Annotated in this window: 50 protein-coding genes, 1 tRNA gene and 1 pseudogene (1 of these 52 only partly in view); 31 read left to right on the top strand and 21 right to left on the bottom strand. The window is 67.0% G+C overall.

The genetic code is table 11. The features are described from left to right. The 5 genes in view from ACK4FK_RS00260 to soxA are tightly spaced (at most 20 nt apart) and all read left to right on the top strand, a layout consistent with a single transcriptional unit that may run on beyond the window. Positions 1-1563, top strand: the 3' portion of a protein-coding gene (locus ACK4FK_RS00260) for a molybdopterin cofactor-binding domain-containing protein (protein ID WP_409739491.1). Its footprint begins 624 nt before the window's first position; 1563 of the gene's 2187 nt are visible here — the last part of the coding sequence; its start codon lies beyond the left edge, outside the window; the stop codon is at positions 1561-1563. Positions 1564-1583: 20 nt separating this feature from the next. Next, a complete protein-coding gene (soxX, locus tag ACK4FK_RS00255; RefSeq protein WP_409739488.1) occupies positions 1584-2015 on the top strand; it encodes a sulfur oxidation c-type cytochrome SoxX in 432 nt (143 codons plus the stop codon). Between the two features lie 4 nt (positions 2016-2019). Beyond that, a complete protein-coding gene (locus ACK4FK_RS00250) occupies positions 2020-2481 on the top strand; it encodes a SoxY-related AACIE arm protein (RefSeq protein ID WP_409739485.1) in 462 nt (153 codons plus the stop codon). Positions 2482-2484: 3 nt separating this feature from the next. Further along, positions 2485-2805 (top strand): thiosulfate oxidation carrier complex protein SoxZ, encoded by a 321-nt coding sequence (gene soxZ, locus ACK4FK_RS00245; protein WP_409739482.1) that lies wholly within the window; start codon positions 2485-2487, stop codon positions 2803-2805. Further along, positions 2802-3569 (top strand): sulfur oxidation c-type cytochrome SoxA, encoded by a 768-nt coding sequence (gene soxA, locus ACK4FK_RS00240; protein WP_409739479.1) that lies wholly within the window; start codon positions 2802-2804, stop codon positions 3567-3569. The genes soxZ and soxA overlap by 4 nt, the downstream gene beginning before the upstream one ends. Positions 3570-3579: 10 nt before the next feature. Here the strand turns inward: soxA and ACK4FK_RS00235 are convergent, their stop codons facing one another. The 3 genes from ACK4FK_RS00235 to ACK4FK_RS00225 form a co-directional block, all read right to left on the bottom strand. After that, entirely contained in the window at positions 3580-4425 is an 846-nt protein-coding gene (locus tag ACK4FK_RS00235; protein ID WP_409739477.1) for an aldo/keto reductase, read from the bottom strand. A 65-nt stretch (positions 4426-4490) separates the two neighbouring features. After that, positions 4491-4565: transfer RNA gene (locus ACK4FK_RS00230), tRNA-Val, on the bottom strand. 116 nt (positions 4566-4681) lie between these two features. Next, positions 4682-7138 (bottom strand): penicillin-binding protein 1A, encoded by a 2457-nt coding sequence (locus ACK4FK_RS00225; protein WP_409739475.1) that lies wholly within the window; start codon positions 7136-7138, stop codon positions 4682-4684. Positions 7139-7344: 206 nt separating this feature from the next. Between ACK4FK_RS00225 and ACK4FK_RS00220 the strand changes: the two genes are divergently transcribed. Further along, the gene (locus tag ACK4FK_RS00220) at positions 7345-7902 is read left to right on the top strand and encodes a TlpA family protein disulfide reductase (protein ID WP_409739471.1); all 558 of its coding nucleotides are present in this window, start codon (positions 7345-7347) and stop codon (positions 7900-7902) included. Between the two features lie 30 nt (positions 7903-7932). Here the strand turns inward: ACK4FK_RS00220 and ACK4FK_RS00215 are convergent, their stop codons facing one another. Next, the gene (locus tag ACK4FK_RS00215; RefSeq protein WP_409739468.1) at positions 7933-9099 is read right to left on the bottom strand and encodes an N-acetylmuramoyl-L-alanine amidase; all 1167 of its coding nucleotides are present in this window, start codon (positions 9097-9099) and stop codon (positions 7933-7935) included. A gap of 571 nt (positions 9100-9670) precedes the next feature. On the opposite strand from ACK4FK_RS00215, the gene ACK4FK_RS00210 reads away from it, so the two are divergent. Both ACK4FK_RS00210 and ACK4FK_RS00205 read left to right on the top strand, forming a co-directional pair. Beyond that, the gene (locus tag ACK4FK_RS00210) at positions 9671-12553 is read left to right on the top strand and encodes a ribonuclease E/G (RefSeq protein ID WP_409739465.1); all 2883 of its coding nucleotides are present in this window, start codon (positions 9671-9673) and stop codon (positions 12551-12553) included. Next, on the top strand, positions 12550-13038 hold the full coding sequence (locus tag ACK4FK_RS00205) for a GNAT family N-acetyltransferase (protein WP_409739462.1): 489 nt from the start codon (positions 12550-12552) through the stop codon (positions 13036-13038). The genes ACK4FK_RS00210 and ACK4FK_RS00205 overlap by 4 nt, the downstream gene beginning before the upstream one ends. A 128-nt stretch (positions 13039-13166) precedes the next feature. Here ACK4FK_RS00205 and ACK4FK_RS00200 read toward each other — a convergent pair whose 3' ends face one another. Next, positions 13167-14324: a pyridoxal phosphate-dependent aminotransferase gene (locus ACK4FK_RS00200; RefSeq protein ID WP_409739460.1), complete on the bottom strand. Its 1158-nt coding sequence runs from the start codon at positions 14322-14324 to the stop codon at positions 13167-13169. A gap of 25 nt (positions 14325-14349) precedes the next feature. Continuing rightward, positions 14350-15822: a gamma-glutamyltransferase gene (locus ACK4FK_RS00195; RefSeq protein WP_409739458.1), complete on the bottom strand. Its 1473-nt coding sequence runs from the start codon at positions 15820-15822 to the stop codon at positions 14350-14352. Positions 15823-15916: 94 nt separating this feature from the next. Between ACK4FK_RS00195 and ACK4FK_RS00190 the strand changes: the two genes are divergently transcribed. The 4 genes from ACK4FK_RS00190 to ACK4FK_RS00175 all read left to right on the top strand — a co-directional run bounded on the left by ACK4FK_RS00190 (position 15917) and on the right by ACK4FK_RS00175 (position 20238). Further along, on the top strand, positions 15917-17290 hold the full coding sequence (locus ACK4FK_RS00190) for a M48 family metalloprotease (RefSeq protein ID WP_409739455.1): 1374 nt from the start codon (positions 15917-15919) through the stop codon (positions 17288-17290). Positions 17291-17388: 98 nt separating this feature from the next. Beyond that, positions 17389-18153, top strand: coding sequence for a DsbA family protein (locus ACK4FK_RS00185; protein WP_409739452.1), 765 nt, complete (start codon positions 17389-17391; stop codon positions 18151-18153). Positions 18154-18314: 161 nt separating this feature from the next. Continuing rightward, a protein-coding gene (gene prfB, locus ACK4FK_RS00180; RefSeq protein ID WP_409739450.1) for a peptide chain release factor 2 occupies positions 18315-19434 on the top strand; the annotation gives its coding sequence in 2 pieces (ribosomal slippage) (positions 18315-18383 and positions 18385-19434; 1119 coding nt in all). Positions 19435-19551: 117 nt separating this feature from the next. Then, a complete protein-coding gene (locus tag ACK4FK_RS00175; protein ID WP_409739447.1) occupies positions 19552-20238 on the top strand; it encodes an esterase/lipase family protein in 687 nt (228 codons plus the stop codon). Positions 20239-20301: 63 nt separating this feature from the next. On the opposite strand, the gene ACK4FK_RS00170 is transcribed toward ACK4FK_RS00175, so the two are convergent. From ACK4FK_RS00170 to ACK4FK_RS00155, 4 genes are all read right to left on the bottom strand, one after another. Beyond that, positions 20302-20817, bottom strand: a complete 516-nt coding sequence (locus ACK4FK_RS00170; protein WP_409739444.1) for a polymer-forming cytoskeletal protein — start codon at positions 20815-20817, stop codon at positions 20302-20304. Continuing rightward, positions 20774-22030, bottom strand: coding sequence for a M23 family metallopeptidase (locus tag ACK4FK_RS00165; protein ID WP_409739441.1), 1257 nt, complete (start codon positions 22028-22030; stop codon positions 20774-20776). Before ACK4FK_RS00165 ends, ACK4FK_RS00170 begins: the two co-directional genes overlap by 44 nt. Before the next feature lie 271 nt (positions 22031-22301). Next, positions 22302-22760, bottom strand: a complete 459-nt coding sequence (locus ACK4FK_RS00160; protein ID WP_409740629.1) for a peroxiredoxin — start codon at positions 22758-22760, stop codon at positions 22302-22304. 130 nt (positions 22761-22890) lie between these two features. Next, positions 22891-26205, bottom strand: a complete 3315-nt coding sequence (locus tag ACK4FK_RS00155) for a bifunctional [glutamine synthetase] adenylyltransferase/[glutamine synthetase]-adenylyl-L-tyrosine phosphorylase (RefSeq protein ID WP_409739438.1) — start codon at positions 26203-26205, stop codon at positions 22891-22893. 125 nt (positions 26206-26330) lie between these two features. On the opposite strand from ACK4FK_RS00155, the gene ACK4FK_RS00150 reads away from it, so the two are divergent. Further along, a complete protein-coding gene (locus ACK4FK_RS00150; RefSeq protein WP_409739435.1) occupies positions 26331-29516 on the top strand; it encodes an AsmA-like C-terminal domain-containing protein in 3186 nt (1061 codons plus the stop codon). Positions 29517-29529: 13 nt separating this feature from the next. Here ACK4FK_RS00150 and ACK4FK_RS00145 read toward each other — a convergent pair whose 3' ends face one another. Beyond that, positions 29530-30294, bottom strand: a complete 765-nt coding sequence (locus ACK4FK_RS00145) for a GntR family transcriptional regulator (protein ID WP_409739433.1) — start codon at positions 30292-30294, stop codon at positions 29530-29532. Between the two features lie 80 nt (positions 30295-30374). Here ACK4FK_RS00145 and ACK4FK_RS00140 point away from each other — a divergent pair, with 80 nt between their 5' ends. The 5 genes from ACK4FK_RS00140 to ACK4FK_RS00120 are packed head-to-tail and all read left to right on the top strand — an operon-like array spanning position 30375 to position 34673. Then, positions 30375-30857: a TRAP transporter small permease gene (locus ACK4FK_RS00140; protein WP_409739431.1), complete on the top strand. Its 483-nt coding sequence runs from the start codon at positions 30375-30377 to the stop codon at positions 30855-30857. Between the two features lie 24 nt (positions 30858-30881). Continuing rightward, positions 30882-32171, top strand: a complete 1290-nt coding sequence (locus ACK4FK_RS00135; RefSeq protein WP_409739429.1) for a TRAP transporter large permease — start codon at positions 30882-30884, stop codon at positions 32169-32171. Between the two features lie 17 nt (positions 32172-32188). Next, on the top strand, positions 32189-33229 hold the full coding sequence (locus ACK4FK_RS00130) for a TRAP transporter substrate-binding protein (RefSeq protein ID WP_409739427.1): 1041 nt from the start codon (positions 32189-32191) through the stop codon (positions 33227-33229). Between the two features lie 11 nt (positions 33230-33240). Continuing rightward, positions 33241-33621 (top strand): TIGR04076 family protein, encoded by a 381-nt coding sequence (locus ACK4FK_RS00125; RefSeq protein WP_409739425.1) that lies wholly within the window; start codon positions 33241-33243, stop codon positions 33619-33621. Between the two features lie 5 nt (positions 33622-33626). Next, positions 33627-34673, top strand: coding sequence for an aldo/keto reductase (locus ACK4FK_RS00120; protein WP_409739423.1), 1047 nt, complete (start codon positions 33627-33629; stop codon positions 34671-34673). Between the two features lie 48 nt (positions 34674-34721). On the opposite strand, the gene ACK4FK_RS00115 is transcribed toward ACK4FK_RS00120, so the two are convergent. Both ACK4FK_RS00115 and tyrS read right to left on the bottom strand, forming a co-directional pair. Then, positions 34722-37103 carry a penicillin acylase family protein gene (locus tag ACK4FK_RS00115; RefSeq protein ID WP_409739422.1) on the bottom strand — a complete coding sequence of 794 codons (2382 nt, stop codon included), beginning with the start codon at positions 37101-37103 and terminating at the stop codon, positions 34722-34724. A gap of 78 nt (positions 37104-37181) precedes the next feature. After that, entirely contained in the window at positions 37182-38438 is a 1257-nt protein-coding gene (gene tyrS / locus ACK4FK_RS00110; protein ID WP_409739420.1) for a tyrosine--tRNA ligase, read from the bottom strand. Positions 38439-38575: 137 nt separating this feature from the next. On the opposite strand from tyrS, the gene ACK4FK_RS00105 reads away from it, so the two are divergent. Further along, positions 38576-39691 (top strand): anhydro-N-acetylmuramic acid kinase, encoded by a 1116-nt coding sequence (locus tag ACK4FK_RS00105; RefSeq protein WP_409740627.1) that lies wholly within the window; start codon positions 38576-38578, stop codon positions 39689-39691. On the opposite strand, the gene fabF is transcribed toward ACK4FK_RS00105, so the two are convergent. The 4 genes from fabF to ACK4FK_RS00085 all read right to left on the bottom strand — a co-directional run bounded on the left by fabF (position 39688) and on the right by ACK4FK_RS00085 (position 42742). Continuing rightward, a complete protein-coding gene (gene fabF / locus ACK4FK_RS00100) occupies positions 39688-40998 on the bottom strand; it encodes a beta-ketoacyl-ACP synthase II (protein ID WP_409739417.1) in 1311 nt (436 codons plus the stop codon). The genes ACK4FK_RS00105 and fabF overlap by 4 nt on opposite strands. A 42-nt stretch (positions 40999-41040) precedes the next feature. After that, positions 41041-41511 (bottom strand): MarR family winged helix-turn-helix transcriptional regulator, encoded by a 471-nt coding sequence (locus ACK4FK_RS00095; RefSeq protein ID WP_409739414.1) that lies wholly within the window; start codon positions 41509-41511, stop codon positions 41041-41043. Positions 41512-41714: 203 nt separating this feature from the next. After that, positions 41715-42101, bottom strand: a complete 387-nt coding sequence (locus ACK4FK_RS00090) for a hypothetical protein (protein WP_409739412.1) — start codon at positions 42099-42101, stop codon at positions 41715-41717. 38 nt (positions 42102-42139) lie between these two features. Continuing rightward, positions 42140-42742 carry a hypothetical protein gene (locus ACK4FK_RS00085; RefSeq protein ID WP_409739409.1) on the bottom strand — a complete coding sequence of 201 codons (603 nt, stop codon included), beginning with the start codon at positions 42740-42742 and terminating at the stop codon, positions 42140-42142. 217 nt (positions 42743-42959) lie between these two features. Here ACK4FK_RS00085 and ACK4FK_RS00080 point away from each other — a divergent pair, with 217 nt between their 5' ends. Next, positions 42960-43805: a hypothetical protein gene (locus ACK4FK_RS00080; protein ID WP_409739406.1), complete on the top strand. Its 846-nt coding sequence runs from the start codon at positions 42960-42962 to the stop codon at positions 43803-43805. Between the two features lie 140 nt (positions 43806-43945). Here the strand turns inward: ACK4FK_RS00080 and ACK4FK_RS00075 are convergent, their stop codons facing one another. Further along, on the bottom strand, positions 43946-44647 hold the full coding sequence (locus ACK4FK_RS00075) for an alpha/beta hydrolase (protein ID WP_409739403.1): 702 nt from the start codon (positions 44645-44647) through the stop codon (positions 43946-43948). Between ACK4FK_RS00075 and ACK4FK_RS00070 the strand changes: the two genes are divergently transcribed. The 4 genes from ACK4FK_RS00070 to ACK4FK_RS00055 all read left to right on the top strand — a co-directional run bounded on the left by ACK4FK_RS00070 (position 44552) and on the right by ACK4FK_RS00055 (position 46967). Beyond that, positions 44552-44767, top strand: a complete 216-nt coding sequence (locus tag ACK4FK_RS00070; RefSeq protein WP_409740657.1) for a hypothetical protein — start codon at positions 44552-44554, stop codon at positions 44765-44767. The genes ACK4FK_RS00075 and ACK4FK_RS00070 overlap by 96 nt on opposite strands. After that, positions 44764-45981 carry a cysteine desulfurase family protein gene (locus ACK4FK_RS00065; protein WP_409739400.1) on the top strand — a complete coding sequence of 406 codons (1218 nt, stop codon included), beginning with the start codon at positions 44764-44766 and terminating at the stop codon, positions 45979-45981. Before ACK4FK_RS00070 ends, ACK4FK_RS00065 begins: the two co-directional genes overlap by 4 nt. 179 nt (positions 45982-46160) lie before the next feature. Next, positions 46161-46571 (top strand): group III truncated hemoglobin, encoded by a 411-nt coding sequence (locus ACK4FK_RS00060; protein WP_409739397.1) that lies wholly within the window; start codon positions 46161-46163, stop codon positions 46569-46571. A gap of 69 nt (positions 46572-46640) precedes the next feature. Then, positions 46641-46967 (top strand): ferredoxin family 2Fe-2S iron-sulfur cluster binding protein, encoded by a 327-nt coding sequence (locus tag ACK4FK_RS00055; protein ID WP_409739394.1) that lies wholly within the window; start codon positions 46641-46643, stop codon positions 46965-46967. Between the two features lie 27 nt (positions 46968-46994). Here ACK4FK_RS00055 and ACK4FK_RS00050 read toward each other — a convergent pair whose 3' ends face one another. Then, positions 46995-47693, bottom strand: coding sequence for a GntR family transcriptional regulator (locus ACK4FK_RS00050; RefSeq protein WP_409739392.1), 699 nt, complete (start codon positions 47691-47693; stop codon positions 46995-46997). Positions 47694-47852: 159 nt separating this feature from the next. Between ACK4FK_RS00050 and ACK4FK_RS00045 the strand changes: the two genes are divergently transcribed. From ACK4FK_RS00045 to ACK4FK_RS00035, 3 genes are read left to right on the top strand one after another with little or no spacing between them, the layout of a single operon-like run. Then, positions 47853-48827, top strand: a complete 975-nt coding sequence (locus ACK4FK_RS00045) for a Bug family tripartite tricarboxylate transporter substrate binding protein (RefSeq protein WP_409739389.1) — start codon at positions 47853-47855, stop codon at positions 48825-48827. Between the two features lie 59 nt (positions 48828-48886). Further along, positions 48887-50626, top strand: a complete 1740-nt coding sequence (gene araD / locus ACK4FK_RS00040) for an L-arabinonate dehydratase (RefSeq protein ID WP_409739386.1) — start codon at positions 48887-48889, stop codon at positions 50624-50626. Positions 50627-50642: 16 nt separating this feature from the next. Next, on the top strand, positions 50643-51359 hold the full coding sequence (locus tag ACK4FK_RS00035; protein WP_409739383.1) for a ribonuclease activity regulator RraA: 717 nt from the start codon (positions 50643-50645) through the stop codon (positions 51357-51359). Here ACK4FK_RS00035 and ACK4FK_RS00030 read toward each other — a convergent pair. After that, a complete protein-coding gene (locus tag ACK4FK_RS00030; RefSeq protein ID WP_409739381.1) occupies positions 51356-52273 on the bottom strand; it encodes a LysR family transcriptional regulator in 918 nt (305 codons plus the stop codon). The genes ACK4FK_RS00035 and ACK4FK_RS00030 overlap by 4 nt on opposite strands. A 116-nt stretch (positions 52274-52389) precedes the next feature. On the opposite strand from ACK4FK_RS00030, the gene ACK4FK_RS00025 reads away from it, so the two are divergent. Genes ACK4FK_RS00025 through ACK4FK_RS00015 form a run of 3 tightly spaced genes read left to right on the top strand, consistent with a single transcriptional unit; the run spans position 52390 to position 54600 of the window. Further along, entirely contained in the window at positions 52390-52953 is a 564-nt protein-coding gene (locus ACK4FK_RS00025) for a carboxymuconolactone decarboxylase family protein (RefSeq protein ID WP_409739378.1), read from the top strand. A gap of 29 nt (positions 52954-52982) precedes the next feature. Then, positions 52983-53642, top strand: coding sequence for a peroxiredoxin-like family protein (locus ACK4FK_RS00020; protein WP_409739375.1), 660 nt, complete (start codon positions 52983-52985; stop codon positions 53640-53642). 10 nt (positions 53643-53652) lie between these two features. Next, the gene (locus ACK4FK_RS00015) at positions 53653-54600 is read left to right on the top strand and encodes a DMT family transporter (RefSeq protein ID WP_409739372.1); all 948 of its coding nucleotides are present in this window, start codon (positions 53653-53655) and stop codon (positions 54598-54600) included. On the opposite strand, the gene ACK4FK_RS00010 is transcribed toward ACK4FK_RS00015, so the two are convergent. Continuing rightward, positions 54590-55045: a PaaI family thioesterase gene (locus ACK4FK_RS00010; RefSeq protein ID WP_409739367.1), complete on the bottom strand. Its 456-nt coding sequence runs from the start codon at positions 55043-55045 to the stop codon at positions 54590-54592. The genes ACK4FK_RS00015 and ACK4FK_RS00010 overlap by 11 nt on opposite strands. Before the next feature lie 340 nt (positions 55046-55385). Between ACK4FK_RS00010 and ACK4FK_RS00005 the strand changes: the two are divergent. Then, positions 55386-55485, top strand: a pseudogene (locus ACK4FK_RS00005) (ferredoxin--NADP reductase); the annotation flags it as partial.

Here is a 55485-nt window from a genome sequence, read left to right as displayed (position 1 = left end):
AAACTGACCGGCAAGCAGGTCTATGGCGTGGACCTGCAACTGCCCGGCATGCTCAACGCGGCGATCAAGGACTGCCCGGTTTTCGGCGGCAAGGTGAAAAGCTTCGATGCCGCCGGCACGATGAAAAAGCCGGGCGTGAAAAAGGTCGTGCAGGTGGGCGATACGGCGGTGGCCGTGGTGGCCGATACCTGGTGGCGCGCGAAAAGCGCGCTGGATGCCATGGCCATCGAGTGGGACAACGGCCCGAATGCCGCGGCTTCCAGCGCGTCGATCGCCGCCATGCTGAAGGAAGGGCTGGATGCGAAGGAGGCCGCGGTCGGCAACAAGGTGGGCGACGTGGAGGCGGCGCTGAATGCCGCCGCGCGCAAGATCACCGCCACCTACAGCTATCCGTTCCAGAATCACGCCACCATGGAACCGATGAACGCGACGGCGAAATGGACGCCCGAGCGCTGCGAGGTGTGGACGCCGACGCAGAATGGCGAGGCGGCGCTGGCGGCGACGGCCGAGGCGTCCGGACTGCCGGCCACGCAATGCGAGGTCTACAAGATCCATCTCGGTGGCGGCTTCGGCCGGCGCGGCGCGGTGCATGACTGGGTGCGCCAGGCCGTGCTGATCGCCAAGGAACTGCCCGGCACGCCGGTCAAGCTGATCTGGTCGCGCGAGGAGGACATGCTGCATGGCCGCTACCATCCGGTCACGCAATGCCGGCTCACCGCGGCGCTGGACGACAAGGGCGAGGTGACCGGCCTGCACATGCGCATCTCCGGCCAGTCGATCCTGGCCGGCATCTTCCCGCAGAACATCCGCAACGGCGTGGACCCGGTGGTCTTCCAGGGATTGAATCCGGGCGGGCCGGAGGCGGCCATCGGCTACAGCTTCCCCAACCTGCTGATCGACCATGCCATGCGCAACCCGCATGTGCCGCCGGGCTTCTGGCGCGGCGTCAACCTGAACCAGAACGCCATCTATCTGGAATGCTTCATCGACGAACTGGCCCATGCGACCGGCAAGGATCCGCTGGAATTCCGACGCCGGCTGATGGCCAACCATCCAAAGCATCTGGCCGTGCTGAATGCAGCAGCCGAGAAAGCGGGCTGGGGCAAGCCGGCGCCGGCCGGCATCCATCGCGGCCTGGCGCAGACGATGGGCTTCGGCTCCTATGTGGCCGCCTGCGCCGAGGTTTCGGTGTCGCGCGACGGCAGGCTGAAGATCCACCGCATCGTCGCCGCCACCGATCCCGGCCATGCGGTGAACCCGCAGCAGATCGAGGCGCAGGTGGAGGGCTCCTTCGTCTATGGCCTGACGGCGGCGTTGCATGGCGAATGCACGGTGGCGAATGGCCGCATCGAGCAGGAGAATTTTGACACCTATCCGATGATGCGGATCGACGAGATGCCGAAGGTGGAAACCGTGATCGTGGCCTCAGGCGGTTTCTGGGGCGGCGTGGGCGAGCCCACCATCGCGGTGGCCGCGCCGGCGGTGCTGAATGCCATCTTCGCCGCCACCGGCAAGCGCATCCGCGACCTGCCGCTGAAGCACCATGACCTGAAGCAGGCCTAGTGCGGCTGCGGAGTCTGGTCATGATGCTGGGCGTGGCGGCGCTGCCGGCGACGGTTGCGGCGCAGGACGGTGGACTGGCGGCCTATGCCGTGGTCGGCGACGCGATCCCGCAGCCGCTGACCGCCATGCCGGGCGATCCGGGGCGCGGCCGCGCCATCGTCGCCAGCCGGCAGAAGGGGCTCTGCCTGCTCTGCCATGCCGGACCGATCGCGGAAGAGCGTTTCCAGGGCAACCTGGCACCGCCGCTGCATGGCGCCGGCACGCGCTGGTCGGAGGGGCAGTTGCGGTTGCGCGTGGTCGATTCCCGGCGGCTCAATCCGGCCTCGATCATGCCGTCCTATCACCGCACCGAGGGACTCAATCGCGTCGGCGCCGCCTGGCGCGACCGGCCGGTGCTGACGGCGCAGGAAATCGAGGACGTGGTGGCGTATCTGGTCAGTCTGCGGGAGTGACGCGATGCATGGTCCGATCACGGTGACGAGGCGGCACGCCCTGGCGGGCGGCCTTGGGATGGCCAGCCTTCTGGTGCTGCGGCCAGCCCTGGCGCTGCCGGCCGAGATGAATGCCGCCATCGCCGAGTTGACCGGCAATGCCCCGCTGCGCCGCGGCCGCGTGGTGCTGGATCTGCCGCCGCTGGTGGAAAACGGCAATTCGGTGTCGGTGACGGTGAAGGTGCCCGACAGTCCGATGACGCCGGCCGACCATGTGCGCCGGCTCGCCATCTTCACCGAGCAGAATCCGCAGCCCAACGTGGCCGTGTTCCATCTCGGGCCGCGCAGCGGCCGCGCGGTCGCCACCACGCGCATGCGGCTGGCCACCTCGCAGAAGGTGGTGGCGGTGGCCGGCCTCAGCGATGGCAGCTGGTGGAGCGACCAGATTGAGGTGATCGTCACCCTTGCCGCCTGCGTGGAGGGCTAGGCCATGCTGCGCGCGATGATCAGCGTTCCGAAAACGGCGCGGAGGGGCGAGGTGATCGAGATCAAGACGCTGATCAACCATGTGATGGAGACCGGCTATCGCCCCGACGCCATGGGCCGCGTGGTGCCGCGCGACATTCTGCGCCGCTTCACCTGCCTGTATGACGGCGAGGAGGTTTTCCGCATGGACATGTTTCCCGCCGTTGCCGCCAATCCCTTCATCAGCTTCACGACCGTGGCGACGCAGAGCGGCACGCTCAGCTTCATTTGGGAAGGCGACAACGGCTTTCGCCAGACCGAAACGGTGGCCATCGCCGTGGCATGATGCGTCTGGCCGTTGCGATCCTCGTGGCCGCTGCCGGCATCGCGCTTGCGGCCGACATCCCGCCGGCACAGCGCCGTTCCGGTTTCGAGTTCATGGGGGCGGAAACCCAGGCGATGCAGCGCGACGACGCGCTCAATCCGGCCATGCTGTGGGTGGCGGAAGGCGAGGCGCTGTGGAACGAAGCGCCCGCCGGCGCGAAATCCTGTGTGCAATGTCATGGCGCGGCCGGCGCAACCATGCGCGGCGTGGCCGCGCGCTATCCGGCCTTCGACGACCGCGCCGGCCGGCCCGTCGACCTGCAGCAGCGCATCAACCTGTGCCGCACCGCGCACCAGGACCAGCCGGCCTTTGCGCCGGAAAGCGCGCCGCTGCTGGCCCTGGCGGCCTATCTCGGTCTGCAGTCGCGCGGCCTGCCGCTCGCGCCGCCGCAGGATGTCCGGCTGGATGTCCATCGCGAGCGCGGCCGCACCCTGTTCGCCACCCCGATGGGTCAGCTCGATTTCTCCTGCGTGCAATGTCACGACGACAACTGGGGCAAGCGTCTGGCCGGCAGCCCGATCCCGCAGGCGCATCCCACGGGTTATCCGATCTATCGCCTGGAATGGCAGGGCCTGGGCTCGCTGCAGCGCCGCCTGCGCAACTGCATGACCGGCGTGCGCGCCGAGCCATATGACTACGGCGCGCCGGAATTCATCGACCTTGAACTCTATCTGGCCGCCCGCGCCGCCGGCATGGCGGTGGAAACGCCAGGCGTGCGGCCCTGATCGCCGGGGTCTACAGCATCTCCAGCGGCACGGGCCCATCGGGCGGCGGAAAGGCCGCGTCCAGTTCGCGCAGGTCCTGCCGGGTCAGGCCAATCCGCAGCGCGGCATGGTTCTCGCGCACATGTTCGGGCCGCGATGCCTTCGGGATGGCGATGATGCCGCTCTGGCGCAGCAGCCAGGCCAGCGCCACCTGCGCCGCCGTGGCGTTGTGGCGCGCGGCCACGGCCTTCAGCGCCGCATGCTTCAGCAGGCGCCCCTGCTCGATCGGCGAGTAGGCCATGATCGGCAGGTTATGCCGCCGGCACCAGGGCATCAGGTCGTGTTCGATGCCGCGCCGCGACAGGTTGTAGAGCACCTGGTTGGTCGCCACGGCGGTGGCGTTGCTCAGGCGTTGCAGCTCTTCCATGTCGCTGGTGTCGAAATTGCTCACGCCCCAGAAGCGGATCTTGCCGGCGCGGCGCAGGTCGTTGAACGCGGTGATGGTCTCGTGCAGCGGCACGCCGCCGCGCCAGTGCAGCAGGTAAAGGTCGATGCGGTCGGTGCGCAGGCGCTTCAGGCTGCGTTCGCAGGCGGCGATGGTGCCCTCGCGGCCGGCATTCTGCGGCAGCACCTTGCTGACCAGGAACACATCGTCGCGCCGGCCGTTGATCGCGGCAGCCACCACCTGCTCGGCCATGCCGGCGGCATACATCTCGGCGGTGTCGATCAGGGTCATGCCCAGCTCGATGCCAAGCTGCAGGGCCGCCACCTCGTCGCGCAGCTTCGCCTTGCTCTCGCCCATGTTCCAGGTGCCCTGGCCCAGGGCGGGCACGGTCTCGCCGTTGGGCAGCGCGACGGTTGGCATGAAAGCAGACATCACGCGACGCTCCCGGAGAAAGGGCGGAACCGGTGTGATGATGACGGAAAAAACGAAGGGGAAAATGGTGGGCGGTACTGGGATTGAACCAGTGACCCCACCCGTGTGAAGGGTGTGCTCTCCCGCTGAGCTAACCGCCCGCCAGCTGGCCCTTGCGGACCGTGGTCAATCGTGAGGGCAGCGTATAAAGACGCGGCCCGGGGGTGTCAAGCCGCCCGGCCCCCGGCAAGGGGCGGCGATCTTCCCATGCCGGCGGCTAATACAGGCCGCCCGTGCCCGAGATCGGCGCGGCGCCGGCGCTGCCGCCCACGCCCGAAAGGTTGTCGCGTTCGGCCATCGAGCCGTCCAGCACGCTGCCGCGCTCGCCGGCCTGCGGCTCGCTGCCGGGGCGGAAGGCCTCCAGGATCACGTTGCGGTCGCCCGGCCGCGCCAGTTCGCCGGTCTCGGCCTGCACGCGCACCAGCCGCACGCCGGGCGGCACGCGGAACTGGATGTTGGGCTTGCCCTGCAGGGCCTCGGCCATGAACGCCTTGAACACCGGCACCGCCACCGAGGAACCGGTCTCGCGCTTGCCCATGTCCTTGGGCGTGTCGTAGCCGATGAAGACGCCGACCGCGAGATCGGGGCTGAAGCCCAGGAACCAGGTGTCCATGCTGTCGTTGGTCGTGCCGGTCTTGCCGGCCAGCGGCTTGCCCAGCTCGCGGATGCGGATGCCGGTGCCGCGCTGCACCACGCCTTCCAGCATCGAGGTGATCTGATAGGCGGTGACGGCGTCGATCACCTGCGGACGCGGATCGGGCAGGGCAGGCTCGGCCTGGCCCTGCCATGCCGTGCCCAGGCAGGCCTCGCAGGGCCGCGTGTCGTGGCGATAGATCGTGCGGCCGTTGCGATCCTGGATGCGGTCGATCAGGCTTGGCGTGATCTTCCTGCCGCCGTTGACGAACTCGGCATAGGCCGTGGTCATCTTCAGCAGCGTGGTTTCGCCCGCGCCCAGCGACATCGAGAGAACCGGCGGCATGTTGTCGATCACGCCAAAGCGTTTGGCGTAATCCACCACCTTCTCCATACCGATGGCCTGGGCGAGGCGCACGGTCATCAGGTTACGCGACTTCTCGATGCCCACGCGCAGCGTCGAGGGGCCATAGAACTGGTCGGTGTAGTTGCCCGGCTTCCACAGCGGCAGGCCGGGGCCCTGATCCAGCACGAAGGGCGCGTCCAGCACCAGCGACGACGGCGTGAAACCGCTGTCCAATGCGGCGGCATAGATGAAGGGCTTGAACGACGATCCGGGCTGGCGCTGGGCCTGGGTGGCGCGGTTGAACTGGCTGAGCTTGAAATCGAAGCCGCCCACCAGCGCCAGCACGCGGCCGGTATGCGGATCCATCGCCACCAGGCCGCCGCCCACTTCGGGAATCTGCCGCAGGGCGAAGCCGTTTTTCGGGTTGCCGTCGATCGCTTCCACCGCGATCACGTCGCCGGCGGCCACCACCTCGGCGGGGCTGCGCGGCACCGGGCCGAAATGGTCGGGACCCAGTTTCTTGCGTGCCCAGCGCAGGCCGGCATAGGGCAGGCTGCCTTTGCTGCCATCGGCAAAGCCGATCTCGGCGCCGTCATTCTCCACCTTCAGCACCACGCCCACGCGCCAGGGCGGCAGGATGCCGGGAACGGGCAGGATGGCGTTGAGCTGCGTGCGCCAGTCCTGGCCCGGCATGGTCAGCGCCACGCGGGCCAGCGGCCCGCGCCAGCCGCCGGCGCGGCGATCATAGGCCTGCAGGCCGTCGCGCAGCACGCGCTCGCCGATCGCCTGCAGCTTCGGGTCCATCGTGGTGCGGACGCTCAGGCCCCCCTCGTAGAGGCCCTTGTCGCCGAATTTCTGTGCCAGGTCGCGGCGCACTTCCTCGGCAAACCAGTCGGCGCGGGCCAGTTCCGATTCCGGCCGCGCCATCGCCACCAGCGGCGTGTTGATCGCGGTGCGGGCCTGTTCCACGGTGATCACGCCATCTTCCTGCAGACGCTCGATCACCCAGTCGCGCCGCGCCTTGGCCCGTTCGTAATGGCGCACGGGATGATAGTTGCTCGGCGCCTTGGGCAGGGCCGCCAGATAGGCGGCCTCGGGCAGGGTGAGGTCGTAGAGCGACTTGTCGAAATAGACCAGGGCCGCCGCCGCGACGCCATAGGCGCCCGAGCCGAGATAGATCTCGTTCAGATACAGTTCGAGGATCTTGTCCTTGCTGAAGGTGTTCTCGATGCGGAAGGCGAGGATCGCTTCCTTCGCCTTGCGGCCCAGCGACACTTCGTTGCCAAGCAGGAAATTCTTCGCCACCTGCTGCGTGATCGTGGAGGCGCCGACCGGGCGGCGGTTCTGCGCCAGGTTCACCACGTTCTGGATCACCGCGCGCACGACGCCCAGCGGATCGATGCCGCTATGCTCGTAGAAATTCTTGTCCTCGGCCGACAGGAAGGCCTGGATCACCGGCTTCGGGATCGCCTCGATGGGCACGAACAGGCGCCGTTCGCGGGCGAATTCGGCGATCAGGCGGCCGTCGCCGGCATGCACGCGCGTGGTGACCGGCGGTTCGTATTTCTCAAGCTGCTTGTAGTCGGGCAGATCGCGGCCGTAATACCACAGCCCGGCCAGGCCGGCGGCACCGGCGCCGATCACCGCCAGCACGGCGAAAGAGAGCAAAAAAAGGAAACGCGACAGCAGACGCATGGCACCCCGGGCAGGCCGCTTCTGGGCCTTTGGTCATGGGCCGAAAATCGGGCGTACAGGTACTCCCGAAATACCCGCCTGTATAGGGCGATAATTGTGGCGCTGACATGGCGCGGCCAGGCCTGCGATGCCGGGAATCGGGGGATTTTTCAGTTTTTCAGACCGATGCCGCAGGCTAGACTGGAGCACAGGCAATGGAAGGCGCCATGCTTTCTCGTCGAAATCTTCTCGGTATTGCCCTGACGGGCCTTGGTACGGGTCTCACCGGCGGCTGCGTGACGTTGCCGGGGCCGGGCGAGGAGGGCTGGAATGTCGGCAACCGCATTCCTGACATCGCCCTGCGGAATGCCGATGGTTTCACCATTCGTCTCAGCGACTACCATGACCGTGCCATGCTGTTCTACATCGGCGGCGAATGGTGCGTGCATTGCCGCCAGGGCATCCCCGAGCTTGCCAAGACCTGGCGTGCGCTGAAAGACGATCCGCGCATCGCGTTCGTGGCCATGTCCTATGCCGAGGCGCCTGAGACCACGCGCCGCTGGATCAACGACAAGGCGGGCATCGGCATGACGGTGCTGCACCCGCCGTCGCGCAGCAGCCGCGTGCCGCTGGTGAATGGCGGCCACATGGCGTTCTCGGCGCCCACCGTGTACGTCCTCACCGCAGGCAACATCATCCATGCCTGGCGCGTTGGCGCCAGCCAGGATGCATATTATCGCACGGCTTTGCTCGAGGCGGCGTACGCCATTCCGGCGCGCGGCTGAAGCCTGTCTTTGTCCAGCCCTGGGGTGACGCTATCGCCCCGCCTGCGTCTCTGCGCCGAAGAAGCTGTCGATGGCGGCCACGGCGGCGGCGGCCAGCCGGTTGCGGCCGCTTTCCGAAAACAGCAGCGCCTCGTCGCCCGGATTGGACAGGTAACCCAGTTCCAGCAGCGCGGAAGGCACATCGGGCGCCGACAGCACGCGGAAATTCGCCGCGCGCAGCGGATTGCGGCGCAAGGCGATGCCGTCGCTGATCGCAACGGTCAGCAGGCCGGCAAAGCGGCTCGACAGCCGCGCGGTGTCGCGCGAGGCGAGATCGAGCAGGATGGATACGACGTCGTCCACTTCGGCGGCCGCCGCGCCGCCGGCCAGTTGATCGGCGCGGTTCTCGCGCAGCGCCAGGGCCTCGGCTTCCGGATCGCTGGCGGCATCGGCGCGGACGTAGACGGTGGCGCCGCTGGTGGTGCGGTCGCCGCCCAGGCTGTCGGCATGGATCGAGAGGAACAGGTCGGCCTCGTGCTTGCGCGCCAGCGCCACGCGGTCGTTCAGCCGCACGAAACGGTCGCGGTCGCGGGTCAGAATCACATGATAGCGGCCGGTGGCGCGCAGCCGGCTGGCCATGGCCAGCGCCACCGCCAGCGTGATGTCCTTCTCGTGCCGGCCCGAGGCGCTGATCGCGCCGGGATCTTGCCCGCCATGGCCCGGGTCCAGCACGATGGTGCGGCGGCGGTCGGCGGCATGGGCCGGCGGCGGCGCGATGTCGACGGCGGTCGGCAGCGGCAGGGCGACCGGGGCGGCAAAGGCCACGGCATAGGCCTGCGGATCGGCCGGTCGCAGGTCGATCACCAGCCGGTGCCCGCTCGACCCCAGCGGGCCGTTCTGCGGATCGAGCCGGAAGGCGCGCTCCACCACCGCAGGCTCCACCAGGTCGATGGCGATGGCGGTGCGTCCGTCATGCTGCACCGGCAGCCCCAGGCCGGCGACCAGGCCGGCGGCACTCGGCTGGGCCGGCGGGGCGGCCCAGCGCGGACCGGACAGCGACAGGGTCAGCCCCAGCCCGGCCGGCTGGGCGGCCAGTTCGGCCTCCACCGGCGCCGAGGCTTCCACCACCAGGCGGGTCAGGCCGGCATTCAGCCCCAGTTGCAGGCGGGTGACGCGTGCCGGTTCGGCCCCGGCCGCGCCGGCCAACGCGCCGGGCATCAGGAATCCAATAATTGCCAGTAGAAACAGAGTCTTAATGGAAAACTCCGGGGTCATCATGCGGCGCGGCAAGAAAGACCTTGTCGGTATGCCCTGCCAAAGCGTACGATGCAATCGCGAATATCCGAGTCAGATCGGACCGTCAGACCAAAGGCTTGCCTCTCAAGGATTTAGCCGAGGTTCAGAGCGGGAAGATCGGCGCATCGGCCCTGAGCCAGCCTGCGATAGCCAGTTGTCAGCCCTAAAAGGAGGCGGCCTGGAGCAGGGGCCTCGGACGCTGCGCTCAAGACAGCACGGATTTGGAGTGAACCTTCGGGGCATCCGCCCGGGCCGACAGGGCCCGGCGGGGGCCCGGCAGACCGACAGCGCGCGGCGCGCCCGGCGGAATTCAAAAATCCCCGGATGAAGTCCCCCCTCTCGGTCGTCAGGATCATTACCGCCGCAGGCCTGCCGGATCAGTCCGGCGGATGCCGCGCGACGGGCCGATCCGGCCGATGCCTGCCCCGAGAACCCAGGCGCGCCGCCGTTTGTTATTCGCGCGGGCGGCGCCGCGCCGCAGGAAAAATGCCTCATGGGCATGCGTATGCTGATCGATGCCACCCATCCGGAAGAAACCCGGGTCGTGGTGGTGAAGGGGACCCGTCTCGAGGAATTCGATTACGAGACCTCCACCAAACAGGTAAACAAGGGCAACATCTACCTGGCGCGGGTCACCCGCGTTGAGCCCTCGCTGCAGGCCGCGTTCGTCGAATATGGCGGCAACCGCCATGGCTTCCTGGCCTTCAGCGAAATCCACCCCGACTACTACCAGATCCCGATTGCCGACCGGCAGGCCCTGCTGGCGCAGCAGGCCGAGGAAGAAGCTGCCGCTGCCGCTGCCGAGGAAGCCGAACTGGCCGCCGAGGAAGCCCGCGCCGCCGCGCAGGCCGCCGCGGCCGAAGCCGGCGAGTCCCATGCCGACGACCATGGCATCGAAACCGTCGATGGCGATTTCGACACCGTCGAGGAGATCAAGCCCGAGGTTGCGAGCGAAGGCGCCGAGAGCGCGGCCCAGAGCACGGCCCAGAGCACGGCCTGGGGCGAGGCCAGCGCCGATGCGGCGGAAGCCGCCGGCGATGTCGCCGCGCCGGCCTACTGGAATGTGCCGGCCAGCGCCAGCCCGGCGCCGAGCCTCAGCGCGCCGGTCGATGATTACGCCGCGCCGCAGGCCGAGAACGACGATGCCGCGCCCGACGTGGCCGATGGCGAGGTCGCCCTGGCTGAATCGGGCATGGCCGAGGCCGGCCAGGCGGAAGACGGCCATGCCGAAGACGCCGCCGCCCGCGCCGAGGAAAACGGCAAGAGCGACGACGAGACCAGCGATGGCCGCCGGCGCCGCCGCGCCAATGCGTTCCGCCGCTACAAGATCCAGGAAGTCATCAAGCGCCGCCAGATCATGCTGGTGCAGGTGGTGAAGGAAGAGCGCGGCAACAAGGGCGCCGCGCTCACCACCTATCTGTCGCTGGCCGGCCGCTACTGCGTGCTGATGCCCAACACCGCGCGCGGCGGCGGCATTTCGCGCAAGATCCAGTCGCAGGCCGACCGCAAGCGCCTGAAGGCGATCACCGCCGAGCTGGACATCCAGGACGGCATGGGCGTGATCGTGCGCACCGCCGGCATGGAGCGCTCCAAGCCCGAGATCAAGCGCGACTTCGAATACCTGCTGCGCACCTGGGACAGCATCCGCGAGCGCACGCTGGAATCCTCGGCGCCGGCGCTGATCTACGAAGAGGCCGGGCTGATCAAGCGGTCGATCCGCGACCTGTATTCCGACCAGATCGACGAGGTGATCGTCGAGGGCGAGGAAGGCTATCGCTTCGCGCATGACTTCATGCAGATGCTGATGCCCAGCCATGCCGAACGCGTGAAGCAGTATCAGGACAAGATCCCGCTGTTCACCCGCTATCAGGTCGAGCAGCAGCTCGATGCGATGTTCTCGCCGACCGTGCAGTTGAAGTCGGGCGGCTACATCGTGATCAACCCGACCGAGGCGCTGGTTTCCATCGACGTGAACTCGGGCAAGTCCACCCGCGAGCACAACATCGAGGAAACCGCCTACAAGACCAATCTTGAGGCGGCTGAGGAAATCGCCCGCCAGCTCCGCCTGCGCGATCTCGCCGGCCTTGTGGTCATCGACTTCATCGACATGGAGGAGAACCGCAACATCCGCAAGGTCGAGCAGCGCCTGAAGGAATGCCTGCGCAACGACCGCGCGCGCATCCAGGTCGGCCGCATCTCGGGCTTCGGCCTCTTGGAGATGTCGCGCCAGCGCCTGCGGCCGAGCCTGATCGAAAGCTCGACCATGACCTGCCCGCATTGCCAGGGCCGCGGCTACGTGCGTTCGGTGGAATCCACCGCTTTGCAGGTTCTGCGCGCCATCGAGGAGGAGGGCATCCGCGACCGTTCGGCCGAGATCACCGTCTCGACCTCGGCGGAAGTGGCGATCTATCTGCTCAACCACAAGCGCGAGCGCCTGAGCGAGATCGAGCGCCGCTATGTGATGCGCGTGATCCTGGCCGCCGACGCCAGCCTGGTGCCGCCCGACTATCGCATCGAGCGCAACAAGCCGCGCCAGCCGGGCGAGGTCAATCGTCCCGAACTGGCGCCGCGCAGCGACGTTCAGCGTCCGATCACCCAGGAGTCGGCCTATGCCGAGGCCGATGACGCCGTCGCCGACGAGGCCGAAGGCGAGGAACTGCCGGCGCAGGCCGGTGCCGAGGGTGCCGAGGAGGATGGCGATGGCCGTCGTCGTCGTCGTCGTCGCCGTCGCCGTCGCGGCGGTCGCGATCGCGGCGAAGGTGTCGAGGCCGGCGCCGAAGGCGAGGTAGAGACCGACGAGACCGCGTCCGGCGAAGACGATGGTGCCGAAGCCGCCGCCGAGGATGCCGGCGGCGAGGACGATGCCCAGGACGGCCAGGATGAATCCGCCGCCGAGGCGCGCGAGGAAGAGGGCGGCGATGGTCGCCGTCGCCGTCGCGGTCGCCGCGGCGGTCGCCGCCGCCGCCGCGAGGATGGCGCTGCCGGCGAGGAACAGCCGGCGCCGCGTCAGGAGGCGCCGCGGTATGACGCGCCGCGTCAGCGCGACATCGCCCCGCCGGCCATGACCCCGGCCTCCATCGGCGCATTGCTCGACGGCCTGCCAGGTTATGAATTCGACGACGAGGAGCCCGCGCCTGCGCGTACGCCTCAGCCGGCCGCGAAGGCCGAAGCGGCCGCACCGGCTCCGCTTGCCGAGGCGCCGGCCGTCAGCGAGCAGCCCGCGCCTGCTCCGGCCGCCGAACCCGCGCCTGTCGCAGAATCCGCTCCGGTCAGCACCGGCCCGGTCTTCGAGACCGTGGTGATCAGCACCGATGGCAAGGCCGAGAAGGCCGAGGCCGCCGCGCCCGCCCCGAAGAAGGGCTGGTGGCGCCGGTGAGTCTTCCGGTGAGGGCTGCGGGCGAGCCGGCGATCCGCCGCGCATCGGCGGCTGACGAGGCGCGCCTCGGCGCGCTGCAGAAGCGGGCCTACGTGAAATATGTGCCGCGCATCGGCGCCGAGCCGCAGCCGATGGCGGAAACGGCGGCCGCGCTGCTGCAGGCTTATGAGGTCTGGGTCGTGGATGGTGTGGAAGATGGCCTGGCCGGCGCGCTGGTGCTGCGTTCGGCCGACGACCATCTGCTGATCTGGAGCGTGGCGGTCGATCCGACCCAGCAGGGCACCGGGCTGGGCCGCCGGCTGCTCGATTTCGCCGAAGAGCAGGCGCGGATGCGCGGCCTGGCCGAAATCCGCCTCTACACCAACGCGCAGTTCACCGAGAACCGCGAGCTCTATGCCCATCTCGGCTATGCCGAGACCGGCCTGGAAACCTTCGAGGGCCGCGAACTGGTGCATATGGCCAAGCCGCTGGCCGCGACCGCGTAGAACGCCGGGATTCTCAAAACCAGTGTTGTCACCCTCGGGCTTGGCCCGAGGGTCCACGGTTTCAGATTTTTAAAGCAACTCGTGGCTGCCCGGATCAAGTCCGGGCATGGCGGCATTTTGCAATGCCGTCACTTCCGCCAGTCCTTCAGCCGCTTCGCCGCCTCGATCATGCGCTCGGTGCTGCCGGCGAAGGAATAGCGCATGAAGTAATGGCCGCGGCCGCGGTCGAAATCGAATCCCGGCGTGGCGGCGATGCCGGTTTCGGCCAGCATGCGCTTGCAGAAATCGTTGGCATCATTGGTGAAGCGGCTGATGTCGGCATAGATGTAAAACGCGCCATCGGCCGGCGCCAGCCTGTCGAAACCCGCCTGCGGCAGTTCGTTCAGCAGGATCTCGCGGTTCTTCGCATAGCGTGCGACGTTTTCTTCCAGCTCGTCGTAAGCCGACATCGCCGCCACGCCGGCCACCTGGCTGATGCCGGGCGCCGAGATGTAGAAATTCTGCGTCAGGCATTCGATCGGGCGCAGCAGGCTTTCCGGCACCACCATCCAGCCCAGTCGCCAGCCGGTCATCGAGAAGTATTTGCTGAAGCTGTTGATCACGATGGCCTGGTCGGTCAGCGCCAGCACCGACTGCGCGCGGCCGTTATAGGTGATGCCGTGATAGATCTCGTCGACGATCAGCCAGCGGCCTTTGGCTTTGCAGTCGTCCACCAGCGCCTTCATCTCAGGCTCGCCCAGCATGGTGCCGGTCGGATTGGCGGGGCTGGCCACCAGCACGCCTTTCGCCTGCGGTGCCTGCGCGTTGATAAGCTGCGGCGTCGGCTGGAAGCGCGTTTCCGGCTCGGTCACGATCATCGCCGGATTGAGGTCGAGCGCCTTGAGGATGTTGCGATAGGCCGGATAGGCCGGCTCGCCCAACGCCACCGTGTCGCCGGCATCGAAGGCTGAGAGGAAGGCAAGCTGGAAGCCCGCCGAGGAGCCGGTGGTGACGACGATGCGCTCCGCCGGCACATCCAGGCCGTAATAGTTGCGGTAATGGCCCGAGATCGCCGCGCGCAGCTCCGGGATGCCCAGCGCCAGCGTATAGCCCAGCGGTTCGCGCTGCGCCGCCGCCGTGGCCGCCTCGATCGCCTTGCGCGGTGCCGCCGTGGAGGGCTGGCCGACTTCCATGTGGATCACGTCGCCGCCGGCGGCCTCGCGCGCGGCGGCGGCCTTCATCACCTCCATCACGAAGAAGGGATCGATGGCGCCGCGCCGCGACGGCGATGGAGGGGAAACCGACATGATCGACTCCGGACGGAAACGGGGTTCAGAACTGGCGGCCGAGACTCAGGCCATAGCCGCGCCGGTCGGCGGCGAAGCTGCAGGTCTCGGGCGACCGCGGCAGGCCGTTGCTGCAATAGGCCAGCGTCACGCGGCCGAGCCGGCCGAATTCGGCCAGGCTCAGTCCCCGGCTGCGCGCGGCGGCCAGTGCCGCCGGATCGGCGCCGGGTTCGTATTGCAGCGGCGCCTGCGGATTGGCCTGGAACAGGCGCGGCGCGGCCAGCGCGGGAATGGCGGGTTCCTTGGCGCCCTTGATGAAGGCGGCCTGCAGCACGCTGTAGGCCAGCGCCGCCGGCGCCGCCGCACCGCCGCTGGACCCGGCGGCGAAGAAGGATTGGCCGACGCGGCGGTTCATGCCGACCATGGCGCTGAGATAGGCGGACTCGTCGCCGGCGGCTCCGGGCGGCGCGGCGAACAGGATGCCGCTCTCGCGGCCGACCAGGCGGCTGCCATAGGCCGGCCCCATGCTGAAGGCGCAGGCCACGGCCAGGCCGTTGCGGTCGATCACCGACAGGCTGGCCGAACCGAAGCCATACATGGTGAGCGGCCCCTGGGCGCGATGGGCCTGGCCCAGCGCCGCGGCGAATTTCTCCGGCTTCAGGCTGGCGCTGCCGATCAGGCTGCCGCCGTCATAGGTCTGCTCGATCAGCCAGGCCGCCACCGCGCCGCCGGCCGCGTTGTTCAGCGTGTACAGGGTTACGTTGTTCTCGAACGGCACCTCGATGGGCTTGCCGATGCTCGCGGCATAGTCGCGCAGTTCTTCGGGCGTCAGGCTGCCGCCCAGCGCGCGGCTGTCGGCCAGCAGGGCCTGGGCAAGCTGGCCCTGATACAGGTCGGCCGGGCCGGCGGTGCGCAGGCGGCCCAGCGTGCCGGCCAGGGCCGGCTGCATGCGCCGTTCGCCTTCCTGCGGCACCAGGCCGCTGCGGGTGCCGAAGATCGGTGCAAGCGAGGGGCTGGCCGTCACCGGCGGCATGGTTTCCACCGCCGCCTGCACGAAGGCGCGGCTGGCCGGTTCGCCGAAGCGGGCGAGCTGCTCGGCCGGAGACACCACCGCCTCCCAGCGCAGCTTGCCATAGCGGCTCTGCAGCAGGCCGATGCCGCGCACGAGCGCCGGCACGGCCACATTGCCGCCATTCTTGGGCGCGATGATCGGAAACTCGATGGTTTCGGTGCGTTTGGCGACCGGGTCGGTCGCCACGCAGGCGCCGCCGGCGCCCAGACCACCGGCCGAGGGGTAGGTGACGGCATAGGCCAGCGCCGCGGCCGCCACCGCATCGCCGGCCGAGCCGCCGGCCGAAAGCACGTCGCGGGCCACCAGGGCGGCGCGCGGTTCGTCGGCCGCCACGCCGCCGATGAAGCCCTTCAGATAGTCGATCTGGCCGGCCTTCACCTTACTGTCGGAATTCGAGCAGCCGGCAACCAGGGCCGCCACTAACGCGAGAAGGATGCATTGACGCATGCCGGAGGGGCCCTTACCTAGGATGGATCGTCTTGCTTGGCCCGGATATCCGGGATTGGGACAATACTTCGCCATGGCCGTACGCTGGTCTTCCATGCGCCGTTCTCTCCGCCGTTCGCTCGCTGTCGGCTGTCTGCTGCTGACGGCCGCCGGGACGGTTCTGCCGACCGCCGCCGAGGCCCAGCGCCGCGGCGCTTCCCTGGTGCGCGACGCCGAGATCGAAAATACCATCCGCGCCTATGCCGCGCCACTCTTCGGCGCCGCCGGACTGTCGGGCGAGGCCATCTCGGTCCACCTGGTCAATGACCGCACCCTGAACGCCTTCGTCGCCGGCGGGCAGCGCATTTTCGTCAATACCGGCCTGCTGATCCGGGCCGAGCGCCCGGGCCAGGTGATCGGCGTGCTGGCCCATGAAATCGGCCATATCTCGGGTGGCCATCTCGCCCGCATGTACGACGCCATCGACACCGCGTCCACCGCCATGATCCTGTCCATGCTGTTCGGCGCCGCCGCCGCCGTCGCCGGCTCCGGCGAGGCCGCCGCGGCGGCCGTGCTGGGCGGCCAGCAGGTGGCCGAGCGCAGCTTCCTGGCCTTCACGCGTAGCCAGGAATCCGCCGCCGACCAGGCCGGCGCCACCTATCTGGAGCAAACCGGCCAGTCCGCCTCCGGCCTGGTCGAGTTTCTGCGCATCATCGGCGGGCAGGAAGCCCTGGCGGTCGAGCGCCAGGATCCCTATGTGCGCAGCCACCCGCTCACGCCCGACCGCGTCGCCGCGCTGGAATCGCGCATGCAGCGTTCGCCCTCGCGCAATGCCAAGGACAGTCCGGCGGATATCGAACGCTTCCGCCGCATGCAGGCCAAGCTGGTCGGGTATCTGGAGGGCCTGCCGGTCACGCTGCGCAAGTATCCCGAAAGCGACACCTCGCTCTATGGCCGCTATGCCCGCGCCTTCGCCTATTTCCGCGCGCTCGATTTCCAGCGTGGCCTGGCCGAAACCGACAGCCTGATCCGCGATTATCCCAACGATCCGTATTTCCATGAACTGAAGGCCGACATCCTGCTCAACATGGGCCGCGTCGCCGACTCGCTGCCGCCTGCGCAGGAGGCCTATCGCCTGGCGCCGAACGAGCCGCTGCTGGCGTTTGGCGTGGGCCAGCGCCTGGTGGCGATGAACGACGACAGCCGGCTGGACGAGGCGGTCGCCATCCTGCGCCAGGTCACCCTGCGCGAGCCCGACAGCGGCGCGGCCTGGCAGCAGCTAGCCACCGCCTATGGCCGCAAGAACGACATCGGCATGGCCTCGCTGGCCTCGGCCGAGCGTTATCTGGTGATGGGCAGCGCGCGCGATGCCGAGGGGCAGGCCGAACGTGCCGTGCGCCTGCTGAAGGAAGGTTCGCCCAGTTGGCTGCGCGCCCAGGACATCATCGCGGCGGCCAAGGATCTGCGCCGCCAGCAGCAGCGCCGGTGATCGGCGCCACCGCGGGCCCGTTTTCCTCACGGTCTTGTGCCTTGTTCCGCCGTCGTTGCCGCCGCATAGTCCGGCAGCTTTATCCAGAGGGTTTCTTTATGTCGCCGTTCCGCTTCCTTGTCGTCGCGTTCGTTCTGCTGCTGGCGGCCCCCGCCCCGAAACAGGCGCTGGCCCAGGTGCAGGCGCCCGCCTTTCCGGCCGAGCAGCGGGCCGCCGTGCGCGACGTGCTGGTCGATAATCCGGAGATCCTCGAGGTATTGCTGCGCCACCCCGAAATCCTGCAGGAAGCCAGCCATGTGCTGGTGAAGAAGGCCGAGGCCCAGCGTCAGGCGCTCACGTCCAACGCCAAGGCGCTGTTCGACGATGGCGTGTCGTTTGTCGCCGGCAATCCCAAGGGCGATGTCACGCTGGTCGAGTTCTTTGATTACCGCTGCGGCTATTGCAAGCAGGTGCTGCACAGCGTGATGACCCTGATCAAGGAAGATCCGAAACTGCGCGTCGTGCTCAAGGAACTGCCGGTGCTGGGGCCCGACAGCGTGCTGGCCTCGCGCGCCGCCGTTGCCTCGCTGGAGCAGGACAAGGGCGGCAAGTATCTCGCCTTCCACAATGCCATGATGGGCTTCCGCGGCCAGCTCACCGAGGCCGAGGTGTTTCGCCTCGCCGCAGCCAGCGGGCTGGATGTGACGAAGCTGAAGGCCGACATGGCCGCGCCCAAGGTTGAGCAGGTGATCCGCGCCAACCTGGCGCTGGCGGAAAAGCTGGGCATCAACGGCACGCCCGGCTTCGTGATCGGCCAGGAACTGATCCCCGGCGCCATCTCGCTGGATGCCATGCGCCAGCTTGTGAAGGCGGCGCGGGGGTGATGTTTCCGGGCTGACGAAAAAACCGTGGATGCCCGGGCTAAACCCGGGCATGACGGTTGTTTTTTGTCTCTGTTTTCAGACCTTTTCGTCATGGCCGGGCTTGACCCGGCCATCCACGACTTATTACTTTCCGCCCGACAAAAGTTGATGAAGGAAACAGTATGCGCGCCGAAATCAGGGCGATGGCCGATGAAATCCAGCAGTCGCTCGGACTGCTGAGGAGGTCTCTTTGACTGGGATAACGCAGTCAAGAAACTGGAAGAGCTGAATGCCCGGGCGGAGGATTCCGCCCTGTGGAACAATCCGGCCGAGGCCCAGGCCGTTCTGCGCGAGCGCAACCGGCTGGAGCGCGCGGTCAGCACCCAGCGCCGACTGGAAGCGGCCCTGAAAGACAACTGCGACCTGATCGAGCTGGGCGAGGCCGAGAACGACCAGGGCGTGGTCGACGAGGCCGAGGCGGCGATTGCCAGCCTGTCGAAGGAAGTGGCGCAGGCGCGGCTGGAGAGCCTGCTCTCGGGCGAGGCCGACGGCAACGACAGCTTCCTGGAAGTGCATGCCGGCGCCGGCGGCACCGAAAGCCAGGACTGGGCTTCGATGCTGCTGCGCATGTATGTGCGCTGGGCCGAGCGCCACGGCTACAAGGTCGAGTTCCAGGAAGAGAGCGAGGGCGAGGAGGCCGGCATCAAGTCGGCCACCATCAAGGTCTCGGGCCCCAATGCCTATGGCTGGCTGAAGAACGAGAGCGGCGTGCATCGGCTGGTGCGCATCTCGCCCTACGATTCCAACGCGCGCCGCCATACCAGCTTCGCCTCCGTCGGCGCCTATCCGGTGGTGGACGACACCATCGAGATCGAGGTGCTCGACAAGGATCTGCGCGTCGATACCTACCGCGCCTCGGGCGCCGGTGGCCAGCACGTCAACAAGACGGATTCGGCCGTGCGCATCACGCATATGCCGTCCGGCATCGTGGTGGCCTGCCAGACCAACAAGTCGCAGCACCGCAACCGCGACGAGGCGATGAAGATGCTGAAGGCGCGCCTCTATGAACGCGAATTGCAGAAGCGCGAGGCCGAGAAGCAGGCGGTGTTCGACTCCAAGACCGATATCGGCTGGGGCCACCAGATCCGCTCGTATGTCCTGCACCCCTACCAGATGGTGAAGGACCTGCGCACCGAGCTGGAAACCAGCGACACCCAGGGCGTGCTGGACGGCGACCTTGACGCCTTCATGGCCGCCCAGCTCGCGGCCAAGGTCGGTGGCGGCGACAAGGACGCGGCGTAAGCCTTTCCGCCACTACAATCGTCATGGCCGGGCTTGACCCGGCCATCCACGTCTTAGGTCAGTTCAGGCAAAAAAACTCGTGGATGCCCGGACCAAGTCCGGGCATGACTATGGGAAATGGATTCCACATCATCATCCGACCGCGTCGTCCTGCTGCATGGCCTGGCGCGTACGCCGCGCTCGATGGCGAAGCTGGCTCAGGCCTTGCTGCGCGAGGGTTATGCCGTCGAGGCCTGGGATTATCCCTCACGCCATCACGATTATGCCGGGCTGCTAGCCCTGCTGCGGCCGCGCATCGCCGCGCTGGCGGGCACGCAACGCACGCATTTCGCCAGAACGCATTTTGTTGGTCATTCGCTCGGCGGCCTGCTGCTGCGCAGCCTGTTGTCCGAACCCCTGCCGTTCCCCGCCGGCCGCCTTGTGCTGCTCGGCGTGCCCAATCGCGGCGCGTTGCCGGTGGCGCGGCTGCAGGCACGAAGCTGGTCGGCCCGTCTGCCCGAGTTGTTCGGCCGCCCGGCGCGCGAGCTTTATCGCGACGCGCCGTGGCTGGCAGACCTGCCCTGGCCGAAGCTGGAGACCGGCGCGATTGCCGGCACGCGGCGCTTCCATCCGCTGATCCCCAGCGCCTGGGTCAATCTGCTGCATGGCGCGACGGAAGACGGCGACGGCACGGTGGAAGTGGATTCCGCCCTGCCGCCGGCATTGACGCATGGATTGACGCTGCCGGTGGGGCACAGCTTCCTGCCCAACGATCCGCGCGTGATCGCCGCCGTGCAACGCTTCCTGAAAGAGGGCCGTTTCTAGGCCATAAAAAAGGCGGCCCGCAGGGGCCGCCTCTGGAACTGGATGAAGGAAGGGGAAGGGTCTTCAGCTCGTCGCCGTGGCGGCGCGGGCGGCGAGGCCGGGCAGGGCGCCCGACAGGCCGGTTTCGGCCGCGCCCTTGATCGCCTTCTGCACGGTCTTCTCGGTTTCTTCCTTGGCATCCGAGGAGGACACCACGCTCAGCTTGGCCACCATGTCGCGCGGGTTCTCGGCGAACTTGCACAGGCCTTCGATCTTGGCGCCGGCGGCAATCGAGAGCAGCTCGTGCCAGATGTCGCCGCGCACCTTCGCGGTCTTGTCCAGTTCCACCGACTTGGCGCGGATGCGGCCGATCACCTCGCCGCGGATCAGCACCTGGTCGGCCACCACCTCGCCCACCACCTTGGCATTCTCGCCGATGGCCAGCCGCACGGCGGTGACGTCGCCGTTGACCAGGCAGTCGATCTGCACCTCGCCTTCCGAGCTGAGGTCGCCGTTCACCGTCAGGCCGGCGCTCAGGATCGAGGGCGGCGCCTGCTTAGCGGCGGGCTGCGGGTTGGTCTTCTTGCTGTTTGAAAACATGATAGCCAGCCTCGATGAATTTGGCGGGATCGATCTGCTCGTCGTCGAGCAGCACTTCGTAATGCAGATGCTGACCGGTGCTGCGACCGGTCGAACCCATGGTGCCGAGCTGGCGTCCGTAGGCGACGGTCTCGCCAGCCTGCACGGAAATCGAGCTCAGGTGAGCATAACGCGTTTTCACGCCCAGGCCATGGTCGATTTCGACGGCGCGGCCATACGGGCCTTTGCGGCCGGCGAATACGACCACGCCGGGTGCGGTGGCAATCACCGGCGCGCGGTTCGGGCCGATGAAATCGGTGCCGGCATGGAAGGCCGGCTGCTTGGTGAAGGGATCAATGCGGCGGCCGAAGCTGGACGAGATTTCCGCCTCGCCGCCCATCGGCAGCGCCAGCGGCAGGCGCTGGGCCAGCGCCATCAGTTCGCCCCAGCGGCCCAGCTTGCCTTCCAGGCTGTTGATGTCGCGGTCGACGGCATCCAGCGAGGCCGTCTGCGTGGGCGGCATGTCGAGGCTGCGCAGCGGGCCGCCGACGCCGACTTCGGCGCGTGCCTCGCTGGCGCGGGCCAGCATGCCGCCGATATCCAGCCCGGTGCGGCCCAGCGCCTTTTCCAGAGCGAGGATGCCCTGCTCGGTGCGATGGTTCAGTTCATCCAGCAATTCGCGCTGGCGGCCGCGCACCGCGAGGATGCGGGTCTCGATGTCGCGCGGCTTCACCGCCGGCACCGGCGGCTTGGCCTTCGACTCGCGCAGCATGCCTTCCAGATCCTCGATCGAGGCCGGGTCTTCGCTGGCGGCCGGCTTGACCGGCGCGGCGGCGGCCAGCCTGCTGCTGTCCGGCTTGGTGGTTTCGGCGGGCTTGGCGGCGGCCTTCGGCGCCGTCTTGCCGGCGTCTGTTGCCTTGCCGCCGTCCGCGGTATCGGACTGGCCGGTCGCGGGCAGGGCGGGGGCGCGCTGCTTCATCGCCATGTCGTAGAGGCGGCGATAGCGCTCCTCCAGGTCGCGCGAGGCGACGACGAAATTCTCCTGGCTCTTTTCGTAATCGGCGGCCAGGCGCTCATAGGCCAGGCTGAGTTCGGCGATGCGGCGGTCGCGGGTGTCGAGCAGGGCGTCGCGATAGAAGACGTTCACCGAGGCGTAGCCGATCCAGCCGGCGAAGGCGACGACGGCGGTGGCCATGGCGATCTGGGCACGACTGGAGAGCGCGACGTAACGCACGTCGCCGCGGCTCCGGAAAATGATCTGCCGCTCTGGGAACAGGCGGTCGCGCAACTCCCGCCATTGCCGTCTCGCGCGTCGCGTCACTAAGCCCCCCGTATTGTCTTGAAAATCCGCTCGCCTCTGGCTGAGGCAGATTAGGGCTTATTTGGCTTGGTTAATGCAAGAAAGAATCTGTTACGAATGTCGGAAAAACACGCGCGAACACAGACTTAACCCGTGTCGCGCGTGTTATCCACAGAGTGTGGATAAGGGCGGCAAGCGCTTGATTCTACAGCGCCTGCGCTGCCTTCAGCACCGAGTCCACATGGCCAGGGACTTTGACCTTGCGCCAGATCGCCGCAATCTTCCCTGTACGGTCGATCAGGAATGTGGACCGTTCGATGCCCATATAGGTGCGCCCGTACATGCTTTTCTCAACCCAGGCGCCATACGACTCGGTCGCCGCACCCGACTCGTCGGCGGCCAGGATCACCTTCAGTTTGTGCTTGTCCTTGAATTTGTCGTGGCTCTTGGCGCTGTCGCGCGAGCAGCCGATCACCACCGCGCCCAGCTTGTCGAATTTCGCCATCGCCGCCGTGAAGTCGATGGCCTCCTTGGTGCATCCCGACGTGTCGTCCTTGGGATAGAAATACAGCACCACGATCTTGCCCTTCAGTTCGGCCAGCGAGATCTTGCCGCCGCCATCGGTGGGCATGGAAAAGGCGGGTGCCTTGTCGCCGACGTTCAAACCGGCGCTGCCGGTTTGAACGTCGGCAGCCTTCGGCGCGGCCGGCTTTTTCGCCGCCGGCGTCTTCACGGCGGCCGTCTTCGCGGCGGGTTTCTTCGCGGCGGATTTCTTTTTTGCGGTTGGTTTCTTTTTAGCGGTGGTTGCCATCGTCCTGTCCTGTGCGGTTGGAATCCGGATTGAGCGAATCTGCCAGCGAGAGATAGGGGGCGGCCGGCTGCTCGACCAGGGTGACGAACAGCCTGTGTACCTGGCGCTGGCAATCCTCCAGCCGTTCGCTCAGGCCATCCAGGCTGCTGTCGCCCGTCAGTTGCGGCAGGCGCTTGGCCAGCGCCGGCGGCCACGAAGCGGGATCGCCGGCCTCCTCGCGGCCGGCCAGCCGCGTCACCGCCAGCAGGGTGGCGTAAAGCGGCCCGGCCAGGCGCAGCACGCGCAGCGCCTTGGCTTCCAGCAGGCCGGCCTGCGCCATTGCCTCCAGCGCCTGCAGCGGATGGGCCAACAGGATATCCGCATGCGCCGCGCCATGGCGCAGCAGCAGGTATTGCAGGATGAATTCCAGGTCGACCAGGCCGCCGCGGCTCTGCTTCAGGTCCCAGATGCCCTTGCCCTGCTTCTGCGCCGCCAGTCGCGCGCGCATGCTCGCCACGTTGGCCAGCAGGCGTTTCTCGTCGCGCTTCGCGGTCAGGATTTCCTGCCGCACCTTGTCGAAGCGCGTCGCCAGCTTTGCATCGCCGCAGACCACGCGGGCCCGGGTCAGCGCCATATGCTCCCAGGTCCACGCCTCGGTGCGCTGATACTCGGCAAAGGCATCCAGCTTGATGGCGATGGGTCCGGCGCCGCCGCTGGGCCGCAGGCGCATGTCGATCTCATACAGCCGGCCCTCACCGGTCATCGCCGTGATCGCGTTGATGAAGCGCTGGCACAGCCGCGCGAAATACAGGCCCGGCGTCAGCGGCCGCGCGCCGCTGGACTCGCCGGCATTCTCCGGGCAGTCGAAGACCAGCACCAGGTCGAGATCGGATTCCAGCGTCAGTTCGCGGCTACCCAGCCGGCCGAGGCCGATCAGGGCGAGCTGCATGTCGCGGATCTTGCCGTGCTGGGTGGCGAATTCGGCCACCACGCGATCCAGCAGTTCGGCCAGCACCGCATCGGCGACGCGGCTCAAGGCATCGCCCGCCGCCACACCGTCCAGCGTGCCACGCAGCAATCCGATGCCCACCTGCAGTTTCAGTTCGGTGGTCCAGCGCCGGGTCCAGTCCAGCACGTCCTGGAAATCGCGTGCCGCCGACAGCTGCCGCTTCAGGCTGGCTGTCAGGGTTGCGGCATCGAAGCTCGGCGGATGTTCGGCATATTCCAGCAGGCTGTCGAACAGGGCGGCATTCTGCGACAGCGTCTCGGCCAGTTGCGGCGCGGCGGCCAGCACCTCGGCCAGGGTGTCGAGCACGGCCGGATTGGCCTGCAGCAGGGCGAAAAGCTGCACGCCGGCCGGCAGGCTGGCGAGGAAATGGTCGAACCGGCGGATCGCCACGTCAGGGCTGCCGGTGCGGGAAAAGGCTTCCAGCAGGTTCGGCATGATGGCAGTGAGTTTCTCGCGCGCGCGCTCCGAGCGCATGGCGCGATAGCGGCCGAAATGCCAGCCGCGGATCATCGCGGCGATCTCGGGCGGATCGGAGAAGCCCAGGCCACTCAGCGTCTTCAGCGTCTCAGGGTCGTCGTCGGTGCCGGTGAACACCAGGCTGCCGGTTTCTGCGCCCAGCGACGGCGCCTCGCTGAACAGGTCGTCGTAATAGCGCTTCACCCGCGCCAGCACGGCCAGCAGGCCGTCGCGGAAAGCCTGCGGGTTCTTCTCGCCCAGAAAGCAGGCCAGGTGGTCGATGTTGCGCGGCAGGGTATGCGTCTGCTCGTCGGCGATCATCTGCAGGCGATGCTCCACCCGGCGCAGGTAGCGGTAATCCTCGATCAGTTCGTCGCACACGGCCTGGCTCAGTCGCTCGGTGGCGACCAGCGCGCGCAGCGCGTCGCAGGTGGGGGCAGCGCGCAGGCGCGTATCGCGCCCGCCGGCGATGAGCTGCTGGGTCTGGGCGAAGAACTCGATCTCGCGGATGCCGCCGCGCCCGACCTTGATGTTGTGGCCCTCCACCGCGATCTCGGCATGGCCCTTGTGGGCATGGATCTGGCGCTTGATCGAATGGATGTCCTCGATGGCGGCGAAATCCAGGTTCTTGCGCCACACATAAGGCGTCAGGCGCTGCAGAAAGCCCTGGCCCGCCTTGATGTCGCCGCCGACTGGCCGCGCCTTGATCATCGCCGCACGTTCCCAGTTCTGGCCGAAGCTTTCGTAATAGGTCTCGGCGGCCGCCATGGAGAGCGCCACCGGCGTCGAGCCCGGATCGGGCCGCAGCCGCAGGTCGGTGCGGAACACATAGCCGTCCTCGGTGCGGTCATGCAGCAGGCGGAACATCTGCTGCGTCAGCCGCACGAAGCATTCCAGCGGCGTCTTGCGGCCGGTGTAGCGCACCACCTCCTGGTCGAACAGCATGATCAGGTCGATGTCGCTGGAATAATTCAGCTCGCGCGCGCCCAGCTTGCCCATCCCTAAGGCCACGAAGCCCGAGCCGCGGCAGGGGTCTTTCTTTGCATCCGGCAGCTTCAGTTCGCCCTGCGCGGCGGCCTGGCGCAGCAGCACGGCCATGGCGCTGTCGATGCTCAAACTGGCGAAGTCGCTCAGGCATCCGGTGATCTTCTCCAGCGGCCACAGGCCGGCGATGTCGGCCACGGCGATCGAGAGCGCGACGCGTTTCTTGGCCTGGCGCAGCGGTGCGGCCAGCGCCGCCGGTTCGTCGCAGCCGCGCACGAAATCCTGCACGGCTTTCATCGCCTGTTCGAAGGCGGCATCCGGGCCGCGCTCCAGCAGCACGGCCATGGTGGCGGGTTCGTCCAGCGCAAGCTGGGTCAGGAAGGGACTGTTGCCGAACAGGCAGGCCAGCAGGGCCCTGGCTCCTGGCTGGCTCTTGGAAGCGGGCTGCTTCGTTGCCGCGGCCAGGTGCTTCGCCAGGGTCCGGTCCGGCAACTCGGCCAGCATCTCGGCCCAGTGTTCGAAGCCGCGCGCCACGGCCTCGCCATCGAAGGGCCTGGGCAGGCCGGGCCATGCGATGCCGGCGCTGGGCGCGGTTTTTTTTGCCGCACCCGTCTTGCCGGCCGCCCCGGGCGTACCGATCTTTCCGGAAACGGTCTTTCGAGAGACCGTTTTTTTGCCGCCGGTCTTTTTGGGTCCGGTCTTTTTGGACCCGGCCTTTTTCGGCCCGGCTTTTTGGGCGCCGGCCCTTTTCGACGCGGCCGTTCTGGCGGCGGCTTTTTTCGCCGTACCGGATTTCGCCGCGCCGGATTTCGCCGTCTTGGCCGTGGACGTCTTTTTTCCGGGCCTGGCCGGTAATCGCTTGGTTGGCATGGCGTTTCCCTCGTGCCATGGGCGAAGTTCGGCTAAACTCGGCACAGGGTCAAGCAGCGGCCGCCCGCTGCGATCACAAAGCCTGTCCGGCCGTGGTCCGGCCGGCGGAGACGAGGACACGATACGTGGTTTTGCGATGGAGTCGGCTGCTGGTTCGCTCGGTTGTGGCGGTGGCGCTGACGCTGGTTGGTTTGGGCGGGCTGCTGGCCTGGCGTGTGGCGCAGGAACCGATTTCGGTCGGCTTCCTCATCCCCTATGTCAGCGAGGCGCTGGCCCTGCCGCAATTCGGCATCCGGGCCGATATGGGCGATCTGGTGCTGGCCTGGTCCGACCGCGATCAGAGCCTGCGCCTGCGCGTGCTGGACGTGCGCTATCGCGCCAGCGATGAACGCGTCGCGCTGCGCATCCCCTTCATCGACATGTCGCTCAGCGGCCCGTCACTGCTGCGCGGGGTGATCGCACCGCGTTACGTGTTCGCCAGCGGCATCGAGGCCCGACTGGTGCGCGACGCCCAGGGCCGCTTCCAGATCGGCCTGCCGGTCGAGGGCGACGGCCAGGCCGGCGCCACCACCGAGGCCGAGGAAATGCGCGGCCCGGCCGACATGCTGGCCACCAGCATGTTTGCCGGCGTGTTCGACCTGCTGTCGCGCCGTCCCGATCCGACCGATCCGCTCAGCCAGCTCGAGATGGTGTCGATGCTGGCCGAGCGGCTGGTGATCGAGGACTGGAAGCTGAACCAGCGCTGGGTCGTGCCCGGGGCGCAGCTTTCCTTCCGCCGCGGCGATGGCCATGTCTATGCCTCCGCGACCGGCGCGCTCGACTGGCGCAACCGCCGGGTCAACCTCACCGTCGGCGCCGACTACGTGGCGGCCGACCGTGCCGCCAGCGTGACCGTGCAGTTCGACAATGTCGAACCCTCCGATTTCGCCGATGTGGTGCCCGAACTGCAGCCGCTGGATTATTTCGCCGCGCCGCTGTCCGGCAGCCTGACCCTGCGGGTGAACGAAAGCGGCGAGCAGCTCGGCCTCAATTTCGACCTGCATGCCGGCGCCGGCCGCATCCAGGCGCCGGATTTCCTCGCCGCCGCCCTCGACCTCGCCGAGGCGCGCTTCCGCGGCTATGCCGATGCCGCCAACGGCCGGCTTTATATCGACGAGGGCAGCATCGTGCTGGCCGACAATTTCCGCCTTTCCTTCGGCGGCTGGGTCAGCCGGGCCGAGGGCGAGCGCTACGGGCTCGACCTGAGGGGCCAGTTCTTCGACCTGCAGACCAACGCGCTGGCGCAATACTGGCCGGCGGACATGGCGAAGAACGCGCGCGACTGGGTCACGGCCAATATCCGCGGAGGCAGGATTCCGGCCGGCCGTTTCGAGGCGGTGCTCACGCCGGCGATGGTGGCCGGCGAGGAAAGGCTGCCGGCCAATGCCGTGAAGCTGGATTTCGCCTTCGAGGGGCTGCAGGTGGATTACCTGGCCCCGATGACCAGGCTGCAGGACGCGAAGGGCAGCGCGATGCTCAATGCCGATGCCCTCGACCTCACCGTCGAGACGGCTGCGGTGAACCTGCCGGCCGGCGCACTGCAGATCGGCCCCGGCCATGTGAAGATCACCGGCCTGCAGGATGCCGACCAGCATGCCGAGATCAGCAGCGCGGCGCGCGGCAAGAGCGCCACCGTGCTGGCGCTGCTCGACCAGAAGCCGCTCGGCTTCCCCTCGCGGCTGGGCATCAAGCCGGCCGGCGTGGCCGGCGACGCGGTCGTGAAATGGCGCCTGAAATTCCCGCTGCTCAACGCGCTGAAGACCGAGGATGTCGCGGTGACGGCGGAGGCCGACCTCGCCGCGCTCGGCATGGACGGCCTGATGGGCCGCTATCGCCTGACCGACGGCGAGATGAAGCTGAAGGTCGACACCCGGGCGCTGGAGGCCAGCGGCAGGGCGGCACTGAACGGCGTGCCGCTGCAGGTCTTCTGGCGGCAGGAATTCAATGCCCGCGTCGCCGTGCCGGCGCGCTACCGGTTGCAGGGCCGCATCGACGAGGCGCAGCGCAAGGCGCTGGGCTATCCGCTGGCGCCCTATATCGACGGGCCGGTCGACGCCACCATGGAGATCGAGGAGCGGCGCGGCGGCGAAACCGCCATCGGCGGCGAATTCGACCTGAAGGATGCCACGCTGGTGGTTGCCGAGGCGCATATGGGCAAGCCGGCGGGCACGCCCGGCCAGGGCCGCGTGCAGATCCGCACCCGCGCCGGGCAGCCGGTGCTGTTCGACCTGATCGAACTGAGCGGTCCCGCGCTGTCGGGCCGCGCCAGGGCGCAGCTTGATGCGAATGGCGGCTGGAGCGCCGAGATCGCCAGCCTGCAATACGGCAGCAACGACGCGCGCGGCCGCATCGGCTATGCCGCCAACGGCGACGCGCGGATCGAACTGAGCGGCAAGCGCTTCGACCTGCGGCCGTTCGTGCGTGACGTGTTTGCCGACGAGTCCGAGCCCGGCCAGGTCAAGCCGCGCCTGACCCTGGACCTGCGGCTGGACGAGGCGCAGGTCGAGGACGACCTGGAGATGCGCAACCTGTCGCTCAGCGTGCAGCGCGAGCCGAAGCGGCTGGAGCGCGTCAGCCTCACCGGCGGTTTCGCCACCACCGGCGGAGTCGCCTTCTTCATCACGCCGGCGCTGGAAGGGCGCTCGCTGCGGCTCGATTCCGACAATGCCGGCGCCATGCTGCATTTCCTCGGCATCACCAACATGCAGGGCGGCAGCATGCAGATCAATGCCGCCTACGACGACACCAAGGCCAACCAGCCGCTGGCCGGCCGCATGACGCTGCAGAACGTGCGCGCGGTGCGCGCGCCCTTCCTGGCGCGGCTACTCGGCATCGGCTCTTTCGCCGGCCTTTCCGCGCTGCTGTCGGGCGAGGGCATCCTGTTCCAGACCGGCGAGGTGCCGTTTGTGCAGAAGGACGGCGTGCTGACCCTGCAGCCCGCGCGTCTGTCCGGCCCGCAGCTCGGCATCACCTTCGAGGGCAACATCTACGACCGTACCGACAGCATCAGCGTCACCGGCACGGCCGTGCCGGCCTTCGTGCTGAACACCATCCTGGGCCGGATCCCGCTGCTGGGCGACCTGTTCGTCGGCGACGGCATCATCGGCGTGAACTTCGCCGTCTCGGGCCCGAAGAACGATCCGCAGTTCAGCGTCAATCCGCTCTCGGCCATCGCGCCGGGCTTCCTGCGCCGCATCTTCCAGGCGCCGACCAACGATCCCAACGCGCCGCAGGCCGAACCGCCGCCGCCCGAACCCAGAACCACGCCCTGACGCGCATCGGCGCCTAGGCGCGGCGGTCCAGCAGGTCGAAGGCCCAGCCCAGATCGGCTTCCAGCGCACGGCGCACGGCGGCGATGTCGCGCTTGCGCAGGGCGGCCACGATGCGGCTGTGGAAACTGCCGCGCGCGGCGGGCTGGCGCGCGCGGGTCTGCGCCGAATGGCGCTCGACGGCATGGCGCAGATACGGCCCCGACTGCAGCCACAGCGACCGGATGATCGCCAGCAGGGTGGGCGAGCCGCTGGCCTCGTACAGCGTGAAATGGAAACGCTGGTTGCACAGCAATTCGGCATCGGCATCGCCGGCCTCGGCGGCGGCGATGTAATCGGCATCGGCGGCGGCCAGCCGGGCCAGCAGCGCGGCATCGACATGGGCGGCAGCCAGTTCGGCGGCCTGGCCCTCGACCAGCAGGCGGGTGCGGCGCAGGTCGGCCAGCCGTTCCGGCGTCATCGCCGGCACGCGCACCGAACGCTGCGGCTGACCCTCCAGCGCCTTTTCGGCGATCAGGCGGCGCAGCGCCTCGCGCACCGGCATCACGCTGGTATCGAAGGCGGCGGCGAGATCGCGGATGGTGAGCGGCTGGCCCGGCTGCAGCCGGCCGCAGATCAGCGCGTCGCCCAGCTCGGCATAGATGCGGTCCTGCACGGTGTCGCGCGCCACCGGCGCCACCGCGCGGCGCATGGCCGAGACGCGGTCGGGCTGGCCGCGCGGGGTGGGGCGGGCGGCGGCAGGGGCGGCGGCGGAAGCGGCGGCGCGGCGCTGACTCGGCATGGCGCGGCAAGCTTGACAGAAATTTGCCGCCCTCTCTACTGTGATCACATATCATAAACGGGGGATGGGCCCGGCCCGCCATGATCCTGCGACCCTTCGCCACCATCCTCGACCGCGGCTTTGCCGCCGCCGGCGCGCTGGCGCTGCTGGCCATGGGGGCGGTGGCCTTCCTCGATGTCGCCTTCCGCAGCGCCAACCGCCCGATCACCGGCGCCTACGAGCTGACCGCCGTGCTGGTGGCGCTCACGGTGTTCGCCGCGCTGCCCGGCGTCACGCGACGCGACGAGCATGTGCGCGCCGGCATCCTGGCCGCGCTGATCCGCCGCCACCCGGCGCTCGGCCTGCTGCTGCGCCTGCTGCGGCGGCTCTGCCTGATCGCCGTGTTCGTCTACCTGGCCTGGGCCCTGCTGCGCATGGGCCAGAGCTTTCACCGCGCCGGCGACCTGGCGCCCTTCATCGACCTGCCGCTGGCCTGGGTGGCCTGGTTCGGCGCCGCCAGCAGCCTGGCCAGCGCCGTCTGCGCCCTGTTCAGCCGGCGCGGCACGGGAGCCGAACTTGCATGACGGTATTCGCATGACGGTATCCGCATGACCGTGGCCGTGATCGCCCTGGTCGCCATGCTGGCACTGATCGTCATCGAGGTGCCGATCGCGGTGGCCATGGCGCTGCCCGGCATCGCCGGCTTCCTGTGGATGCTGGGCTGGGATCCCACCGCCTACATGGTGGCGGAAACCACCTTCAGCACGGTGAATTCCTATGCGCTGTCGGTGATCCCGCTGTTCATCCTGATGGGCAACCTGATCAACGAGGCCGATGTCTCGCGCGAACTCTACGACGCCGCCTACCGCTTCGTCGGCCATCTCAAGGGCGGCCTGGCGATTGCCACCGTGATCGCCTGCGCGGCCTTTGCCGCCGTCTGCGGCTCCAGCCTCGCCACCTCGGCGGCGATGTCGAAGGTCGCCTATCCCTCGATGAAGCGCTACGGCTATGCCGATGGCCTGGCCGCCGGCAGCATCGCCTCGGCCGGCACGCTGGGCATCATGATCCCGCCCAGCGTCGCCTTCATGGTCTACGGCATCATGACGCAGACCGATATCGGCAAGCTGTTCATGGCCGGCGTGCTGCCCGGCCTGCTCGGCGCGTTGCTGTATATCGGCGCGGTGCTGCTGGTCGTCACCCTGCGGCCGCAGGACGGCCCGGCCGGCGAGCGCAGCAGCTGGGCCGAACGCTTCGCCGCCCTGCGCGGCACCGCCGCGGTGCTGGGGCTGTTCCTGCTGGTGGTGGGCGGCATGTATGGCGGCGTCTTCACCCCCACGGAAGCTGCCGGCATCGGCGCGGTCGGCGCCTTCCTGATCGCGCTGGCGCGCCGCAGGCTGAGCTGGCGGCGGCTCTGGGCCATCCTGGTCGACACCGCGGCCACCACCACCATGCTGTTCTTCGTGCTGGTCGGCGCGCTGATCTTCTCGAAATTCATCACCATCGCCGGCTTCACCCAAGCGCTGACCGGCTGGTTCCAGGCCGCCGAGATCGGCCGGCTGGAGCTGATCCTGATCATCTGCGCGCTCTACCTGATCCTCGGCTGCTTCCTGGAAAGCATGTCGATGGTGCTGCTCACCCTGCCGATCGTCTTTCCGGTGATCACCGCCGCCGGCTTCGATCCGATCTGGTTCGGCGTCATCATGGTCACGCTGATCGAGGTGGCGCTGATCACGCCGCCGGTGGGCATGAATGTCTACATGATGCACACGCTGCTGCCGCATATCCCGATGAAGACGATTTTCGCCGGCGTCGGCGCCTTCGTCGCCGCCGACGTGATCCGCATCATCCTGCTGATCGCCTTTCCCGCGATTTCCACCTTCCTTCCGTCGCTGATGTAACCCACAAGAGGCTCCGCATGACCCAATCGACCCGTATCCTGCTTGCCGCCGCCGCCACCTTCGTGGCCGTCGCCGTCGCCGACGCCCAGGCGCAGACTGTGCTGCGCTTTTCCAACTGGCTGCCGCCGACCCACCATGTCGTCACCGAGATGGTCACGCCCTGGGCTGCCGATGTGGAAAAGGCCACCGAGGGCCGCGTCAAGCTGCAGATCCTGCCCGCGCTGGGCGCGCCGCCGGCGCATTTCGACCTGGTGAAGAACGGCGTGGCCGACGTGGCCTTCGGCGTGCATGCCTACACGCCCAACCGCTTCAAGCTGACCGAGATGGGCGAGCTGCCCTTCACCGCCGATCATTCGGTGGTGAATTCGCTGGCCTACTGGCGCAGCTATGCCAAGCATTTCGCCAAGTACAACGAGCATGAAGGCACCCACCTGCTCGGCCTGTGGACCAACGGACCGTACCAGCTTTTCACCAAGGCCAACGCCTTCACCAGCCTGGATGCCGTCAACGGCATCAAGATCCGCATCCCCGGCGCCACGGTGGAGCGCATCACCAAGGCGCTGGGCATGACGCCGATCTCCTCGCCGCTGACCGAGGCCTACGAGCAGATCTCGCGCGGCGTGATCCAGGGCATGTTCCAGCAGAAGGAAACCGTGATCAGCTTCAACATGACCCAGCACATGCCGGTGGCCAGCTTCGTGCCCGGCGGCTTCGCCCATTCCAGCCAGTTCATGGTGATGAACGAGGCCAAGTGGAAGGGGCTGGAGGCGCGCGACCGCGACGCCATCGCCAAACTGTCGGGCGAAGCGATGGTGCGCCGCTTCGCCGCCGTGTGGGAAGCCAAGGAGCAGGCCGCGCTGGCCAAGTTCGCCGAGACCGGGGTGAAGATCACCAATGTCGAGGGCAAGCTGCTGGAGGATTTGCGCGGCAAGCTGCAGTTCGTGACCGACGAATGGCTGGCCGAGGCGACCAAGAAGGCCCCCGAGGCCGCCGCCGCGCTGGCGGAATACAAGGCGGCGATCCCGGCGGTTGCCCGCGAACTGAACGTCAAGCCGTAAGCGACATCGCCATGAGCGCGCCGAAAGATACAGACGACCGTTTCACGCTGTATGATCTGCGCGTCGAATGGGTGCCGGGCGAAAGCTGCTTCTGCGCAGCCAAGCCCGGCGACCATTTCGAGCTGCATGGCGAGCAGCTCCATTTCCCGCCCGGCCAGTCCTGGTCGATCTACACGCTGGCGGCCTTGCTGCCGCTGCTGCCGGCCAAGCAGCGCGAGACCCATCCCAACGACTGGATGAGCACCGACGCGCTGGTGGCCTGCCCCGATCCGAACTGTTCCGCGAAATTCCGCATCCGCCGCGTGGCGAAGCGCGAATTCCGCCATTCCGAAACGACGGCCGTTCCGCTGCAAAGATCTGAATCGGCCGGCAACGACGACAGCAAGGCGTAAATCACATGGTTGAGCGTTACGAACTGGCCCCGAAGCTATCACCGGGCTATACCATGTCGCGGCTGCTGAAAGGCGGCTGGCATCTGGCCGGCGGCCATGGCGACGTGGATCGCAGGCAGGCCATCGACGACATGGCGGCCTTCGTGCAGGCCGGCATCACCAGCTTCGACTGCGCCGATCACTACACCGGCGTGGAGGAACTGATCGGCGATTTCCGTGCCGCCTATCCCGATCTGGGCCGGCGCATCGAGATCCATACCAAGTTCGTGCCCGACTACGACCGGTTGACCAGTTGCGACCGCGCCTATGTGGAAAGCATCATCGACCGTTCGCTGAAGCGGCTGCGCGTCGATTGCCTCGACCTGGTGCAGTTCCACTGGTGGAACTACGCCGTGCCCGGCTATGTCGAGGCGATGGGCGTGCTCGACGACCTGCGCCGCGCCGGCAAGATCCGCCTGCTCGGCCTGACCAATTTCAACACGGCGACCACGCGCGAGATCGCCGCCGCCGTGCCGCTGGCCGCCACGCAGGTGCAGTATTCGGTGCTGGATGCCCGGCCCGAACGCGGATTGGTGGAATTCTGCCGGGCGCAGCAGATCGGCCTGCTCTGCTATGGCACGCTGGCCGGCGGATTCTTGAGCGAGGCCTGGCTCGGGAAACCTGAGCCGCAGGAGCCGCTCGCCAACCGCTCGCTCACCAAATACAAGCTGATCATCGAGGATTTCGGCGGCTGGGGCCTGTTCCAGGAACTGCTCGGCGTGCTGCGCGCGATCGGCGAGGCGCATGGCTGCAATATCGGCCAGGTGGCGACGCGCTATGTGCTCGACCGGCCCGGCGTGGCCGGCGCCATCGTCGGCGCCACCTCCACGCGGCATCTCGCCGGCAATCTGCGGATCGACAGTCTGCGCCTCGATGCCGCGCAGCAGGCGCGGCTCGACGCCGTGCTGGCGAAGCGCTCCGGCCCGCCCGGCGACTGCTACGACATCGAGCGCGACAAGACCGGCCGCCACGGCCGCATCATGCGCTACAACCTCAACGACGGCCGGCATTGAAGACATGAAAAGCGTGGACGGCCGGCCATCCACGTCTTCACTGCGCTCCTACGGCTTCAGCACCAGCACCTGCCGCGCATTGGCCTCCACCGCCTGCGGCGCGAACCACCAGGGCAGCAGACGGCCGTCCATCCAGGCTTCCAGCTGGTCGGTCTGGTGCGGGCCGAACTGGCGCTCGGCCACGCCGCCGGACACCGCCGCCATCACCTTCTCGGAATCCGAGAAGTCGGCGATGAAGCGCAACGAGGCGAAGAAGCGCGTTTCGAAACCCTGGCCATAGGCCGACAATGCGCGCTGCACCGTCTCGCCCGAGCCGGCATAGGGGCGCGGCGCCGTGCCCAGAAGCTCCTTGCCCGCACCGCTGCGGCGCAGCGGGCTGACGAAGGCGATGGTATGGACCTTGCCCCACAGCCAGTCCTGCGGCTTGGGCCCGTATTTGGCTTCCAGATCGGCGCGGGCGCTATCGGCCGCGCGCTGGATCATGTCGGGCAGGGTCTCCACAGCCGGCGTCGCCGCATCGTCGAACCAGGGTGAGGCGGGATTTTCCAGCAGCGCATCGAAGCGCGACTGCCAAGTGTACCAGCTTGAGAGCCAGCGCTTCGCCAGGTCCGGCCCCAACTCATCATTGAAGGTCTGCAGCGCCAGCGCCTCGTAGATCGCGTGATAGATGGTGGGCGCCGCGCTGTCGGTGCGCTCGTGGAAATCCCAGCCGCCGAGGATCGTGGCCAGGTCGGCATGTTTGCCGCCCTGCAGGGCGGCGGCGATCTTGGGCGCCAGCATGCGGGCCTGCGCGTTGCTGATATCCTGCATCAGCTTCAGGTGATCCTCGGCCTTCATCGCCGGGCCGTTCTCGATGCGGTTCTTGATCGTGGCGTAGCGATAGGGTGGCGAGAAATAGCTGCCGTAATGATAGGGGTAATTGTCGGGCTGGGTGTCGTGGTTGGCGGTGCCGACCCAGCCGCGCGCCGGTGCGATCTGGCCCGGCAGCCTGTCGGGCGGAATGAAGCCGCGCCAGTCAGCGGCCGCCGTTTCCGCCGGCTTGGGAAACACGCCATGGCCGCTGGCGCGCAGCGGCACCAGGCCGGTGGCGCGATGGCCCACCGCGCCGCTGCTGTCGCCGAACACATAGTTGAAATACATCACGCCCATCTGCTGCGCGGCGGCATCCACCTCCTGCACGGTTTTCGCCGTCAGCAGGTTTTCGATGCCCAGCGGCCCGCCCGGAATCTCGGCCGAGGCCATGCGCAGGGCCAGTACGCGGCCATTGGCGGCGGTTCCCACCACCGGGCCGCGCTTGGTGCTGCGCACGGTCAGCTTCTCCTCGCGCAGGCCGCCTTCCGCTTTGCTGTCCTTGACGCGGATGATCTCCTCGCGCGTCTCGAAGGGCACGCTCGCGCCGTTATCCAGATAGTTGGACGGATTGGCCGGATCGACCGTCTCGACGAACAGGTCCTGGGAATCGCCATAGCCGTTGGTGACGCCGAAGGCCACATGGGGCGTGCGGCCCACCGTCAGGCCCGGTACGCCGGGCAGGGCGGCGCCGACGGCCTGGATGCCGGGCGCGAACAGGCCGACGGGATGCCAGATGCCGGGCAGGGTGCGCGCATCCAGATGCGGATCGTTCGACACGATGGTGGCGCCCGAGGCCGAGCGCGCGGCCGACACCGCCCAGTTGTTGCTGCCCAGTTCGATGGGGGCGATAGGCACCCCATTCTGCAGGATCAGGTCCTGCACGTTCAGGCCTTCCACCACCTGTGTGCCGGCGAGGGAGGCGAGCTGCGCCTTGCGGTCGGGATTGACGTTGAGCGGGAACAGCGCTTTCGCCTTCTCGAAACCCAGCCGGTCGATCATCGCCTGCATCAGCAGCTCGGCCCGGTAATTGGTGGCGTGGCTGAAATTCACGAAATGCAGCACGGCCACCATGTCGTCCAGCCTCCACGGCCCGACGCGGAAGCCGGCCAGTTTCAGCTCGACGGGATGATCGGCGGTCAGCGCGGCATAGGCGCTCAGCCCCTCCGCATACCAGGTGAGGAAATCGCGCGCCTGCGGCGAGAGCAGCTTGGCGTGGCGCCGCGCATTCTGCGCCAGGCCCAGCGTGCGCATCTGCCTGTCGCTTTCCAGCCCGGCTTCGCCGACGACCTCGGCCACGCGGCCGAAGATCAGCGCGCGATAGGCCTCAAGCTGGAACAGGCGGTGCTGCGCGGTGACAAATCCTTGCGCGCGGATCAGGTCGGCCGTGTTCTGCGCGAAGATGTAGGGAATGCCATGGCCGTCGCGCAGCACGCGCACCGGCGCGCTTAAGCCCGCCATCTGCAGCTCGCCGTTGGTCTTGTAGCTGTTGCCCCAGCGCAGCCAGGCCAGCCCGCCGCCGATGGCGACGACGACGACGATCACGAGGGCAAGCAGAATCTGGACGATGCGCTTCAGCATAATGGGTCTCCCTGGATGGAGAGACTATCCGCCAGCGCGGCGGCGGCGGCAATCCTGCCGCAGGGGAAGCGACTCGTCTTACGCCGCCTCGATCAGCACATGCTGCTTCTTGCCGAAGCTTAAGCGCAGGCGGCCATCGGCACCGAGGTCGGCGGCCGAGATCTTCTGCGTCTCTTCCTTCACCGGCTGGTCGTTCAGCTTGATGGCATTGCCGCGGATATGCCGGCGCGCCTCGCCGCCGCTCTTGGCCAGTCCGGCTTCCAGCACCAGCGCGAAGGCTTCGATGCCGGCTTCCAGCCGGTCGCGCGCGACCTTCACCACCGGCAGGTCGCCGCCGAAGCTGCCTTCCTCGAAGGCCTTGCGCGCGGTCTCGGCCGCATGCAGGGCGGCGTCGCGGCCGCGGCAGAGCGCGGTGGCCTCGGTGGCCAGCACCTTCTTGGCCTCGTTCAGCTCGGCGCCCTGCAACCGCTCCAGCCGCGTGATCTCGTCCAGCGGGAGGTCGGTGAACAGGCGCAGGAAGCGGCCCACATCGGCATCTTCGCAGTTGCGCCAGTATTGCCAGTAATCGTAGCTCGGCAGCATGTCCTCGTTCAGCCACACGGCGCCCGAGGCGGTCTTGCCCATCTTGTGGCCGGCCGCCGTGGTCAGCAGCGGGCAGGTCAGGCCATAGAGGCTGAGGTCATGCACGCGGCGGCCGAGTTCCACGCCGTTGACGATGTTGCCCCACTGGTCCGAGCCGCCCATCTGCAGGTTGCACTTGTGGCGGCGGGCCAGTTCGACGAAGTCGTAGGCCTGCAGGATCATGTAGTTGAATTCGAGGAAGCTTAAGGGCTGCTCGCGTTCCAGCCGCAGCTTCACGCTGTCGAACGACAGCATGCGGTTGACCGAGAAATGCCGGCCATAGTCGCGCAGGAAGTCGATGTAGTTGAGTTTATCCAGCCAGTCGGCGTTGTTGACCATGATGGCGTCCGACGGGCCGTCGCCGAAGGTCACGAAGCGCGCGAAGGCGGTCTTGATGCTGGCCATGTTGGCGGCGATGTCGTCCACCGTCAGCAGCTTGCGCGCCTCGTCCTTGCCCGAGGGGTCGCCCACCTTGGTGGTGCCGCCGCCCATCAGCACGATGGGCTTGTGGCCGGCCTGCTGCAGGCGGCGCAGCATCATGATCGAGAGCAGGTGGCCGACATGCAGGCTCGGGCCGGTGCAGTCGTAGCCGACATAGCAGGTGATCCCCGCCGGCTTCTGCGCCAGCGCGTCGAGGGCTTCGCCATCGGTGCACTGGTGCAAATAGCCGCGCTGGCTCATGGTCTGCAGGAAGTCGGAACGGAACTCGGTCATGGCGGGCTCGGGTCGGCTGGTATGCTATGGGCCGGAAAGGCCCGATGGTCTATCATAGAGAACCCGATTCTCCCAGCCCCGCAGCCTTCGGAAACGTTCACCCCTTGTCCCAGTCCCCCTCCTGGATCATCGGCCTGATGAGCGGCACCTCGCTGGACGGCATCGACGCCGCCCTGCTGCGCACCGACGGCGAGACCATCGCCGCATTCGGCCCGGCGCTGACCGTGCCCTATCCGCCCGAGATCCGCGACCGCATCCGCGCCGTGCTCTATGCCCCGGGCCAGCAGCCGCCCGGGCCGCATGCGCCGGGCCACCGCGCCGCCGGCGGCGCCATCGACGTGGCCGCGCGCATCCTCACCATCGCCCATGCCGAGGCGGTCGGCGTGCTGTTGCGCCAGGCCGGCCTGAGCGCCGGCGACGTCGCCTGGCTCGGTTTCCACGGCCAGACCATCCTGCATCGCCCGGCCGAGCGCCGCACCTGGCAGATCGGCGACCCGCAAATGCTGCTGCGCATGACCGGCATCCCGGTGGTGAGCGATTTCCGCAGCATGGATGTCGCCATGGGCGGGCAGGGGGCGCCGCTGGTGCCGCTCTACCACGCCGCGCTGGCACGCCATGCCGGCCTGCAGCCGCCGCTGCTGGTGCTCAATCTCGGCGGCGTCGGCAACGTCACCTATATCGGCGGCGACAGCGACGCCGATCTCATCGCCTTCGATACCGGTCCGGGCAACGCGCTGATCGACGACTGGATGCTGGCCCAGGCCGGCCATGCCCATGACGCAGGCGGGGCGACGGCGGCGCAGGGGCGCGTCAACGACGCCGCCTTGCGGCGCCTGCTGGATCATCCCTATTTCAGTGCGCCGCCGCCGAAATCGCTCGACCGCAACGATTTCAGCGCCGCCGCCGTGCAGGGCCTGTCGCTGGCCGACGGCGCCGCGACGCTCACCGCATTCACAGCCGCCAGCGTGGCGCGCGGGCTGCAGCATCTGCCCGGGGGAGTTTCTGGGCGCCCGCTGCGCTGCCTGGTCTGCGGCGGCGGGCGGCATAACGCCACGCTGATGCGCATGCTGACCCAGCAGCTCAACATGCCGGTCGAGGCCGTCGAGGCCGTGGGCTGGCGCGGCGACAGCCTGGAGGCGGAGGCCTTTGCCTTCCTCGCCGCGCGCGCCCTGCGTGGCCTGCCGCTCAGCCTGCCCGGCACCACCGGCGTGCGGATGCCGGTCAGCGGCGGGCGCTTCTGGCGCCCAGCCTAAAGCGCGCGCACGACGCCAATCTGCCTCATGACGATGGCGGCATTCACGCCGCCGAAGCCGAAGCCGTTGCAGAGCGCCGCCGTGATGGCGCGCGCCTTGGCCGTCAGCGGCACGAAGTCGAGATCCTCGTTGCCGTCGTCGGGGGCATGCAGGTTCAGCGTCGGCGGCAGGATGCCGCTGCGGATCGCCATGGCGGTGAACACCGCCTCCACGCCGCCGGCCGCGCCGAGCAGATGGCCGATGGCCGACTTGGTGGAGGAAATCGCCACATCCTTCAGCCGCCCGCCGAACACGCGGCGCAAAGCCGCCACCTCGCCATTGTCGCCCACCGGCGTGGAGGTGGCGTGCGCGTTCACGTAGCCGATCTCTTCACCGCCTGCGCCCGCCATCTTCAGCGCCGCTTTTATTGCGCGCGCCGCCCCCGAGCCGTCTTCCGGCCCCGAGGTGAGGTGATAGGCATCGGCGCTGGTGCCATAGCCGGCGAGCTCCACCAGCGGCACGGCGCCGCGCGCCCGGGCATGCTCCAGCGTCTCCAGCACCAAGAGGCCGGCGCCTTCGCCCATCACGAAGCCGTCGCGGTCGCGATCAAAAGGCCGCGAGGCCGTCTCGGGCGCCTCGTTGCGCGACGTGGATAAGGCACGCGCCGCCGCAAAGCCGCCGATGGAAAGCCGGTCGGTGCAGGCCTCCGTGCCGCCGGCCAAAGCCACATCGGCTTCGCCCGAGCGGATCAGGCGCATGGCGTCGCCGATCGCCTGCAGGCCGGCGGCGCAGGCGGTCACCGGCGTGCCCAGCGGCCCCTTGAAGCCGTAGCGGATCGAGACATTGCCGGCGGCGAGGTTGGCGAGGAAGGCCGGCACCACGAAGGGCGACAGCCGGCGCGGCCCGCGTGCATCCAGCGTGGCCTTGGCCTCGGTGATGACGGGAAAGCCGCCGATGCCGCTGGCGATCACCGTGGCGGTGCGTTCGCGCGCGGCTTCGTCCTCGGGTTTCCAGTTCGCCTGCGCCAGCGCTTCTTCCGCGGCGGCCAGCGCATAGATGGTGAAGAGATCCACCTTCTTGCGATCTTTAAGCGCGATCACGCCGTCGATATCGAGGCCAGCCTCGGCATCATCCGCGCGCGCCGGCACCAGGCCGGCGATCTGGTTGGGCAGGTCGGCGACGTCGATGCGCGTGTTGCGCCGGATGCCGGATTTCGCCGCCACCAGCCGGTCCCAGACTTTCGCCACGCCGCAGCCCAGCGGCGTGACGAGACCCATGCCGGTGACGACGATGCGGTCGCTGGCGGGGCGGGCGTTATGGTTGCTCATGGCTTTCTCCTGTGTATATACACATGTTAAGGCAAAAAAAATTCAGGCTAACGATCCCAGCGCCGCCAGTCCCCGCTGCGCCGCGCGCCAGGCCTTGTCGCCCAGGGCGTCGCGCAGCTCGTCCTGCGCCTTCTGCCACAGCGGCACCAGCTTCACCAGCAGCGCCTCGCCCTTGCGGGTGAGGGCGAATTTCTGCGCCCGGCCCTGGCCGCCCTGCGGGCAGGCGATCAGGCCGGCCTGTTCCAGGGGTTTCAGGTTGCGCAGCATGGCACTGCGTTCCAGCGCCATCGTCTCGGCCAGGTCGCTCACCGACTCGAAGCCGCCCTTGGCAATGGCGGCCAGCAGCGAGACCTGCGTGCTCTGCAGCCCGAAGGGTTTCAGCAGCGCGTTGTAGCGTCGCGTCACCGTGCGCGCCGCGCGCCGCGTCTTCAGCAGCATGCAGACATCCGCCATGCCCTCGGGCAGGCAGGCGGCGGCATTGGTCTTGGCGGCTTTTACGGGGCGGGAGGCCATGCCGCACCCTGACATATGCATATGCACAAGTCAAAGCTCAAGCTTGCAAGGGAAGGTTAGGCGGAAGAGGTTCTGGATTTAAAGGCTTTGGAAAGGCGGCAGCTCATAACGCAGCCTGATGTACTGATGATGCAGAAATTGGAATGATAGCATCTAATTATGTATGGGGTACATTGTACACAAAGCTTACCGACATAAGAGGCTTAAAGTGCAATACCGCGCGCAAGTGCGGCGGCATTTATCATCCGTAAATCTTCCAACAGGATTTTCATCTCATCATCCCGCACGCGAATGTCATAGTTTAACTGCCCGCAGTCGCCGAGTTGATCCAGCATCTTTAAACCGCTGCGAAACAGCGCGGCCGTATCCAACGCAGTCGCGACAAGAGACCAGCCAGCGGTGACCGGCGCTGCTGCAATGGTGATGACGCCAACTACAATTTCGGCAAGCAGCCATGCCCCTTCTACGGCAGCAGATCGTCCTTCTTTTGATGACCTTGCCTTTAGGTCTAATAATTCAGCATTGATTTGCTCCATACGCGCGACTATACGCGCGTAATGTGCGTGCAAATCCGCTTCAGTCGCGCTCATCCATTGGACAAATGTAAAGCTTCCCCCAGGCATTGGGGCTAGCTCTTTAGCAACCGACTTTCTGCTTGATGTAGGTTGATCTTATCTTGTTGATCAGTTTCACTTGACTTATCAATGGCTTCTTGAAGCGCTTGTAAAAGCCATTGCGGCCTATCTTCTTTGTCTCTTAACAGCCCTGAACTGAGGGAAGGAGGTATTGGACTTTCAATAGTCCACGGCGCATTTTTATTTGTAACTTTCTCAGCATCACTCAGGGTGTTGCTGTTCTCAGCCCACAAGCTTACTTTTTGTGGATCGGATTGCTTTTCGCGACGTTCTTTGATGGCTCTGACAATGTCTTTGCCCTCATCAAGCCGCTTTTCAAGTTCGTTTAACTGCTCTTTGTTATTTAAATTTTGCAGTCGAATGTAAATAAAGCCGCCGATAGAGGCAAAAACAACTGCGCCAAAAATAACAGACACCCCAATGATTGCTGCCCCAAGGAGAATGGGGTCAGAGATCGGATATTTTAGCAGTCCGATTGAACCTTGAAGGTAGGTAAGAAGGATTATCGCTGCAATGCAGATTAGTATGGCAAAGGTCAGAGGCGCCCACCATGGACCGCTAGAATCTTGACGCGATGCATTATGTGATGCAGCCATGATTCAACTCCTCAACTTATCAAACTTTGGACCTGACCGACTAAGCATCCCAAAACAGTATCTCATATAATTAAGCGTTTTTATGTACCAACATCTAAAGTGACCCCTTGTCTTAAATAGAGCGATAATAGGTATTTAATCCCATTTGTTCTTTTTTTGTTTTCTTTTTCCCGAATCCGCGTTATCCTTGTCCGCCTCCCCAGAGCAGGAGGCGAGCATGCCATACCGACCGGAAAACGATCCGTTCAAGGAAGAATACGTCGCGCCGGCCCAGCCGGCCTCACCCCCGGGGGCGAAGCCGCGCCGGCCGCAGATCGCCTGGCGGCGCGGGGCGGCGATGATGGCCGATGGCGAGGAACTGCCCGCCATCTGCGCGGCGCTGGGCATCGACGAGGAGCGCTTCTGGCGCCACATGCGCAGCAGCCCGCGCTTCGGGTTCCTGATCGACCAGGCCCGCGAGCGCCGGCGCCTGCAGGCGCAGATGCAACTGGAACGGCGCAGCCGCGAGGCCATGCTGCGCATGGCCGAACGCATCGACCGGCTGGCGGCCGAACAACTCGACTGGTTCTGCCGGCAGGCCGGGCTGGGCGATGCGGTCCGGCATGATGTTGCCGAGAGCCTGAGGCAGGCCGCCGCCGCGCCGCCCAACATGGCCTTCCGCAAGCGCATCGCCGCCGAACGCGCGCGCATGGATGCCGAGGTGGCGCGCACCAAGGCCGCGCTGGCGCGTCACGAGGCGCGCCAGAATGCCGGGCAGGCACCGCCGGCCGCGCCAGACCCGGCCCAGCAGAATCAGACACTAAACGATGCCAAACCGTCGCAAACCGACGCCGGAACGTCGCCGGCAGAGCCATCGCAGCCGCCTCAGCCTAACCAAGCGCGACGGCCGCCGCATGACGATCTCGCCGGCTGGCAGCCGCCGCCGCGCCCGCCGCGTCCGCCCGCGCCGCCGCCGCCGCGCAGCCGCGCCGAACTCTACGGCACCATCGTCGACCTGCCGGGGCCCGACATGCACCGCATCCGCTATGCCAAAGACCCCGATCCGGATGAGGAGATGGATTGAAAATGAACGCGTGGATGCCCGGCCAAGGAGCGTTCCCGGGGCCGGGCATGACGATTTTGAGAATCACCCAAACACCCCAAACGTCATGGCCGGACTTGGTCCGGCCATCCACGTCTTTTGCTGTTCACGTCTTCCCGGACTCAGCTGCCCGATTGCGGATTGCTGTTCGCCGCCGCCGCGCCCTTGCCGGCGCGGGCCGAGGTTGGCACCAGCGAGGCCTTCACATACTTGTCGCAGGCCGCCGTCAGCTCATCCAGCTTGCCCTCGAAGAAATGGTCGGCGCCCTGCACCTTCTTGTAGTCGATCTTGATGCCCTTCTGCAGCGACAGGCGCTGGGCCAGCTTGGCCACTTCCGCCTCGGGCACGATCTTGTCCTCGGTGCCCTGGATGATCAGGCCCGAGGAGGGGCAGGGGGCGAGGAAGCCGAAATCATACATGCCGGCCGGCGGCGCCACCGAGATGAAGCCGTCGATTTCCGGCCGCCGCATCAGAAGCTGCATGGCGATCCAGGCGCCGAAGGAAAAGCCGGCGATCCACACGGCCGAGGCATTGGGATTGTAGGTCTGCAGCCAGTCCAGCGCCGAGGCCGCGTCGGAGAGTTCGCCGGTGCCGTGGTCGAAGCTGCCCTGGCTGCGACCGACGCCGCGGAAGTTGAAGCGCAGCACCGAGAAGCCGCGCTTGGCGAAGACGTGAAACAGGTTGTAGACAACCTTGTTGTTCATCGTCCCGCCGAATTGGGGGTGCGGATGCAGGATCAGGGCAATGGGGGCATTGGCTTCCGGCCCGTGGGTATAACGACCTTCCAGCCGCCCGTCGGGACCAGGAAAAATTATGTCAGGCATCTGTGCTCGTCGCTTTCGCCGGAATGGGGAGATTCGGCGCTGGATATTCGGTTGATCGCGGGCCAGTTTTACCATAGTTGGCAGCGCGAAATTCAAGCCAAAAAGCAGGAAACTGTATGACTGCCCCCCATGACGGCCCAACGGTATCCCCTGCGGCATCCCCCGCCGCCGCCGCCGCGCCGCCGCCGGCCTACCTCGACTGCAACGCCACGGCCCCCCTGCGGCCCGAGGCCCGGGCCGCCATGCTGGAGGCGCTGGCCGCCCCGGCCAATCCCTCCTCGGTGCACCGCTTTGGCCGCGCCGCCCGGGCGCTGGCCAGCCGGGCGCGCGGCCAGGTTGCCGCGCTGGTCGGGGCCGAACCCAGGCGCGTGGTCTTCACCTCGGGCGGCACCGAGGCGGCCAATCTGGCCTTCCGGCTGGCGATCCGCCGGGGCGGGGTGAAAAGCCTGGTGGTCTCCGCCATCGAGCATGATTGCATCCTGCGGCCGGCCCGCCTGCTGGCGGAGGAACTGGGGCTGGCCCTGCGCGAGGTGCCGGCCGGCCCCGACGGCGTGGTGCCGGCCGCGGCCATCGCCGCCGCTCTCGCCCAGGTGCCGCGTCCGGCCCTGGTCGCCCTCATGCTGGCCAACAACGAAACCGGGGTGATCCAGCCGGTGGCCGATGTCACCCGGCTGGCCCACGAGGCCGGCGCGCTGGTGCTTTGCGATGCCGTGCAGGCCGCCGGCAAGATCCCGGTCGACCTGGCCGGCTTAAGCTGCGACTTCCTGACCCTCTCGGCCCACAAGCTGGGCGGTCCGACCGGGGTGGGGGCGCTGGTGCTGCGCGACGACTGGACGCCGGCCCCGCTGCTAGCCGGCGGGGGGCAGGAACTGGGCATGCGGGCCGGCACCGAGAACCTGCCGGGCATCGCCGGCTTCGGGGCGGCGGCCGACGCCGCCCGGCTGGCCCTGCCCACGGAAGCCCCGCGGCTGGCCGCCCTGCGCGATCGGCTGCAGGGCCTGATGCTGGCTGCCTGTCCCAAGGCAGTAGTACACGGGGCGCCCGGACATGGAGCAGGGGCTGCCCGGCTGCCCAACACGCTGTGCATCGGCCTGCCCGGCCTGCCGGCCGAGACCCAGGTGATGGCCCTCGACCTGGCCGGCGTCGCCGTGTCGGCCGGCTCGGCCTGCTCGTCGGGCAAGGTCACGCCCAGCCATGTGCTCACCGCCATGGGCCTGCCCGAACAGGCCGCCCGCGAGGCCCTGCGCTTCAGCCTCGGCTGGGCCAGCACGCCCGAGGATGTCGAGCGCGCGGCGGCGGCCTGGATTGCGCTGGCGCGCAAGAACATGAAGTGATGTTTTTAATCATATAATATTTATAATTATTTGAATTTGTTATATTAAATAGATTTAGTTAACTCGATTTTTTGGCCTTCCGTCCGGGCGGCGAATTTGCCCGGTTTTGATCCTGCGCAAGGCTTTCCGGAGCATGGCTCGGCTACCCATGGGGCCGGTTCGGTCACAGGGAGTCGGTCATGGCAGGCGTTGAGGAACAGGCGGAAGCCCCCGCGACGGAGGCACAGGTCGCGGCCCTGGTGCGGGATTTCTATGCTGCCGCCGATGCCGACCCGCTGCTGGGGCCGATGTTCCGGGCGGTGATCCCGGACTGGGACGGGCATCTGGGCGTGGTCACCGATTTCTGGTCCCGGGTGCTGCTGGGCACCGACCGCTATGCCGGCTGCGTCATGAGCGCCCATGGCAAGTTGCGCATGAGCGAGGCCCAGTTCGACCGCTGGCTCGCCCTGTTCCGCCGGGCCGCCGAGGCCAACCTGCCGCCGGCCGGGCAGCAGCGGGCGATGGAGGCGGCGGGCTTCGTCGACCAGCGCCTGCGGCACTGGCAGGCCGCCATCCGCGAGCGGGAGTCGGCACCCCGGCCGGGAGGCTGAGGAGGGGGTAACCTTGCGGCGGACTGGCCGGGACGATATATCCTCGCCCGCCCCAGCAAGGAGTAAGCGATGCCCAAGATGACCTTCATCCAGCCGGACGGAAAGCGCGTCGAGGTCGAGGCGCCGGTCGGCCTGTCGGTCCTGGAGATCGCCCACAAGCACGGCATCGACATCGAGGGCGCCTGCGAGGGCTCGCTGGCCTGCTCCACCTGCCATGTGATCGTCGACCCCGACTGGTACGGCAAGCTGCCCGGCGCCAAGCCCGACGAGGAGGACATGCTGGACCTGGCCTTCGGCCTGACCAAGACCTCGCGGCTGGGCTGCCAGCTCATCATGACCCCGGCGCTCGACGGCCTGGTGGTCAGCCTGCCCACCGCCACCCGGAATATGATGTAAGGGCGGCGGCCCCCCAGTCCCTGAATATCAGTCCTTGAAGTAGCCGGGGAAGCGGGCGCGGATCTCGGCGCTGAAGGCCAGCGACCGCGACAGGTGGTCGCGCACCTCCCGGCAGGCGCTGGCCGGATCGCCGGCGGCGATGGCCTCCACGATGGCGGTGTGATCGCGGATCGTCTGGTCCACCTTGCCCTTCATCGGCAGGTGCAGGCGGCGCAGCCGCTCGATATGGCCGTTGCGTCGCTGCATCACCGTCCACAGGTCGGGCACGCCGGCGGCGTCATACATCATGCGGTGCATGGCGCGGTCGGTGGCGTTGAACTGCATCAGGTCGCCGGCCTCGGCAAAAGCCCTCTGCAGCTTCAGATTCTGCCGCAGCCGCGCGACCAGTTCGGAATCGGGATCGCTCGCCAGATTGTAGGCCGCCTCCACCTCGATGGAGCGGCGCAGGAAGGCGGCCTGGCGGGCATGGTCCAGGTCGATCCGGCTCACCATGGTGGCGTGCTGGGGAAAGATGTCGACCAGGGATTCCTCGGCCAGCTTCATCAGCGCGTCGCGGATCGGGGTCGAGCTGAGGCCGAAGCGAAGCTGCAGTTCCTGCCGCGACAGCACCGTGCCCGGCACCAGCTCCAGGGTGATGATCGCCTCGCGGAGTTGCTCGAACACCTGCGGCGCCGCATGGCGGGTGCGGTCGCGGGTCGGTTGCAGGCTGGAGGTGAAGCTGCCCATCGATTCCCTGTTTCAACGTCACCCTGTTTAACCTGTCCGCAATGCGGGCGGGAGGGCAAAGCCCGTGGCCGGCGAGGGAAATCCTAGCATGGCATCCGGATTGACGCACTAATGCATTAGTGTTTCAATGCCGGCATAACAAGACCGAGGAGGAACCCGATGAAACCCATCCGTATCCTGGCGGCTGCCCTGGCGGCTGCCATGCTCTGCGCCGCGCCAGCCGTGCTGGCGGCTGGCTATCCCGACCGCACCATCACTATTGTCGTGCCGTTCCCCGCCGGCGGCGCATCCGACATCACCGGCCGCCAGATCGCCGCCAAGCTGGGCGAGACCATCGGCCAGACCGTGATCATCGACAACCGCGCCGGCGCCAACGGCTCGCTCGGCGCCGGGCTGGTCAAGCAGGCCAAGCCCGACGGCTACACGCTGCTGGTCGGTTCGATCGGCGTCTATGCCATCAATCCGGCCCTGTTCAAGGACCTGAAATACGACCCGCTGAAGGATTTCGACCTGCTCAGCGTCGCCGTGCGCACGCCCAATGTGCTGGTCGCCCATCCCGGTTTCCCGGCCAACAGCGTGGCGGAACTGATCGCCTATATGAAAAAGAACCCCGACAAGGTTTCGTTCGCCTCGTCCGGCACGGGCTCGTCCGACCATTTGACCGCGGCCCTGTTCATGCAGAAGACCGGCGCCACCGGCGTGCATGTGCCCTACAAGGGCGGCGCGCCGGCGATCACCGACCTGATCGGCGGCCACGCCAATGTGTCGTTCCAGAATCTGGGCGCCATCGCCAACCATGTGAAGGCCGGCAAGCTGAAGGCCCTGGCCGTCACCGCCGACAAGCGCACCGCGGTGCTGCCCGATGTGCCGACCATGGCGGAAGCGGGGGTGAGCGGCGTCGAGGTCTATTCCTGGCAGGCTGCCGCCGCACCCAAGGGCCTGCCGGCCGATGTGCGGGCCAAGCTGGAAAGCCAGATCATCGCCGGCCTGAAATCGGCCGACAGCACGGCCAAGTTCAACGATATCGGCTTCGACGTTGTGGCCAATACCGGCAAGGAGTTCGAAAGCTTCCTCGCGGCCGAAATTGCCCGCTGGAAGACCGTGATCGAAACCGGCAAGATCACTGCCGAATAAGCAGCAAGAATCGCAGGCGGCGGGATCACCCCGCCGCCTGCAGTTTCCGGGTAGGGATCATGGCAGAGAAAAAGAAGACCCCCGATCAACTGCGTTCCGCGCGCTGGTTCGCGCCCGACGACCTGCGCAGTTTCGGCCATCGCTCGCGCATCATGCAGATGGGCTATGCGAGCGTGGAATGGACCGGCAAGCCGCTGATCGCCATCGTCAACACCTGGTCCGACATCAACCCCTGCCACGCCCATTTCAAGCATCGGGTGGAGGACGTGAAGCGCGGCGTGCTGCAGGCCGGCGGGCTGCCGATCGAGCTGCCCGCCATCTCGGTTTCGGAAAGCTTCGTCAAGCCCACCACCATGCTCTACCGCAACATGCTGGCGATGGAGACCGAGGAGCTGATTCGCAGCCATCCGGTGGATGGCGTGGTGCTGATGGGCGGCTGCGACAAGTCCACCCCCGGCCTGATGATGGGCGCCACCAGCGCCGGCCTGCCGATGATCTACCTGCCGGCCGGCCCCATGCTGCGCGGCAACTGGAAGGGCAAGATCCTCGGCTCGGGCTCGGATGCCTGGAAATTCTGGGACGAGCGCCGCGCCGGCAACATCTCCGACCGCGACTGGAATGACATCGAGGCTGGCATCGCGCGCTCTTACGGCACCTGCATGACCATGGGCACGGCCGCCACCATGATGGCGATCACCGAAGCCATCGGCATGACCCTGCCGGGTGCCTCCTCCATCCCCGCCGCCGATGCCAACCACATCCGCATGAGCAGCGACTGCGGCCGCCGCATCGTCGAGATGGTGTGGGAAGACCTCACCCCGCAGAAGATCCAGACCCGCAAGGCCTACGAGAATGCCATTGCCGTGGCCATGGCCATGGGCTGTTCGACCAATGCCATCATCCACCTGATCGCCATGGCGCGCCGCGCCGGGCAGGATATCTCGCTGGAGGATTTCGAAATCGCTTCGCGCAAGGTGCCGGTGATCGCCAATATTCGGCCCTCGGGCGAGCAGTATCTGATGGAGGATTTCTTCTACGCCGGCGGCCTGCCGGCCCTGATGGGGCGGATCAGACCGCATCTGCATCTCGATGCCGTGACGGTGACGGGCCAGACGCTGGCCGAGAACATCGCCCATGCCCAGGTCTACAACGACGACGTGATCCGCACGGTGGAGGATCCGATCTATGCCGAGGGGGCGCTGGCGGTGCTGAAAGGCAATCTCGCGCCCGATGGCTGCGTGATCAAGCCCAGCGCCTGCGAGCCGCGGTTCCTCAAGCATTCCGGTCCGGCCCTGGTCTTCGACGACTACCCGTCGATGAAGAAGGCGGTGGAAGACGAGAACCTCGATGTCACCGCCGACCATGTGCTGATCCTGCGCAATGCGGGCCCACTGGGAGGCCCCGGCATGCCGGAATGGGGCATGCTGCCGATTCCAAGGAAGCTGGTGAAGCAGGGCGTGCGCGACATGGTGCGCATCTCGGATGCACGCATGAGCGGCACCAGCTACGGCGCCTGCATCCTGCATGTGGCGCCCGAATCCTATATCGGCGGGCCGCTTTGCCTGGTGCGCAATGGCGACATCATCAGTATCGATGTCGACAAGCGCAGCATTTCCCTAGATGTGCCCGAGGCCGAGCTGGCCAAGCGCAGGGCCGAATGGAAGCAGCCCGAACCGCGCTACGAGCGCGGTTATGGCTGGATGTTTTCCAAACACATCAAGCAGGCCGACCAGGGCTGCGATTTCGATTTCCTGGAAACCGCCTTCGGCGCCCCGGTGCGCGAACCCGACATTTTCTGAAACAGGATCAGACGACATGCCTTTGAAGCCCGAAACCCGCGACAAGCTGAAGACCGTCAGCACCGCCACGCTGGCCACGGCGCTCTACAAGCGCGGCCTGCGCAACCAGTTCATCCAGGATGTACATCCGCTCAATCCCTCGCTGCCGACCATGGTGGGCGAGGCTTTCACCCTGCGCTACATGCCCGCCCGCGAGGACCTCAACCCGATCACCGTGTTCCAGAACCCCGAGCATCCGCAGCGCAAGGCGGTGGAAATCTGCCCGCCCGGTGCCGTGCTGGTGATGGATAGCCGCAAGGATGCCCGCGCCGCTTCGGCCGGTTCGATCCTGATCTCGCGCCTGATGATGCGGGGTGTGGCCGGCGTGGTGACCGATGGCGGCTTCCGCGATGCGGGCGAGATCGCGCAGCTCAAGATTCCGGCTTTTCACAGCCGGCCCTCGGCGCCCACGAACCTCACGCTGCACCAGGCCATCGACATCAACGTGCCGATCGGCTGCGGCGATGCGCCGGTGTTCCCCGGCGATGTGATCGTGGGCGATGCCGATGGCGTGATGGTGATCCCGGCCGAGATCGCCGACGAGATCGCCGCCGAAGCAGTGGAGATGACGGCGTTCGAGGATTTCGTCACTGAGCAGGTGCTGGCCGGCCGCTCGATCCGCGGCCTCTATCCCGCCACCGACCCGCAGACCAAGGTGGATTTCGAAGCCTGGCGCAAAAGGAAGGGCCGCTAAGGCTCCGAGCTGCGGGCTGAGAGCAGGGGATCCATACGAAGTTCGTCGTTCAGGAAATCGATCACCGCGCGCACACGCGGTGAAACGAAGCGCCGGGACGGGTAGACAATGTGCATTGGCAGGGGGAGGGGCTCGTAGTCCGCGAGCAACAGCCTCACATGTCCCTGCTCAATCTCGTCGCGGAACAGCCAGATCGGCACCACGCCGATGCCAAGCCCCATCAGCACGGCCTCGCGCACACCCTCGGAGTTGTTGACCTGGAAACGACCCTGCACGGGAATGGCCGATGGGCCCTGCGGCCCGTCGAAATGCCAGACATTGCCGCTGGCCAGACGTGTGTAGACGATGCAGTCATGGCCGGTGAGTTCCCGCGGCTGCTGCGGTTCGCCGCGCTGTTCCAGGTAGCTAGGCGCGGCAGCGATGACGCGGCGGGTGACGCCAACCCGCCGCACCACCAGCGATGGGTCGTCTATCTCGCCCACGCGCAGAGCCAGGTCGATGCCTTCGCCGACCAGATCGGCGAACCCGTCATGCATCACCAGATCTAGGCCAAGTTTCGGATGGCGCACTAGCAGGCGGGGCAGGCGGGGCAGCAGGTGCAGCCGGCTGAACACCACCGGCGCTGCTAGGCGGACCATGCCTTCGGGTTCGGCATGCCGGCGGCCTACTGCGCTTTCGGCCTCCGTCACGGCTTCGAGCGCGCGGCGGGCGTAATCGTAGAATTGGCGGCCTTCCTCCGTGGTGTTGACCTGTCGGGTCGTGCGCTGGAACAGGCGGGCACCCAAGTGGTCCTCCAACTGGGCGACCAGGCGGCTGATAGTCGGCTGCGTGGTGTTGGTTTCCCGGGCCACGGCCGAGAAACTTCCGGTCTCAACCACCCGCACAAAGACCCGCATTGCCGCCAGAAAGTCCATTATTAATACCTTTTATGTATCAATAATATTCAAAAACCGCGTGTTCATAAATTTATAGCATATGGCCATTCTCCTGCCCAGCGTTGTCGACGCCCCGCCCCGTCCAGGAGAACAGCATGGTCACCTACCCGATCCACACCCCTGAAACCGCCCCGGCAACTGCCCGGCCGCATCTGGCTTCCGCCAGGCAGGGTTGGGGGTTTGTGCCCAATCTGCTGGCGGTGCTGGCCGAGGCGCCAGTTGCACTGGAGGGCTATGTCGCCCTGTTCGGCGCCTTCGATCGCAGCAGTTTCACGCCCTCGGAGCGGCAGGTCGTCTATCTCGCCATCAATTTCGACAATGCATGCCGCTACTGCATGGCCGGTCATTCGGTGCTGGCCCGCAAGGCTGGCCTGAGCGCGGCGCAGGTCGAGGCATTGCGCAACGGGTTGCGGCTGTCCGATCCGCGGCTGGAAGCGCTGCATCGCTTTTCGGCCCTGATGGTGCGGCAGCGCGGCGTAGTCGATCCGGCGGATGTCGACGCATTCCTCGCCGCCGGCTTCACCCGCGCCCAGGTGCTGGAGGTCATCCTCGGCATCGCCACCAAGGTGCTGTCGAACTACACCAACCACATCGCGGCCACGCCGCTTGATGCCTTCATGGCGGGATCGGAGTGGACGCCACCCGCCCGCGCCGCCTGAAAACCCCATCGCTGAACAGGAAACATCCCATGTCGCTACAGACCGAACTCCGCAACTTTCAGGCCGGCTGGCGCGAACGCGTCGGAGAAGACGTGGCGGCGCGTGTTGCCGCCGCCAACGATCGCCTGGCCGCGAACGGATTGCTAAACCGCGTACGCAAGGCCGGCGACCGGTTTCCTGATGTGGTGCTGCCCGACCATACCGGCCGGCCAGTCCGCATCTCCGACCGCCTGGCCTCCGGGCCCCTGGTGATCAATTTCTATCGCGGCGGCTGGTGCCCCTACTGCAATCTGGAACTGCGTGCCTATGGCGGCGCGCTTGATCTTCTTCATCTGGCCGGCGGCGACCTGATCGCGGTTTCGCCAGAAAAGCCGGATCACGTTTCAGCAACGATTGGCAAGAACGACCTACGTTTCACCGTGCTCAGCGACACCGAGAGTCGTCTTTCCGATGCCCTGGGTATCCGGTTCGATCTGGACGATGACATCATCGCCCTCTATCGCAAATTTGGCCACGACCTGCCTGAGCATAACGGCGATGGCCGCTGGTCCTTGCCGATCCCTGCCACCTATGTGGTCGGCGGCGATGGCCTGATAGCGCTGGCCCATATCGATCCCGATTACCGCAACCGGCTGGAACCGCAGGAAGCGATTGCCATGATCCGCCGCCTGTCGGGGCAGGCTCATTGAGGAGGACGAGATGGCGAACCGCGACATGAGCCTTCCGAATTTCACATGGATGCCGAACCTGTCCACGGCAGCGACAGGCATCCTGCTGGGCCTTATGGCGGCTGCGATATGGGGCAGTTACCTGGCACTTTCCCGGGCGGGCATCACGGCCGGTCTGCATGCCTGGGATATCGCTTTCATTCGCTATGGCGTCGCGGGACTGGTGATGCTGCCCTGGTTGTTGCGGCATGGGCTGCTTTCTCTGGGCGGCGTCGGGATCGTTCGCGCCATTCCATTGACCCTGCTGGTCGGCCCGCCTTTCATCCTGATCGGCGTTGGCGGTTATGCCTTCGCACCACTGGCTCATGGCGCCGTGATGCAGCCTGCGGCATTGACCATCGGCGGCATGGCGCTGGCGATGCTTGTGCTGCGCGACAAGCCGACGCCGGCACGCATTGGCGGCGTGGTCGTGATCCTGTGCGGGCTTGTGGTGATCGCCGGCCCGGGGTTGCTGGATGCCGGTGCCGACACCCCGCTGGGCGATGCGATGTTTATCGCGGCCGGGCTGATGTGGGCCGGTTTCACGGTGTTGCAGCGGCGCTGGGGACTGAACCCTATCCAGGCGACGGCGGCAGTGTCCGCGCTGGCCGCACTGGCCTATGTACCGGCCTATCTCGTCTTTGTCGGAATCGACCGTCTCTCGGCTTTGCCGCTTCCTATGCTTGCGGCACAGATCCTGGTGCAGGGCGTGCTGTCGGGCGTCGTGGCGGTGATCGCCTTCAGCCGGGCGGTGCAACTGCTGGGCGCCAGTCGCGCCTCGGCTTTTCCGGCTTTGGTGCCTGCGGTGGCGATCCTGATCGGAATTCCGGTCACAGGAGAATTACCGACTTTCCTTCAGATCGGCGGATTGGTGCTGGTGACGCTGGGTCTGCTGCTGGCCGTGGGTCTGCTAAAATTGCGTTCCCCGCTCAAGGCATAAGCGCGCGGCTGGCCGGCACCAACCGCGCACTCGCGGTGGCGCGGCAAAGCAGGCGGCCCTCGGCGTCGTTCAGGCGGCCTTCGAGGAAGGCGATGGTGCGGCCATGCTGCACCACGCTGGCCTCGCCGATCAGCAGGCCCGGGCTGGCCGGGTTGAGGAAACTGATCGTCATGTCGATGGTGCTGCAGAACAGCGTGCCGCCGGTCTTGAGCCACAGGGCCGGCCCCATCGTGTCGTCCAGCATCGCAGCCAGCAGGCCGCCCTGGATGAAGCCGGCCGGGTTGCGAAAATCCGGCCGCCCCTCAAAACCGATCCTTACCCAGCCGCGTTCGGCATCATGGTCCAGCAGGTGCCAACCGAGCAGGGCGGCCGAGGGCGGCATGGGCATGAGATCAAGCGCGGTGTCGGGCTGGGGCGGCGGCGCGGCGGCGAGGGGAGCGGTCATGACGGATCCTGATCTGGCATTCTGACGGTTTGCCAGGCTAGTCCGGGGCTGCTGACAGCATGGCGGCAGCAGGCGCAGGAGGCCGCCGCGGAAAATATGCATCTAAAAAATGTATATTAAAAATAAACATTGATAATGAGTGGGAAATTGCAATATCAGCACTGTTCAAGACGGCGGAATCATATTATATGTACACATATGATTTAGGCCGTGAGTTCCGGTCAGCCTTGCTGTATTCCCGCGCTGCCCCAGCCAAATACCGAGCCGAGCCATGACGTCTTCCGCCACTGCCGCCGTCGCCGCAAACCCCGTCGCCGAAACGGCGCCCTCGCATCCGCTGCTGAAGCCGGGCGGGAATCTGCGGGAGGAGACGGTGACGTATGTGCATCACTGGACCGACACGCTGTTCACCTTCCGCACGACGCGCGATCCGAGCTTCC

Source organism: Ferrovibrio sp. (assembly GCF_046297895.1).
Lineage (GTDB): Bacteria > Pseudomonadota > Alphaproteobacteria > Ferrovibrionales > Ferrovibrionaceae > Ferrovibrio.
This window is presented reverse-complemented; position numbering and strand designations above follow the sequence as displayed.

Bases quoted from the DNA above. Each gene is read 5' to 3' on its own strand.
- fabF (WP_409739417.1), bottom strand. From the start codon at position 40,998: ATGAGCAACCATAACGCCCGCCCCGCCAGCGACCGCATCGTCGTCACC.
- ACK4FK_RS00215 (WP_409739468.1), bottom strand. From the start codon at position 9,099: ATGCCCGGCGCGTTGGCCGGCGCGGCCGGGGCCGAACCGGCACGCGTC.
- ACK4FK_RS00070 (WP_409740657.1), top strand. From the start codon at position 44,552: ATGCAGGATCAGGGCAATGGGGGCATTGGCTTCCGGCCCGTGGGTATA.
- ACK4FK_RS00185 (WP_409739452.1), top strand. From the start codon at position 17,389: ATGTCGCCGTTCCGCTTCCTTGTCGTCGCGTTCGTTCTGCTGCTGGCG.
- ACK4FK_RS00055 (WP_409739394.1), top strand. From the start codon at position 46,641: ATGCCCAAGATGACCTTCATCCAGCCGGACGGAAAGCGCGTCGAGGTC.
- ACK4FK_RS00145 (WP_409739433.1), bottom strand. From the start codon at position 30,294: ATGCCGAGTCAGCGCCGCGCCGCCGCTTCCGCCGCCGCCCCTGCCGCC.
- soxA (WP_409739479.1), top strand. From the start codon at position 2,802: ATGATGCGTCTGGCCGTTGCGATCCTCGTGGCCGCTGCCGGCATCGCG.
- ACK4FK_RS00115 (WP_409739422.1), bottom strand. From the start codon at position 37,103: ATGCTGAAGCGCATCGTCCAGATTCTGCTTGCCCTCGTGATCGTCGTC.
- ACK4FK_RS00020 (WP_409739375.1), top strand. From the start codon at position 52,983: ATGTCGCTACAGACCGAACTCCGCAACTTTCAGGCCGGCTGGCGCGAA.
- ACK4FK_RS00225 (WP_409739475.1), bottom strand. From the start codon at position 7,138: ATGCGTCTGCTGTCGCGTTTCCTTTTTTTGCTCTCTTTCGCCGTGCTG.
- ACK4FK_RS00135 (WP_409739429.1), top strand. From the start codon at position 30,882: ATGACCGTGGCCGTGATCGCCCTGGTCGCCATGCTGGCACTGATCGTC.
- ACK4FK_RS00210 (WP_409739465.1), top strand. From the start codon at position 9,671: ATGGGCATGCGTATGCTGATCGATGCCACCCATCCGGAAGAAACCCGG.
- ACK4FK_RS00175 (WP_409739447.1), top strand. From the start codon at position 19,552: ATGGATTCCACATCATCATCCGACCGCGTCGTCCTGCTGCATGGCCTG.
- ACK4FK_RS00120 (WP_409739423.1), top strand. From the start codon at position 33,627: ATGGTTGAGCGTTACGAACTGGCCCCGAAGCTATCACCGGGCTATACC.
- ACK4FK_RS00235 (WP_409739477.1), bottom strand. From the start codon at position 4,425: ATGTCTGCTTTCATGCCAACCGTCGCGCTGCCCAACGGCGAGACCGTG.
- ACK4FK_RS00090 (WP_409739412.1), bottom strand. From the start codon at position 42,101: ATGAGCGCGACTGAAGCGGATTTGCACGCACATTACGCGCGTATAGTC.
- ACK4FK_RS00155 (WP_409739438.1), bottom strand. From the start codon at position 26,205: ATGCCAACCAAGCGATTACCGGCCAGGCCCGGAAAAAAGACGTCCACG.
- ACK4FK_RS00200 (WP_409739460.1), bottom strand. From the start codon at position 14,324: ATGTCGGTTTCCCCTCCATCGCCGTCGCGGCGCGGCGCCATCGATCCC.
- ACK4FK_RS00105 (WP_409740627.1), top strand. From the start codon at position 38,576: ATGAGCGGCACCTCGCTGGACGGCATCGACGCCGCCCTGCTGCGCACC.
- araD (WP_409739386.1), top strand. From the start codon at position 48,887: ATGGCAGAGAAAAAGAAGACCCCCGATCAACTGCGTTCCGCGCGCTGG.
- soxZ (WP_409739482.1), top strand. From the start codon at position 2,485: ATGCTGCGCGCGATGATCAGCGTTCCGAAAACGGCGCGGAGGGGCGAG.
- ACK4FK_RS00190 (WP_409739455.1), top strand. From the start codon at position 15,917: ATGCGCCGTTCTCTCCGCCGTTCGCTCGCTGTCGGCTGTCTGCTGCTG.
- ACK4FK_RS00015 (WP_409739372.1), top strand. From the start codon at position 53,653: ATGGCGAACCGCGACATGAGCCTTCCGAATTTCACATGGATGCCGAAC.
- ACK4FK_RS00130 (WP_409739427.1), top strand. From the start codon at position 32,189: ATGACCCAATCGACCCGTATCCTGCTTGCCGCCGCCGCCACCTTCGTG.
- ACK4FK_RS00060 (WP_409739397.1), top strand. From the start codon at position 46,161: ATGGCAGGCGTTGAGGAACAGGCGGAAGCCCCCGCGACGGAGGCACAG.
- ACK4FK_RS00125 (WP_409739425.1), top strand. From the start codon at position 33,241: ATGAGCGCGCCGAAAGATACAGACGACCGTTTCACGCTGTATGATCTG.
- ACK4FK_RS00035 (WP_409739383.1), top strand. From the start codon at position 50,643: ATGCCTTTGAAGCCCGAAACCCGCGACAAGCTGAAGACCGTCAGCACC.
- ACK4FK_RS00085 (WP_409739409.1), bottom strand. From the start codon at position 42,742: ATGGCTGCATCACATAATGCATCGCGTCAAGATTCTAGCGGTCCATGG.
- ACK4FK_RS00045 (WP_409739389.1), top strand. From the start codon at position 47,853: ATGAAACCCATCCGTATCCTGGCGGCTGCCCTGGCGGCTGCCATGCTC.
- ACK4FK_RS00025 (WP_409739378.1), top strand. From the start codon at position 52,390: ATGGTCACCTACCCGATCCACACCCCTGAAACCGCCCCGGCAACTGCC.
- soxX (WP_409739488.1), top strand. From the start codon at position 1,584: ATGATGCTGGGCGTGGCGGCGCTGCCGGCGACGGTTGCGGCGCAGGAC.
- ACK4FK_RS00050 (WP_409739392.1), bottom strand. From the start codon at position 47,693: ATGGGCAGCTTCACCTCCAGCCTGCAACCGACCCGCGACCGCACCCGC.
- ACK4FK_RS00010 (WP_409739367.1), bottom strand. From the start codon at position 55,045: ATGACCGCTCCCCTCGCCGCCGCGCCGCCGCCCCAGCCCGACACCGCG.
- ACK4FK_RS00075 (WP_409739403.1), bottom strand. From the start codon at position 44,647: ATGCCTGACATAATTTTTCCTGGTCCCGACGGGCGGCTGGAAGGTCGT.
- ACK4FK_RS00195 (WP_409739458.1), bottom strand. From the start codon at position 15,822: ATGCGTCAATGCATCCTTCTCGCGTTAGTGGCGGCCCTGGTTGCCGGC.
- ACK4FK_RS00080 (WP_409739406.1), top strand. From the start codon at position 42,960: ATGCCATACCGACCGGAAAACGATCCGTTCAAGGAAGAATACGTCGCG.
- ACK4FK_RS00170 (WP_409739444.1), bottom strand. From the start codon at position 20,817: ATGTTTTCAAACAGCAAGAAGACCAACCCGCAGCCCGCCGCTAAGCAG.
- tyrS (WP_409739420.1), bottom strand. From the start codon at position 38,438: ATGACCGAGTTCCGTTCCGACTTCCTGCAGACCATGAGCCAGCGCGGC.
- ACK4FK_RS00065 (WP_409739400.1), top strand. From the start codon at position 44,764: ATGACTGCCCCCCATGACGGCCCAACGGTATCCCCTGCGGCATCCCCC.
- ACK4FK_RS00140 (WP_409739431.1), top strand. From the start codon at position 30,375: ATGATCCTGCGACCCTTCGCCACCATCCTCGACCGCGGCTTTGCCGCC.
- ACK4FK_RS00030 (WP_409739381.1), bottom strand. From the start codon at position 52,273: ATGGACTTTCTGGCGGCAATGCGGGTCTTTGTGCGGGTGGTTGAGACC.
- ACK4FK_RS00220 (WP_409739471.1), top strand. From the start codon at position 7,345: ATGCTTTCTCGTCGAAATCTTCTCGGTATTGCCCTGACGGGCCTTGGT.
- ACK4FK_RS00095 (WP_409739414.1), bottom strand. From the start codon at position 41,511: ATGGCCTCCCGCCCCGTAAAAGCCGCCAAGACCAATGCCGCCGCCTGC.
- ACK4FK_RS00250 (WP_409739485.1), top strand. From the start codon at position 2,020: ATGCATGGTCCGATCACGGTGACGAGGCGGCACGCCCTGGCGGGCGGC.